Here is a 51,570-nt window from a genome sequence, read left to right as displayed (position 1 = left end):
GTCTCGCCGGTTATCTCCGGCCTCGTCTTCGTGCTTCTGTTCGGCTCGCACAGTCTGCTTGGTCCCTGGCTGCAGAGCCACGGCATCCAGATCCTCTTTGCCGTGCCCGGCCTGGTGCTGGCCACCGTCTTCGTCACCTTCCCCTTCGTCGCCCGCGAGCTGATCCCGTTGATGCAGGAACAGGGATCGAGCGACGAGGAAGCGGCACTGTCTCTCGGGGCATCGGGCTGGCAGACCTTCTGGCATGTGACGCTGCCCAACATCAAATGGGGGCTGCTTTACGGCGTGCTCTTGTGCAACGCCCGCGCCATGGGTGAGTTCGGCGCCGTGTCGGTGGTGTCGGGCCATATCCGCGGCGAGACCAACACCATGCCGTTGCAGGTGGAAATCCTCTATAATGAATACAACTTCGTCGCCGCCTTCGCGGTGGCGGCGTTGCTGGCGCTGCTGGCGCTGATCACCCTGATTTTGAAGACGGCGCTGGAGATCCGCTACAGCGCCGAGATCGCCGCCAGCCGCAGACACTGACCAGCATTCGAAAGGTATCGCCATGGACGTGCGCGTTCACAACATCCGCAAGGAATTCGGCCGCTTCCCGGCGCTCGACGACGTCTCGCTCGACATCCGCTCCGGCGAGCTGATCGCGCTGCTGGGGCCCTCGGGCTCCGGCAAGACGACGCTTCTGCGTCTCGTCGCCGGTCTCGAAAGCCCGACCGAAGGCACGATCTTCTTCGGCGACGAGGATGCCTCGCAAAAGACCGTGCAGGAGCGCAACATCGGCTTCGTCTTCCAGCACTATGCCCTGTTCCGCCACATGACCGTGCTCGACAACGTCGCCTTCGGCCTCAAGGTCCGCCCGTCCAACCGAAGACCGCCTTCGGCCGAGATCCGCAAGCGCGCGCTCGACCTGCTCGACCTGGTGCAGCTCTCCGGTCTCGACAAGCGCTATCCGGCGCAGCTGTCGGGCGGCCAGCGCCAGCGCGTGGCGCTTGCCCGCGCCATGGCGGTCGAACCGAACGTGCTTCTGCTCGACGAGCCCTTCGGCGCGCTCGATGCGCAGGTCAGAAAAGAGCTGCGCAAGTGGCTGCGCGACATTCACGACCGCACCGGCCACACCACCATCTTCGTCACCCATGACCAGGACGAGGCGCTGGAGCTCGCCGACCGCGTCGTCGTCATGAGCAAGGGTGTGATCGAGCAGGTCGGCACGCCCGACGAGATCTACGACCATCCGGTCTCGCCCTTCGTCTACGGCTTCATCGGCCAGTCGAACTGCCTCAATGTTACGCTCCAGAACGGCGAGATCTGGTTCGAGGACCGGCCGATCGGCTTGCGCGCGCCGTCCGAAGCCGACGGCCCGGCCAAGCTGCACTTCCGCCCGCATGACATCGAGCTGATCGACGGTTGCGGCGGTTGTCTTGCCGGTCTCGTTGCCGCCAGCCGCCGGGTTGCCGGCACCCGCCATCTCGAACTCGACCTTGGCCGCAACCATCCGCATGTCGAGATCGAACTCTCCCCCGAACGCGCCGCCGCCGGCGACCACAGCCGCATCGCATTCCGGCCGACAAAGTGGAAGCTGTTCAGGGAAGAACAGCCCAAGATCGCCACAACGCCGACAACGCCGCGGGCGCCGGCCGAAGTCGAGACGGCCGAACCGTTCGAACTGGCGCGCACCGGCAGCTGACCGGTCGCGCGCCCCAGTCCAGTTTCGCACTCTTGTCGTGCCGAGCGAGCAGGCGCGCCGGCAAACGGCAGCGTCGCCGTGTGGATATCGGTTTGCTTCGGGATGCGCTAAGCAGGGACGCCCGCTGCCGACAATGGCTGCGGAAACGGGAGAAGCGCATGACGATCGTCGACGACCTGAAACAAGCCCTCGGCGACATCGTGCTCACCGGCACCGAAATCGGCGAACGTCATCGCAGCGACGCCAGCCTGACCGGCCGTGAGCTGCCAAAGGCCGTGATCCGCCCGACAAGCAGCGAAGAGATCGCCACGGCCCTCCGCCTCTGCAATGACAGCCGCCAAACGGTGGTCGTGCAGGGCGGCCTGACCGGGCTTGCCGGCGGCGCCAATGCCGACAGTGACGCTGTGGTGATTTCGCTCGAACGCTTTACCGGCATCGAAGAGATCGACCCCCAAGCCGGAACCATGACCGTGCGGGCCGGCACCCCGCTGGAGGTGGCGCAGCGTGCCGCCGAAGACGCCGGTTTCCTGCTGCCGATCGATCTTGGCGCCCGTGGCTCCTGCCAGATTGGCGGCAACCTCGCTACCAATGCCGGCGGCATCCGGGTGCTGCGCTATGGTGTGACGCGCGACAACGTCCTCGGTCTCGAAGCGGTGCTTGCCGACGGCGCGATCATCTCGTCGCTCAACAAGATGATCAAGAACAACACCGGCTACGACCTCCGGCAATTCTTTATCGGCTCGGAGGGAACACTCGGCGTGATCACGCGCGCGGTTCTGCGGCTGCGGCCCTTGCCCGTCGGCCGGCTGACGGCACTCTGTGCGCTCGACGGTTACGACAACGTCGTCGCCTTCCTCGCCCGCTGCCAACGCCGCCTGCCCGGCCTCTCGGCCTTCGAAGCGATGTGGGAAAGCTACTTCCGTTTCAACGCCGAGGCGGAGAAGCTGAAGCTCTTTGACGAAAACCCGCCCTTTGCGGTGATCGTCGAACAGGATCTGCTTGGTGACGCCAGCGAGCGTGACGGCTTCGAGGCCTTTCTCGGTGAGGCGCTTGAAGATGGCATCATTGCCGATGCGCTGATCGCCCAGTCGGAGAAGGAGAGCCGTTCTTTCTGGAGCGTGCGCGAAGGCCATGCGATGGACAGCCAGTTGCCTGATCTCGTCAACCTCGACGTCAGCCTGCCGATCGGCGACATCGGTCGTTTCGCCGCGGAATGCGGCGAGGCTCTATCCGCCCGGTTCCCGGCAGCCCATGTCTCCTTCTTCGGCCATGTCGCCGACAGCAACCTGCACATCGCCTTCTCGGAACCGAACGGCGACGCGGACACCCCGCATATCGTCGACGGCGTCGTCTATGAAATCGTCCGGCGCTACAAAGGGTCGATCTCGGCCGAACATGGCATCGGCACGCTGAAGCGCGATTTCCTCGACCATTCGCGCAGTCCGGCCGAACTCGAACTCATGCGACGGATCAAGCAGGCGCTCGACCCCAACGGCATTCTCAATCCGGGCAAGGTGATCTGAGCAGACCGCTGGCGAAGGGCTGAACTCGGAGAGCACCACTTCTCGTCATGTCGGTTCAGAGCCAGGAGGCCGGCGTTTTCGGCAAGCGCCCGTCGGGATCGATGACCTTCAGCTCGGCCCCCTCGCCTGCGTTCCAGCGCCAGAGCGCGACGCAGGTGCCGCCGGGCGACATGAAGGACGGATAGATCAGGCCATCGAAGCCTCGGTCGCTTAACGTTAGTTGCAGGTGGTGCGTCTCCGGCACCAGACCACGATCGAGCGAATCGCGCCATTCGCATCGGTGGATGTCTTCGGTGAGACCAAGGTCGGAAAGGATCTCCGGCGCCGTCAGATCCGCAAGGCGGGAAAAGCGCAGTTCAAGCTGGGCGATCAGCGCCGGGTGCTGGACGAAACCCTGATTGTATTCGGCCCAGGCGGTCGAGAGTTCGCGGGCGGCATAGATCGTCGGCATTCCCACGGGATTCCACCGCCCACCATACCGCCCTGCCCCTTCGCCCGAAAGTGGCGCATGCGCCCAGCGCGGCACATAGGCGCGCCAGAGGCGCACCGGTTCGTCAACCGCCATCAGGCGTAGACACCGGAACGCACGGCTTCGAGATAAGCGAGCACCTTGTCGGCCTTGCCTTCGCCGACAAGGTCATAAGCGGTCTTGCCGGCCCAGCCGGGGATCGGCTGGTGCTTGAACCAGATGACGGCACGGCTGTCGTCGCCCGCCATTTCGCCGGCCATGGCAAGGATACGGACGACGCTGCTCAAGGCCGCATCGACCTTGCGGGCACTCGACTTCGCCGTCAGCGTGTTGCGTGCGACACCGATCAGCTTCGCCAGTTCCGCAAGCGTCACGCCAAGCCGATCGGCAACCAGCCGAGCAGACAGGAAGGACGAATGGTTTTCGCCGTAATGGGCGGTGGAGATGTTGAGACCGACAGCAGCCATGACAGGATCCGCGCTTGTTTTGATCATCATGTTATCAAAGTAAGATCAAAACACGCCCAAATCAAGGACGCCTATCGCCGCCAGGTGGGCTCGCGCTTGTCGAAGAAGGCGCCGACGCCCTCACGCGCTTCATCGGATTCCCAGCAATCAGCAAGCTGTTCGATCGTCGCGGCAATGGTCTCTTCGGTGATCGGGGCGCCAAGCGAGCGGGCCAGCCGTTTGGCCCGGCCGGTGGCTTCCGGCGCGACCGCCAGATAGGGCTCGATTTCCGCTTCGATCGCCGCATCCAGTGCGTCGGCGGCAACAACGGTGGTGGCGAGCCCCAAGGCGCGCGCCTCCTCCGCACCGAAAAGCCTGGCGGACATGAACAGTGGCCGTGCCTTGCCCTCGCCGATGCGAGCGACGACATAAGGGCTGATGGTTGCCGGGATCAGGCCGAGGCGTGTTTCAGTTAAACCGAACTTTGCGTCGGCCGAGGCAACCGCCGCGTCACAGATGCTCATCAGGCCGACGCCGCCGCCAAAGGCATTGCCATGCAGGCGGCCGATGACGGGCTTCGCGATCTCGTTCAGCGCCTTGAACATCATCGCCAGCCGCGTCGCCTCGGCAATGCGGGTCGCCCTGTCAGCATCGAACTGTTCGCGCATCCAGCCGAGGTCGCCGCCGGCGCAGAAGCTGCGGCCTTCGCCCTCAAGGACAACCACGCGGACCGAACGGTCGGCCGAAAGCTGCTCTGCCGCCTCGGTCAGTTCCCCGATCATCCGCGCCGAAAGCGCGTTGTGCTTCTGCGGTAATGCCAGCGTCAGCCGCGCGACGCCGCGCGCATCGGTTTCGATCCGGATCGTTTCGAAAGTCATGATCCTGTCCTTAGGGTGCGCGCGAAGGCGGCCGCCTGTTCGAGCTTTGCTACGTCGAGCCCGGTCGAAAAACCCTTGGCTGTCACGAAGGCGTTGACGGAGAGCGTATCGACATTGCCGGCAGCACCCGGCGCATAGGGGCAGCCGCCGAGACCGCCGGCCGAAGCGTCGAAGACCCTGAGGCCACGGTCGAGCGCCACGGCAATGTTCTCGAGCGCGCGGCCGGACGTGTCGTGAAAATGCCCGGCGAGCCGGTTGGCCGGAATGCGTTCCAGCACCGCGGCCAGCATCGCGTCCACGGCCTCTGGCGTACCGCGGCCAATGGTGTCGCCGAGGCTGATCTCGTAGCAGCCGAGATCATCGAGCAGACCGGCAACGCGGGCGGCGCTGGCCGGTGCTATCGCACCCTCATAAGGGCATTCGACGACGCAACTGACATAACCGCGCAGCAATAGCCCGCGTTCGCGGCACAGTTCGGCGACCGGTCGGAAGCGCTCGATGCTTTCGGCGATCAAGCAATTGATGTTCTTTTGCGAGAAGGTTTCGGACGCGGAGGCGAAGATCGCCACCTCGTCGGCACCAGCTTCGATGGCGGCTTCAAGCCCACGCAAGTTGGGCGTCAGCACCGCGTAGCGCGTCCCGGGCTGCCTCCGGATGCTGGCCATCACTTCGGCGGCGTCTGCCATCTGCGGCACCCATTTCGGGCTGACGAAGCTCGTCACCTCGATCCGCTCGTAGCCGCAGTCGGAGAGCATATCGACGAGGCGGATCTTGTCAGCGGTTGGGACAAGCGTGCTTTCGTTTTGCAGCCCGTCGCGCGGCGCCATCTCGACGATCGTCACATGCTGCGCCGCCGCTCCGCTCATTCCGCGCTCTCCGGCTGGAGCATCACCAGCACGGCGCCGGCGGTCACCTGCTCGCCTTCGCTGACCAGCACGTTCTCGACCACGCCAGCCCGCGAGGCCGAAAGCGTGAGTTCCATCTTCATCGCTTCCATGACGGCAAGCGCCTGGCCCTTCTCGACGGCATCACCGGGGCGAACCCGGATCAGCTTGACGATGCCGGGCATCGGCGCCGACACCGCGTCATCGGCGACCTCGCTGGAATGACCCGCACCAAGCGCGTCCGGCAAGCGAAGCACATAGGTCTCGCCGTTCAGGAACAGCGTGATCTGCTCGCCTTCGCGCAGGAAGCGGAACTCCTGCTGCGCCCCGGCGATTTCCGCGCGGGCGCCATCGGCAGTGCGGTTGAGGATCACGACCGGCAACGCCGCCGTCCCGGTGTGAACGGCGAACTGATCCCGGCCACGCGCCGCAAGCGCCACGGTCGTCCGTCCGCCCAGGTGCTCGATCACGATGTTGCGGTTGGCGTCCCCCCAAATCTGCCAGTGGCCGAGCGAAGACCATGGATCGGCCGATCCGTCCGGCTGCAGGGCTCCGGTCGAAATGATGGCCGCAAGCGCAAGCGCCGCATCGTTTGGCACCGGCGACGCCGAAAGCCGGTCGATCGAGCGGTCGATCAGGCCGGTATCGGGATGTCCGGCGCGAAAATCCGGTTCGGCCGCAAGGCGGGCCAGAAAATCGAGGTTGGTGACCGTACCACCGATGCGGCAAGCCCTGAGCGCATTTTCGAGCTTTGCAAGGGCTGCCGAGCGGTTGGACCCGTGCACGATCAGCTTGGCGATCAGCGGATCGTAGAACGGCGTGATCCTGTCTCCCTGCCGGACACCGGCATCGACACGGACGCCCTCCTCCGGAAAGCTCAAGGTCGTCAGTTGCCCGGTCGCCGGCAGGAAGCCGCGCGATGGGTCCTCCGCATAGATGCGAGCCTCGAAGGCCCAGCCGTCGATGGCGATCTCGCTTTGGCGTTTTGGCAGTGCTTCGCCGGCAGCAGCACGCAGTTGCCACTCGACGAGGTCGATGCCGGTGATCGCCTCGGTGACCGGATGCTCCACCTGCAGGCGGGTGTTCATTTCCATGAAATAGAACTGGTCCGGCCAGAGCCCGTCGGTCACGTCGGCGATGAACTCGACGGTGCCCGCGCCGACATAGCCGATCGCCTGCGCCGCGCGAACGGCCGCGTCACCCATGGCGCGCCGCACTTCCGCGGTCATGCCCGGCGCCGGCGCTTCCTCGATCACCTTCTGGTGGCGGCGCTGCAGCGAGCAGTCGCGCTCGTAAAGGTGCAGGATGTTGCCGTGCCGATCACCGAAGACCTGCACCTCGATATGCCGCGGCTTCGTCAGATATTTCTCGATCAGCACCGCGCCGTCGCCGAAGGCCGCTTCCGCCTCGCGACGCGCCGCTTCCAGTGCCGCCGGAAAATCGGCGGCGCTGTCGACCCGCCGCATGCCCTTGCCGCCGCCGCCGGCGCGCGCCTTGATCAGCACGGGATAGCCGATGTTTGCCGCTTCCCCGGCAAGGAAATCCGGATCCTGCGTTTCGCCGTGATAGCCAGGAACGACCGGCACGCCGGATTGCTCCATCAGCGCCTTGGCGGCATCCTTCAGCCCCATGGCGCGAATGGCGGACGCCGACGGTCCGACGAAGGTGATGCCGGCCGCCTCGACGGCTTCGGCAAAGTCGGCATTCTCCGACAGGAAGCCATAGCCGGGATGAATGGCGTCCGCGCCGACGGAGTGCGCCGCCGCGATGATGCGTTCAGCCACAAGGTAGCTGTCGAGCGCCGGCGCCGGGCCGATTCGGATCGCCTCGTCGGCAAGCGCCACATGCAGCGCGCCGACATCGGCATCGGAGTAGACGGCGACCGTGCGGATGCCGAGACGCTTGGCGGTGCGCATCACCCGGCAGGCGATCTCACCGCGATTGGCAATCAGGAGTTTGGAAAACATCGGCATCTCCTGACCCTATTGCGCTGCGATGACATCGATTTCGAGCAACCAGCCGGCATCGAAGATGCCGGCGATCGCAACCGTCATCGCCGGTGCGAGCGGACCTAGATATTCGGCGCGGGCGGCGCGGTTGGCCATGGCATACTGCCGGTCGGCAAGCAGCACCGTTACCTTGACGATATCGGCCTTGGTCATGCCCGCCGCGGCCAGTTGCGCGTCGATATTGGCCCAGACCTGGCGCGCCTGCGCCTCGAAACCCTCCGGCAGTGCGTCTTCAGGCGTCAGCGGCACCTGCCCGCTGATAAAGAGCAGCCGCTCGAAATTCTCCAGGCGAACGGCCTGCGAATAGCCGCCGCGCGGCTGCGGTGCGTTCGGGGCATTGATGTTGTCGCGTTTCATGGCGGTGTTCCTACATCCTGAAGAGGCCGAAGCGCGTGTCTTCGATCGGCGCATTCAGCGCCGCCGACAGCGACAGGCCGAGCACGTCGCGCGTCTTGCGCGGATCGACGACGCCGTCGTCCCAAAGTCTGGCCGAGGCATAGAGCGGATGGCTCTGGCGCTCGAAGAGATCGAGGATGGGCTGGCGGAAACGCGCCTCGTCCTCGTCATTCCAGGGCGTGCCGGCCCGCTTCAGCGCTTCGCTGCGAACGGTCGTCAACACGCCGGCCGCCTGCTCGCCGCCCATGACGGAGATGCGGCTGTTCGGCCAGGTCCACAGGAACCGCGGCGAAAACGCCCGGCCGCACATGCCGTAATTGCCGGCCCCGAACGAGCCGCCGACCAGCATCGTCACCTTCGGCACCCGCGCCGTCGCCACCGCCGTCACCAGCTTGGCCCCATGCTTGGCGATGCCTTCGGTTTCATATTTCCGCCCGACCATGAAGCCGGTGATATTCTGCAGGAAGACCAGCGGGATCTTGCGCTGGGCGCAGAGCTCGACGAAATGCGCGCCCTTCAACGCCGATTCCGAGAACAGCACCCCATTGTTGGCGATGATGCCGACCGGAATACCGTGCACGTGAGCGAAGCCGCAGACGAGCGTCGTGCCGTAGCGTGCCTTGAACTCGTCGAAGCGCGAACCGTCGACGGTGCGGGCGATCACCTCGCGGATATCGTAGGGCGTGCGCAGATCGGACGGCACGATGCCGGCGATCTCCTGCGGATCGTAGAGTGGCGGCTCTGGTGTCGCGAGCTCTACCGTCAAAGGCTTATGCCGGTTGAGCGCCGAAACAGCCCGGCGGGCAAGCGCCAGCGCATGGGCGTCGTCGCGTGCCAGATGATCGGCCACCCCGGAGAGGCGCGTGTGCACGTCGGCGCCGCCGAGGTCCTCCGCCGAGACGACCTCGCCTGTCGCGGCGCGCACGAGCGGCGGCCCGGCGAGAAAGATCGTGCCCTGACCTTCGACGATGATCGTCTCGTCCGACATGGCCGGCACATAGGCGCCACCCGCCGTGCACGAGCCCATGACCACGGCGATCTGCGGGATGCCCGCAGCCGACATGTTGGCCTGGTTATAGAAGATCCGGCCGAAGTGATCGCGGTCCGGAAAAACCTCGTCCTGGTTCGGCAGGTTGGCGCCACCGGAATCGACGAGGTAGATGCAGGGCAGATTGTTTTCCGCGGCGATCTCCTGCGCGCGCAGGTGCTTCTTCACCGTCAGCGGATAGTAGGTGCCGCCTTTGACGGTCGGATCGTTGCAGACGATCATGCATTCCCGGCCCGAAACCCGGCCGATGCCGGTGATCAGCCCGGCCGCCGGCGCGTCGCCGTTATACATGCCATGCGCCGCCGTCATGCCGACTTCGAGGAAGGGCGTCGCCGGATCGATGAGGTTGGCGACGCGATCGCGCGGCAGGAGCTTGCCGCGGCTGACATGGCGTTCGCGCGCCGCGTCGCCACCACCGGCGGCCGCCACCTTCACCGCGTCTTCGACAGTCGCGATCGCCTCCGCCATGGCCGCCTGGTTTGCCTTGAACGTATCGGAGGACGGAGAAATGTGAGATTTCAGAACGGTCATCAAGTCCTCTTTCGATCGAGTTCGGCCGTTTCAGTTGGCGGCTACCGCGTCTCGGTAAACAGCTCCCGCCCGATCAGCATGCGGCGGATCTCGCTGGTGCCGGCGCCGATCTCGTAAAGCTTCGCGTCGCGCAGCAGGCGGCCCGCCGGGTAGTCGTTGGTGTAGCCGTTGCCGCCGAGCGCCTGGATCGCCTCGAGTGCCAGCGCCGTCGCCTTTTCGGCCGCATAGAGAATGCAGCCAGCGGCATCCTTGCGCGTCGTCTCGCCGCGATCGCAGGCGGCCGCCACCGCATAGACATAGGCGCGCGCCGCATTCGCCGTCACATACATGTCGGCAAGCTTGCCCTGCATCAGCTGGAACTCGCCGATCGCCTGGCCGAACTGCTTGCGCTCATGCAGATAGGGGACGACCACATCGAGGCAAGCGGCCATAATGCCGAGCGGCCCGGCCGACAGCACGACGCGCTCATAGTCGAGCCCCGACATCAGCACGCGCACGCCGCCGCCGATGCTGCCGAGCACGTTTTCTTCCGGCACTTCACAGTCCTTGAAGATCAGCTCGCAGGTGTTGGAGCCGCGCATGCCGAGCTTGTCGAGCTTCTGGCCGGTCGAAAAGCCGGCATAGCCTTTCTCGACGAGAAAGGCGGTGATGCCGCGCGGGCCGGCGGTCGGATCGGTCTTGGCGTAGACGACCAGCACGTCGGCATCCGGGCCGTTGGTGATCCACATCTTGTTGCCGTTAAGCACATAGCGGTCGCCGCGCTTATCAGCCTTCAGCGTCATCGACACGACGTCGGAACCGGCGCCGGGCTCCGACATCGCCAGCGCGCCAACATACTCGCCGGAAATCAGCTTCGGCAGGTAACGCGCCTTCTGGGCGTCGTTGCCGTTGCGGTTGATCTGGTTGACGCAGAGATTGGAATGGGCGCCGTAGCTGAGGCCGATCGAGGCCGATGCGCGGCTGATCTCTTCCATCGCCACGCAATGGGCGAGATAGCCCATAGCGGCCCCGCCATGCTCCTCGCCGGCGGTGATGCCGAGCAGACCAAGCTCGCCCATCTCGCGCCACAGCGGCATCGGAAATGCGTTGTTGCGATCGGTCTCGTCCGCCAAAGGCGCGATACGGTCCGTTGCGAAGCGCCGCACGCTCTCGCGCAACGCGTCGATGTCCTCGCCAAGCGCGAAGCTCAATCCGCCCTGAAACATGTCTATCCTCCCACCGTTCCGGCCAGTGCGGTCTCCTCCCACAGCGGCCGGACGATAACGCTCCATCCTCTACGCGGATCGCGGCGATTGCAATGATATCAACGCCGCGACATGGCCGGACGATAGCACCGCGTTTCGCTAATTTCCTTCCAAAGAGGGGCAAAGCCAAGCACGATATGCAAATCCAGAGGCGCCCGCCGATTGCATCCTGTGCGCGAACGGGTTGGCGCGCCCTCGCGCCGAGTCCGGCGGTGGGCGTTGCACTCGTGGTACGGCGATAAGAGGCGCCGTGACGTCGCGGGATCGACGATCAGTTCTTGTTCGGCCAGATTTCCTGGCTGGCGTCGACGGCCGCAAGCCCCTGCATCGCGTCGCGATTGCCGGTGGCGGCAAGCGCTTCGAAGATGCGCCGCGCTTCCGCGTGGTACTTGAGGTTCATGTAGGCGTAGCCGCGCAGCACCATCAGGTCCTGGCGGCGCTGCGAAATCTGCCCGAGCTGATCGAGAAACAGGATCGCCTCGCGGTAGCGATTGGCATTGAAGGCGGCAATGGCACGGTCGGCGAGGATCGCCGTCTGCAGCTCGTCGACACGACCGCGGCTCTGCGTCGACTTCGTCGCCGACACCGCCGCCTTGTTGGTGAGACCGGCGCGCAGATAGGCCAGGCTCTGGCCATAGGCAGCATCTTCGCGGATCTGCGACGCAGGTGCCTGCAAGGCGACCTCGAAGGCTTCTGCGGCTTCCAGCGGACGGTTGAGGTCCATCAGGCACCAGCCGCGCGCGAGCGCCGCCTGCGGCGCCATGCCGGCGGGATTGATGGTGGTGCGGCAGCCAGCGCCGCTGCGCACCGATTTCTGGACAACACCGCCCGTGCGCGGCCTCTGAGCGACGGGTTGCTCGACCACCTCGGTGACGACGGTGGTGCGCGCAGCCGACTGCTGTTGCGTCCGCTGTTGCACCTCGGCGGTCGGAAGCGGCGCGCGGCTGACTTCGTCGAGTTTCTCCTTGACTTCGCCAAGCCGGGCGATGCGTTCGGAGCGGCCCGACCACAAACGCTGGATTTCGACGACGCCGTCCTTGTCGTTCAACTGGTCGCGGCTGAGCGCGAGGCCATAGGCCGATGGCTCGTCGTCCGGCTTCCAACGCAGCGCCGTTGCGAACCACTGTGCGGCGGTTGCCGGCTGGTTGAGGGCGCGCGCATACCAGCCGAACTGCTGGGCCGTCGCCGGTTCGCGGGCCTTGGTCGTTTCCTGCGCGATCCGCGCCAGCACGGCGGCATCGAGGGCCACCGGCGGATCGATGGCCAGCAGATTGGCCGTCGCCGCGAAATAGGTCGCAAGCGCGTCGGGCGAACTATCGCGCCACGGATAGAGCACGGCCTCAGCCTCGAGCGGTGCCTTGCGCGCGATCAGCGTCAGCGCCAGGCCCTGCGCGGCCGAAGCGCTGTCTTCCTTGTCGTGGGCGCGCCGGAACCATTGCTCGGCGGCGCTCATATTGTCGCGGCGCAGCTGATACCAGCCGAGCAGCAATGCGTCGCTTGCCGTGCCGCCGGTCTCGGCCAGCTTTTCGACGCGCTGGACATATTTGGGATCAACCGCGAGCGTCTTGTCTCCGTCGCCTTCGGCAACGAAGCGCCGGGCGAGATCGTCGCGGATGCTTTCGAACTCCGGCACGCCCTCGGGCGTGGTGCGCTCCAGCGCGAGCAAATCCTGCAGCGTCGCGTAGGGCAGCACCGCGGCAGCCTTCTGCACGGTCGCGAGCCGTTCCGGCGCGTCGTCGCAGCTCTTCAGCACATAGAGATAGGCATCGCGGGCCCGCTCCGGCCGCTTGGTCTCGGCAAAGGCCTGCGCCACATGCCAGAGCACATCCACTTCCGAGCAGGTCAGAAGGCTCGGCGTGCTCGCAGCGATCGAAATCACGGTTTCATACTGCTTGAGCTCGGCGGCGTTCACCAGCCGGGCGCGTGCTTCGGCGACATTGAGCCGCTCGAGCAGGTCCGATGGCGGCTGCCAGGCGGCCTCCTTCGCCTGACGCTCGGCAATCGCCTTGCGCACTTCGGCGTAGCGGCCTTCAGAATAGAGCCGCCACATGGTTTCGAGGGCGACGTCGTTGTTGCGCGGCACGGCCAGCGGATCGGCGGGCGGAACCCAGTCGGGATAAAGCGAGCGCAGGCGCGAGATTTCCGCCTGCAGGCGCGCCGTGTCGCCCTTGGCGGCAAAGTAGCGAAGCGCCGATTCGTCGACGACCGGCTGCGGCTTGCTTGCGCTTTGTGCTTCCTCCGACGGCCTGTCTGCCTGGGCCACCTCGGTAAATTGCGGCGCGGCACCGCGAGCACCCTGGCCGGCGCTGCTGCCGACGGCGGGCGCCTCCTGGCTCTCGCCGGCCAAGCTGCCGAGTTTCTTGTTGTCCTGGCGCAAGAAGCCGCCATCGGTCAGTCCGGCAACCCCGATCGCCGTAGTCATCACAGCGGCAATGGCAACGATTGAGGACTTCATAGACACTCCGGACGCTTCTCCCTCACGTAAGACAACCCCAACAGGTGCAGCGTGGAAGGGTAATATTGCGTCGGGCTGAACACCTTGACGCTGTCGGGTATCGGGACCCTGTCCAAGACACAGGCCAGAATATGGTTAACAAATCGATAACCGGGGTCCGTTAGGCTGGTTTGAACCGCCCCCGTGGAGACGTCGCTGAGGACCAATGCGTCGTTGTCGCCGGCCATTCCCGCCCGCAGCCGCACCATCAGATCGCGGCCACCCATGTCGGCCCGGGCGAGGTAGAGAGGGATGCGCAAGGCATTGTAGCCGAACTCGGCCGGAAAGCCCTGGGCCGGCTTCGGCATCGTACGCAGGCTGACCCAGTCGGCCGGCATCTTTCTCGGGCCCGATTGCAAAGCATTGATCAAGGCCAGGCCGTCATCCGAGAGCGCCTTCCAGCGCGGGGACGGCGCCACCCGATCAAGGGCCGGAAAAGCCTCGAAGATCCAATAGGACGGATTGACGACCGGGCCATCGGGACGATCGGTCGTGCCGAAGCCCGTAACGCCGGGCAACAGCAAGGTTCGTCCGCCATGGTCGAGCAGGGTGTTGTCGATGATGGCCTTGGCGATCCGCGACGCCGCCTGCAGATAGTCTTCCCGCTTCCAGCGTTCACCGGCAAGCACCAGCGCATAGGCGATCAGGATATCGCCGTCGGTGGCATTGTTGATGTCGATAATGTGCGGTGTTTCGGTGGCACTCCACTTCCAGGCCGCCAATCCATCGTCCCGCAGCAACAGCTCGCGGCGCGTGAACGACCAGATCAGCGCGAAGTCGGCCGGGTTTTCGGCGAGCACGGCGAGCAGCAGGCCATAGCCCTGCCCCTCGCTATGGCTGACATTGCCATTGGCGTCGTCGATGATCCGACCGCCGGAATCGAGGAACCGCGCCTTGTACTGGTCCCATTCGCCAGCCTTCACCGAGCCCCCCCGTTCGTCGGCGCCGGCTGCCATCGGCAGCAGCAGCGCAAGCAATCCGGCGAGAAGCGCGGTCCACCGCCTCATTGGCGCCGCCCCAGGCGGGTCAGCATCGAGGATGTCGCCAGCCCCAGAAGCACCGACAGCACGATCAAGAGCAGAGCATAGACCATAATGTTGCTGGACAGCCAGTTGGCAAAGATCAGGCGGTAGTTGGTGAGCGACGGCGGCTGTGTCTGGACGAAATCGAAGCCGGCGACCGGCGTCGCCTCGATCTTGTCCGTCGCCGGCTCATAGGCCGAGACCCGTCCGGCAAGCTGCTGCCAGCGCGTGACGTCGGCGATCGCCGCCGTGCCCTCGCGCAGGCGCTTGCCGGTTGGCGCCGTCAGCAGCGTCCAGGTCGCGTCGTCGCTCGGGTTGGCCCCTTGCGCGATCACCAGGCCGGCGCTTTCCGGCGGAACATAGGCGGCTTGCGCTTCGGGCAGGATGCGCAGCGAACTCAACGAAATGTCGAACTCCTGCTTCACCCAGGTCTGGAACCCCGTGACCTGGTTGCGCCAGGCGCCGCCGCTCAGGCGTGTGCGCCACTCGTCGATGGCCTTCTGCGTGTCGTCAGGACGGCCGGTGTCCTCCGCATTGCCCCAGGACATCTGCCGGGCAGGATCGATACCGACCTGCGTCAGCACCGTCTTCGGTAGCTGCGGCATGGCGCCGATGAAGATCGCATTGCGGCTGCCGGCCGCAAGCGGCGAGGTGATCACCTCCATCAACAGCGGCCTGCCGCCGGCAACGGCCAGGCGGGCAAGGAAGGTCGCGGCGGCCGACAGCGTGTCTTCGTCGGCACGATCGAGGAAAAGCGGAACCGCGGCGCTATCGCTGCGATAAGGGGCGGCAGCGCCCGAAATCGCGGCGATATTCGGCCGGCGGCCGATGCGCGCAAAATCCGGCATCCGCAATTCGGACGTATCGAAGAGCGCGAAGCGCGGATCGTTGGAAGCAGGCGTTCCCGGCGCGCAGGCCTTGTCTGGCTCGGCGGAGAGCACAGCCTCGATCTCGATCAGGTTCGGACCGGGTTTGAAATGCCGCATCGTTACCTTGATCGGCAGGTGGCGCAGAATGTCGCCGTTGGCCGAATTCAGCGGGATCGTCGACGCGATGTTGCCGTTGATGTAGATGTCGATGTGGCTGCCCGGAAGCACGGCTTCCGTGTAGGCGGCGTCGAGCAAAAGCGTCGCGTCGCCATAGGCATCGGCATAGAAGTCCGACGGTACGGCGACGGAAAAGCGCGTGCGAAAGCGCCGGCCCGTAAATTCGCTGGTCTCGACCCCGAGTTCGGAGAAGCGCAGGCGCGCATGCGTCACGACCAGCGGCGTCTCCGGCAGCTGCCAGCGCCCAGTGGCGATGACGTCGCGCGGCACGTTGCTCGGGCGGTCCATGGGCTGCGTGATCCCCTCGATCGCCTCCTGCACCGCGGACCAGTCCGGACCGCTGATCACCAGCACCGACGACTTCGTCTTGCCGTCGCGCACGAACATGGCGACCGGACCGCTCGACGCGCCTTCCGGCGGGCGTTCGAGGAAAGGCGTCACTTCCTCGGCCGTGCCGACGAGTGCCGTCATCTGCCCGGGTTTTGCGAGTTCAGGCATGGTCTCGCTGAGAGCGAATTCCTGGGCGGGCATCTGTCCGCGCAGCGCCAAACCTTGCGCAAGCCGCATCAGCGCCGCGGTACGGCTCGGCTGCTGGAGGCCGGGAACGACCAGGTTGAACTGTGTCCGGCCGCGCGCATCGAGACCGACGGCGCGCACGTCGTCGAGGCTGGAAAGCGTCGCGCTATCGCCGGAGGCAAAGCGGATGAAGGCCGATTCCGGCGCGATCTCGGTCCACAGCTCATAGGTCGATTCGACCGTGCAGTCCGTGCGGTGGCGCTGGCGAACCTTGACGCGAATGTCGTTTGAGCCGGCACGCAGCAGCCCGGGCTTCAGGTCGTAGCTCAGCGGCGTGGCTGCCTCCGCCGAGCCGATCGCCTTTTCGCCGGCCAGCTCGCCGTTGACGAAAATCGACAGTGTCGACGCTTCCGGCGCGACGACGATTGCGTTCTGATAGGCGAAATTGAGCGAGGCAGCAGATTGCGCCTGTGCCGGCGTCAGATAGACGGACCAGGTACGCTCATCGACCTCGCCGGTCAGTGACAACGCGCTGAACGGAATGATGAAGCGCTTGAAGTCGTCCGGCGGCTTGAGCGTGACGATGGGCTCTGCCGGCCCGGTGTTGCTTCCGGCATCTGCCGGCGGCTGCAGGATCGGGGCATCCGCCGGCCGCTCGCCGGACATGTCGAAGGGCGACGGCTGCGCGGACACGCCGGTTGTAAGGCTGGCAAGCAAGAGGGCCGGGAGAACGAGGCGCCTGAGCATCAAGCACCTTCCTTCTGCGCCTCGGAGCCGCGTAGGCTGCGAAGGAAATAGATCATGCCGCGGCTCGTCTGATAGAGCGCCAGCCAGAGGAACCAGAGTGTTCCGCGCACAAGGCCCGGATTACCGCGCCGCGCGCTTTGGAATTCGCTCCATTGCCGCGAATTGGCAAAGATCAGGTCTGCGACCAGACCGTGATGGCGAGCGACCTGCGGCAGGTAGCGGCAGCCGATGACGGTAATATCGCCGGCAATCTCCTTGTTCCTGATCGCGACCGGCAGTGTTTCGGCCCCGCCGCTGCCGCTATAGGGCTCGAAGCGGATGCCGCCCTCGGTGTCGGTCGGCATCGTCGATGCATCGATGCCATAGACCTGGACCCGCGCACCGTTGGCCGAAACGTCCTCGATCGTTGCCGGATACCATTTGTCGGCGACCCCGAACTCGCAGCGGCGGCTGACCTTGACGCGCCGGGAGGCTGCCCGTTCGCCGCGTTCCGAGACGACGCCGAGCACGCAACCGGCCATGATCAGGTTCAGGAGGTTCCAGCCGCCGACGACGAGCGTCACGTCTGCCTTGTAGGGCTCGGTGTAGACCCGGTAGACCGTCATCAGCAGGGCGACGAAAAGCACCGCGAAGATGACGAAGAACGGCCGTGCGATCTCGGAGAGCCGGCTTTCGAGGATCGATTCATCCTTTGCCGTCACCTTGAAGGTCGGCCGGCTCGGCCGCAGCAGCACCGAGATGACCGCCGGCAGCAGATGCACCGTCTGGGCGAACTCGTAGAGTTCGGAGATCCAGGGCCAGCGGAACGAGCCGTAGAGATAGTTCTGCATCATCAGGTTCACGACCATATAGGCCAGCGTATAGGCGAGGAACTCGCCGCCAGACGCCGTGAAGATCTCAAGGTCGAAGAACAGATAGAAGAGCGGTGCGAAAAGGAAAATCGTCCGCGGGATCGGGAACAGCCAGAACAGCGTCGACGACATGTAGCAAAGCCGCTGCGGGATCGACAGGCCGCCCTTAAACAGCGGGAAGCGGAAGATGAGGATCTGCATCATCCCCTGCGCCCAGCGGCTGCGCTGGCCGATGAAGCTGGCGAAGGTCGCCGGCTGCAGGCCGGCGATCAGCGGACGGTCGACATAGATGCTGTTCCAGCCGCGCCCATGCAGCGCCAGCGCCGTTTCGCAATCCTCGGTTATGCTCATGCCGCTGAAGCCTTCGGTGTCCTCCAGCGCCTTGCGGCGCAGAACGGCGGCCGAGCCGCAGAAGAAGGCGGCATTCCACTTGTCGAGACCGCGCTGGATGATGCCGTAGAACATCTCGTTCTCGCTCGGCATCTTCTCGAAGGTGCGCAGGTTGCGCTCGAGCGGGTCCGGGTTGAGGAAGAAGTGCGGCGTCTGCACCAGGAACAGCTTCGGGTCCTGCTCGAAATAGCCCACGGTCTCCAGCAGGAAGTCGCGCGCCGGCGCGTGGTCGGCGTCGAAGACCGCGATCAGCTCGCCGTCGGAGTGCAGCATGCCGTTGTTGAGGTTGCCGGCCTTGGCGTGCTCGTTGCGCTCGCGCGTGAGATAGCGCACGCCGAGATCGTCGCAAAGCGCCTGCAGTTCGGCATTGCGGGCGGATGCGCGCTGCGCTTCGACGAGGTTCGCCGAATTGCGCTTCTGCAGCGTGCCGCCGTCGTCGAGCAGCCACACCGTCAGCTTGTCGGCCGGATAATCCATCGCCTTTGCGGCCGCCAAGGTATTGGCGAGCAGGCCCGCGTCCTCATTGTAGGACGGCACGAAGACGTCGACCTTCGGAAACTTGCCGGGAGAAATCGAGCTCGCTTTACGCGGCGGCAACGGCATCGCCACCACGAACAGGCTGAGCGACAGCATCATCACGCTGTACATTTCAGCGAGATAGAGCAGGAAGCCCGGAATGAAGTTTTCAAGCTGGTTGAGCGGCGGCAGCGTGCTCGTCGTGCGCCAATAGACATAGCGCAGCACGATCGCCGTACCGAAGGCGAGAGCGATGAGCCGCCAGCGGCCGCCGGCATTGGCAAGCTTCAGCACGGCCATGAAGGTGACGATGAGAACGCTGACGATGAGCTGCGTCTGGAGGTTCACCGGCAGCGTGATGACCGCCATCACGCAAAGCGAAAAAAACGCCCAAGCCGCAACCGATCCGATCCTGCTCATACATTTGCCTTCCAGCGTTCGGCATCATGCCACTGGTATTGCCCGACCCATATTCGACCGAGTCTCCCCTACCGACACCAGCCCATAACAAAGGATGGTTAGCGGTCGATTAAGGGCAGGCTCCACCGACCTGCTGCCCTGCGCATGCCGGAGCCGGCACGATCACGTTCGGCAGCGGTTTCGCCCTGGTGTCTACCTGCGCCTGCGGCACCGAGACGGTCCCGTCCGGTTGCGGAACCGGGATCGACGTTACCGCGGTGGGCGCAACAACAGGCTGCTCGACGCGGGCCGGGACGCTGGTGACCTCGCGTCGCGCCACCGGCTGCGCCTGGCGCCTGATGACCACTGCCGGCGCGCTGTCGGGCGCTGCCTCTTCCTTGCGATAAATCGGGCTGCCGGTTCGGCCGAGGCCCGCCTCCAGCGGCGGCGGGGCGCCATAGGGGTTCCAGGCGGGATCGCCGAAGGTGCCAGTGATCGTGTAGCCGTAGACCGGGGCCAGAAGCTCGGTCTCGCTGGCGCCTGCCGCGCAATAGCGCAGCCGAACCTGGATCGTGCCGTAACCCTTGAGCGGCGAGCGGTGGTTCTCCGCCTGGCGGATCTGCTGCCAGGCAAAGATGCACGCGTCGTTCCCTCGGCCCTGGCCGAAGGCATAGCCGAACGGGCCGTAATTGTTCTGCAGGAAATATGGGTTGAGCGACAACGAAACGCCGGGCAGCGCCCGGCGCGCCTCAGCCATCATCTTGTTGTCGCGCACACCAGCATAGTTCGAGCGCGACTGCTGGTCGAATTTGGCGTTCATCGGGCCGAAGAACTTGGCCCGCAGCAGATTCTGACCCGGGGTCGCCGCCGAGGTGTAAAGATAGATATCCTGCTCGATCGCGTTGGTGCTGCGCCGTTCGACGACGTTCAGCACTGCAGGTCCTCCGGGCGGCGGCAGGATCAGCGCGTTTTCCGAGGGAACCATGATGCTACCGGTCGGCGTGCCGACGTCCTGGCGCGTGTTGCAGCCCGACAGCACGGTCGCGGCCACCAGCGACACTGCAGCCACGCGTAAGCCTTGTGCAGGGCGCAGCCGTCTCTCCGACGTGCCGAATCTCCGACTCAGATATCGTTGCATCATGGCTGAGCATTAGTTGATTCACCCCATTTCGCAAACCCGCGAAGTATGGGGGCAGAGATGCCACCGGGCACAAGTGCGCAGTTTCATCCCCTGAAAATCGATTGTTTCAAGTGGCACCGGCTCTCTTCAGCGACACGCCCCCGGACGGTCTCAAACCGCCTCGCGCGGGCGGGCGAGATCGTTGACGCCCTCGTCATCCGGGGCCTGCCCGTAGCTCATGCGGCGCATCTGGGCGATGACGCGCTCCATCTCGTCGTCGGGCAGCACCGGCGGCTCGCCGAGCGTCAGCGCCTGCACATACATGCGCGACAAGGTTTCGATCTCGATCGCGAGCCAAAGGGCGCCTTCGAGCGTCTTTCCGAGCGAGATCTGGCCGTGCTGGCCAAGCAGGCAGGCGGTGCGGTCCTTGAGTGCGACAAGCGCATTGTCGGACAGGGCCTGGGTGCCGAAGGTCGCATATTCCGCGCAGCGGATCGTCGGGCCGCCAGCGATGCCGGTCATGTAATGAAAACTCGGGATGGTCTTGTGGTGGCAGGCAAGCGTGGTCGCATAGACCGAATGGCAATGCAGCACGACGTTGATATCGGTGCGCTCTCTTAGGATATCGCGGTGGAAACGCCATTCGGACGACGGGCGAAGACCTGCGTAGGTACCGTCGAAATCCATTTCGACCAGGTCTTCGGGCTGCATCGTCTCATAGGGCAGCGACGACGGCGTGATCAGGAAACCCGTCTCGGTGCGAACAGAAATGTTGCCCGCCGTGCCCTGGTTGATGCCGTTCGAATTCATCCGGCGGCAGATGTCCACCATTTCACGGCGGAGCGACAGAATGTCGGCTTTGGTCATCGATATGTCCTTTCGAAGTCGCGACTGAAACCATTGTTGTGCCCGGCCCGGGCGCGGGCTCGCCATTGCGACGCATAGACGGCGACAGCAGGCGAGAGGTGAGACACGTCGCCGGGATCGGCGAGCGAAAGCGGCGCCGGGCGCTGGCGCCGGCCTTCATTTGCAAGCAGCGCGGCGCCAGAGGCTACGCCATAGGCATCGAGATTGTAGCGCACCCGCCGGTTCGGCATGAGTGCGGCGACGAGACGGGCATAGAGCGGATCGCGAAGGAAGCTTCCGTCGAGCACGACCAGCGGGCCCGGCCCCAGCGCCTCCACGCACTCCGCCGTTAGGAGCGCGCAATAGATCAGCGCCAGCGCCTTGCGTTCGATCGGCGTTTCCGGCGGCGGCCCGCTGATACGACCGCGACCGGCACTTCCGGGAAAGAGGCCGCCATCGTCGCCGAAGGACGGCAGCGCCATGGTGCGCTTGGCGATCAGACCGAGAACGACGTCGTCAGACACCGCGGCGTCCGGCGGTTCGCGGCCCGCCACATGGGAGAATTCGCGGCCGCCCATCGTGAGCACACCGCCGAGCGGGCGCCCGAAGACGTCGCTGTTCAGCGTCATGCCGCGGTGCTCGTCGAGCCGGTCAAGGGCCGTGCGGCCGGAAAAGCCGACGATCCAGGTCCCGGTCGAAACGACGATGAAATCGCCGAGCCCGCCGGCGTGATAGCGATAATGGTTGAGGCTGCTGTCGTGACCGCCCGTAAGCACCGCCAAGCCTTCCGGCAACCCGTGGCGCCGGACAAGCTCGGGACGAGCAGAACCGAGGACCTGCCAGGCATCGGCAAAATCCGGCATTAGGCTCCGCCAGCCGCGTCTCCCGACAATGGGCGCGAAGCGGCGATCGGCGACATTCCAGAGATGCGATTGCGCGCCAAGCAGGCTCGCCTCGGATGCGGCAACGCCCGACAGCCGCCACGCCCAATATTGCGGCAGGCCGAGATACCAACGCGCGGCCGCGACCGCCTCTGGCGCATGCTCTTGCATCCAGTAGAGTTGGCGCGCCTGGTGGGTGGCGCTGTGCATCGTCGCGCTGCCGCGATCGAAAAACGAGCCGGAGAGCGGCGCGTAGCCGAGCTGGATTTTCTCCGGCACCGGCTGCTCGTAATCGATCATCGGCAGAGCCGCGCCGCCGGCCATATCCGGGTCATCGCCGACGAGCACGCCGCCGGACCCGTGACCGGCGGCAACGAAGGTTTGCAGCGGATGGCGGCGACCGAGATCGGCGAGACTGGCGAAGATCCATTCGCCGAGGCTTTCGAGATCGTGATGCCGCCAGGGCGGGCCTGGCAGCACCGGGTTGGCGATGCTCAGCGTTTCCAGGACGAAACCGTCTGGTGTGACCGCGTTCAGCTTCACATTGGTCTTGCCGACGTCAAGGACGGCAACCGTCCCCGTGTCCGCATCCGCTGAAACTGCCATGCTGCAACCCTCCGTCCTGATCGAGACGGCGCCGAAAGCGCGCCCGCCTAGATCAATCCGTATTGCCTCGCCTTGTTCCTTAGGAACGGCAGGCCGTTGCCCATGACTTCCTCCTCGTCCCTGGCGACCGGCCGCCAGACCGCGAGGCCATAGGCGACTTCCGGCGGCATGTTGATGAAGCTTTCCATCGCGAGACCGCCCTTGAAACCGATCGCGGCCAGCGTCGCGAAAATCTCATCCCAGGCGCAGTTGCCGTAGCCGGGCGTGCCGCGATCGCTTTCGGACAGGTGAATGTATTTGATGAAGTCGCGGGCATCGAGAATGCCGGTGCCGATGCCCTTTTCCTCGATGTTCATGTGGTAGGTGTCGAGGTGGACGAAGACGTTGTCGGCGCCGACCCGCTTGATCATATCGACCGCCTGCCAGCCGGTGTTGATCAGGTGGTTCTCGTAGCGGTTGACCGCCTCGACGCCGAGCTCGATGCCACGCGTCTTCGCGTGCTTGGCGGCGGCCTGCAACACACGGGCAATGTTGTCGTATTCGGCTTCGGTCGGCGGCACGCCAGTGCGCTCGCCGATGCCGCCATAGATGACGCCGGACAGTGCCTCACCGCCGAGATCGGCCGTCTTGTCGATCGCCACCTTCAGATGCTCGATCGCGGCATCCGGGCGAACGGACGCCCAGGCGCGCTCCGGCAGGCCGAGCGAGCAGACGGCACGCAGCTTGTGTTTCTCAAGCAGCGCCTTGGTGTGGGCGGTATCGACCGCCGGCGGATTGAGCATCGGGATCTCGATGAAGTCGACGCCGTATTTCACCGCCGCCGCAACGGCGCGCTCGGCACCCGGGCGATCCCAATTCATGGTCCACATGCTCGTATGGACGCCAAAACCCTGCATGGTCATGTTTCCTTTCTGACAAATGAAATCTTGAATTTGGTGGCGATGAAGCGCAGCACCATGACGCCGGCGAGCAGCAATCCCCAGACGGCGGTCGCCAGATGCTGGTTGGCCCCGACGAGGTTGAGGCCGGAGGAGAGAAGCTGCAGCACCACCAGGGCGACGAAGACCGGAATGACCCGCCCGAAGCCGCCGAACGGATTGACGCCGCCGAGGAAGCAGGCGAGCACCGTGATCAACAGGTAGCTTTCGCCGTGGCCGATGCGCACGGAGTTAAAGCGCGCCAGCATGATGATCCCGGCAATTGCACACATGGCGCCGGAGAGCGCATAGACGAGCACGATCACCTTACGAGTGTTGATGCCGGAATATCGCGTCGCCTCGAGATTGGAGCCGATCATGTAGGTGTTGAAACCGAGCTTGGTGCGGGTGAGCAGCACGTGCCAGGCGAGCACGCAGACGATGAAGACGACGAGCGGGATCGGCACGCCGAGAAACGACCCGTGGCCGAGCGGGCCGAGGAAGGACGGGAAGCCCGAGACGTCGCCGCCACGCGTCAGGAACTCGCCGAGGCCACGTAGGAAGATCATCATCGACAGCGAGACGAGGATCGGATGCGCGCGGGTAAAGGCGATCACCAGCCCCATGACCACGCCACTTGCCGCACCAACGAGAATGGCGAGCACCGAACCGAGCAGGAAGGCGCCCGGGCCTGCCTCCACACCGCCGTTTGCCTGCAGCACCCAGGCAAGCGTCAGCCCAGCGATGTTGGCCGTGAAGGTGATCGCAAGATTGAGCCCGCCGGTCAGGATCGGCAGCAGCATGGCGAGCGTCAGCAGGCCAAGCTCCGGAAGCTGGAAGGCGACGGAGCCGAAGGTGGCTGCGCTGAGGAACTGCGGCGAGGCGGTGCCGAAGACCAGCATCACGGCGAGAAAAGCCAGCCCCGGCCCGGCCATCTCCGGGCCGATGAAGGTCTTCACGCGGTCGACAATCGCGCTCATCGTCCGGCTCCTTTCTGGCTGACGAAAGGCAGAAGCCTTTCGATGCGGGTGTTGGAGAGCGTGATCGCCACGAGGATGATGGCACCGATGATCATCTTGAAGGCGAAGGGCGAGACGCCCATCAGGTTGAGGCCGTTCTGGGTGATCGAGATCAGAAGCACGCCGAGCACGCAGCCGAGCACCGAGCCCTTGCCGCCGCCAAGCCGCGCGCCGCCAAGGACGACCGCCGCAAGCACGTCGAGTTCGCGACCATAGAGCGCGTTCGGCACCACCTCCTGCGCATAGTGCGCCTGGATGAGCCCGCCGATCCCGGCCATCAGACCGAGCCAACCGAAGGCGATGAACTGCATGGCGCCGATATTGATGCCGAAGCGGCGCGCACCCTCGGGATTGTCGCCGAAGGCATAGAGCTGGCGGCCGGTGGTGGTGCGGGTGATCAGCACCCAGGTGGCGATGACGCAGAGCACCATCACCAGCACCGGAAGCGTGATTTCGATCCAGGTCCCATCCGGCATTTCGTGTTCGAACAGGATGACGCGGTCCGTCAACCAGTCCGGCAGGTCGTAAATCGACACGCCCTTGGTGAAGAACATCAACAGGCCGAAGTAGATGTTGAAGGTGGAGATCGTCGCGACGATCGAGATCACCCGGAAGCGATGGATCAGGAAGGCGTTGATGGCGCCGAGCAGGATGCCGAGCGAGCCCGCGATCAGGAGCCCCGAGATCCAGCCTCCGCCGCCAATCCATCCAAGAGCAATGGCCGTACCGTATTGCACGACCGAGGCGGCGACGGCGAAGGAGATATCGATGCCACCGGCGATCAGCACGACGAGCAGGCCGACGGCGAAGATGATGTTGACCGAGCTGATGTTCAGCAGGTCAAAAGCGTTGCCGAGCGAGAAGAAGTTGGCGGTCGAGACCGACAGCACGGCGCTGATCGCGATGATGACGGCAAGCAGCGACACTTCCGTCGCGTGGGTGCGGACGAAGCTACGCATAGACCGCTCCTTCGATCTCGGCGAGCGAAGCGCTGCGCGGATCATAGCTGCCGACGATGCGGCCCTGCGCCATGTGCAGCACGCGATCGGCGTTGAAATAGACCTCCGGCACCTCGTCGGAGATGAGGATGATCGCAAGGCCGGTCTCGGCAAGCCGCGCGACGATGTCGAAGATGCCGGCCCGCGCGCCGACGTCGACGCCGACGGTGGGCGCGTCGAGGATCAGGAGCTTCGGATCGGTCGCCAGCCACTTGGCGATCGCCACGCGCTGCTGGTTGCCGCCCGACAGCGTCGAGATCGCATCCTGTTGAAGACCGATCTTGACGCCGAGATCGGCGATCCAGCGGGCGACCAGGCTGCGCTTGCGTTCCTCGGAAAGCAGACCGCCCGAAAGGATCTTGTCGAGCGAACTGATGACGAGATTGTCGGCAATCGACTGCGGCTGGATGAGGCCGAGCGACAACCGGTCCTCCGAGAGATAGGCGACGCCCGCCGCGATCGCATCGCGGTTGGAGGAAAAGCGGACCGGCTTGCCTTCAAGCGCAATGGTGCCGGAGACAGGCTTCAGCATGCCGAAGAGCGTCAGCGCCAGTTCGGTACGCCCGGCGCCGAGCAGGCCGGTAATCCCAAGCGTTTCGCCGCGCCTGACCGAGAGCGAGATATCCTCGAACTGGCCCGGGCGGGAAAGGCCCTTCACGTCGAGCACAACGGGTTGGCCATCACGGGGTTTCGCACGCACCTGCTGGTCGAAGGTCTTGCCGGTCATCAGTTCGGTGATGCGCGATTGGGTCATGCCGGTGGCAGGATACACGCCGACCAGGGCACCATCGCGCAAGACGGTGATGCGGCTTGAAATTTCCAAGACCTCGGCGAGCCGATGGCTGACGAAAACGACGGCGACGCCGGAGGCGGAGAGCCCGCGAACGATATCGAGCAGATGGTCGGTTTCCGATTGCGTCAGCGACGCGGTCGGCTCGTCCATGAAGACGAGCCTCGCTTCACCCACAAGCGCCCGGGCGATCGCCACGATCTGGCGCTGGGCAATCGCATATTCCTTGAGCGGCAGGTCGACATCGAGCGTCACGCCAAGACGGGCGAGCGCGTCGGTCGCGATCTGGCGCATGCGGCCATAATCGACCAGCTTCGGCCAGCGACCGAGCACGGTCTGGAAGGCGATGTTTTCGGCGACGCTCATTTCGGGGAAAAGCGCCAGGTCCTGCCAGATCACCTGGATGCCGCGATCCTGCGCGGTCACCGGCGACATGTGGGAATAGGTTTCGCCATCGAACTCGATCGAGGCGCCATCGGCGGGGCGGTAGACGCCGGTGATGATCTTGATCAGCGTGCTCTTGCCGCAGCCGTTTTCGCCGGCAAGGCAATGAACCTCGCCCGGGCGGACGTCGAAGCTCACATTCTTGAGCGCGCGAACCCCACCAAACGTCATGTTGATATCGCGCAGGGCCAGAAGCGGCGTCTCGCCTCCTCCCGCGGTCGCAAGCTGGTGCATGGACTGCCCCTAAATCACGTTAAGTCCGAGCAGGATGCGGGCAGAACCGCAAACACCTTTCCTCATCCGGCTCCGGTACGGTTGAGGGACTTGCCAGGCCGGCCGAAGCCGGCCCAGCAGCCGGGAGAACCCTTAAATTCGGGTTTTCAGAGGCCCATGGCCGCGAGATCCGCGACCGTGTCCTTGTTGATCGGTACGAGCTGGTCAACGATGATGTTGCGGTTTTCGAAGTCCGGCTTGACCTTGCCGAGACCTTCGATCTCGTCACCGTCCTTGACCTCCTCGCCCTTCATCAGCTTGTCGGCGAGCGTGACGAAGACTTCGCCGGCCTGTTTCGGATTCCACATGAAGCCGCCGGAGATCGCGTCGGCCTTCACCAGCTTCTGGCCCTGGCCGGGCGAGAAGGGACCGAGCACGAAGATCTCGCCGACCTTGCGTCGTTCCTCGACGGCGCGGCCGGCGCCGATCGGGCCCTGGCTGCCGAAGGCAAGGAAGCCCTTCAGGTTCGGATGAGCAGAGATCAGGTCGAGCGCGGTCGACCGGCTCTTGTCGACGTCTTCGGCCACGCCGTAGCGATCGCCGACCAGCGTCATATCCGGATGGTTCTTCTTGATGTAGGCGATCGCGGCATCGGCCCAGGCATTGTGCAGCGGCACAGTCAGCGAACCGACGAAGACGGCATATTCGCCCTTGCCGCCCATCTTCTCGGCGAGCAGCTTGCCGTGCGCCTCGCCGAAACCGGTCGAGGATGCGAGCTCGAAGTCCCAGTCGGCACCCTTCTGGCTCGGGGATTCATGGGTGATGACGATGATGCCCTTCTCCTTGGCCTTGGTCAGCACCGGCTCCAGCACCTTGGCGTCGTTCGGAACCACGCCGATCACCTTCACGCCTTGGGCGATGAGGTCCTCGATGGCGCGCACCTGCAGCGCCGGGTCGGCGCTGGTCGGGCCGACCATGAAGGCGTCGATACCGAGCTTCTGGCCGCGCTCCTTGATGCCGGCCTCCATGGCGTTGAACCACGGAATGCCGCCGATCTTGACGACGACGCCGACCTTGCCGGCGTCCTGTGCAAAGGCTGCCGCCGAACTCGCAAGCGCCAGCGATGTCGCCAGGGCGGCGACGAGAATTTTCCTGATCATGTTCTCTCCTCCACTCGTTCCCATCAAGGGAACGCGCCCGGTCGCCTCGGCGCCGGCCTCCAGTTTCAAATCATCACTGGCGAAGTGTTCCTCGCCTCCCTGAAACGCCGCCTCCTCAGACGACACCACCAAATTTGCACAATCGATATTTCTTGTTTGCACAATCGATGGTGCAAGAACTATTGTGCAGACTTAATCTTTCGTCAAGGGGAAATCGGCACTAAAACCACGAGGGGAGAAAACGATGGCCAGCAGCAGCAAGAAGAAAGCGACGATCTACGACCTGTCGGTGTTGTCGGGGAGCTCGCCTTCAACCGTAAGTGCGGTTCTGAACGGCACTTGGCAGAAGCGCCGGATCAAGGAAAGCACGGCGGAACTGATCCGCAGCCTGGCTGAGACCCACCAGTACACGGCCAACCGCCAGGCGCGCGGGTTGCGCAGTTCGCGCTCTGGCCTGATCGGCCTGCTGCTTCCGATCCATGACAACCGCTACTTCTCGTCGATGGCACAGACCTTCGAGGCGCATGTCCGAAGCAAGGGCCAATGCCCGATCGTCGTCAGCGCCAGCCGCGACCCGGAGGAAGAGCGCAAGACCGCCGAAACGCTGATCTCCTATTCGATCGACGAACTGTTCATCTGCGGCGCGACCGACCCCGACGGCGTGCACGAGGTCTGCGAGGCGGCCGGCCTCAAGCACATCAATATCGACCTGCCCGGCACCAAAGTACCCTCCGTCATCAGCGACAACTACGAGGGCGGACGCATGCTGACGGAGGCGATCATCCGCCACTTCCAGGCGTCCGGTCCGCTTGCGCCGCACGAACTCTACCTCTTCGGCGGCCGCAACGACCACGCCAGCCGCGAACGTATCCGCGGCTTCCGCGCCGTCAAAAGCGAACTTCTCGGCGCCGATCCGGACGAATGCATCCAGCCGACGGGCTATGCGCCGAACAATGCTCGCCTCGCCTTCGAGGCCTTCTACGAGAAGCACGGCAAGCTGCCGCGCGGCCTCTTCGTCAACTCGTCGATCAACTTCGAAGGCCTGCTGCGCTTCATGGCCGGTCACCCGCACGAGAATTTCGCCGACCTCGTCGTCGGCTGCTACGACTACGATCCCTTCGCGTCCTTCCTGCCCTTCCCCGTCATCATGATCCGCCAGGACGTCGAGGGTATGATCACCAAGGCCTTCGACGTCATCGAGGAAGCCCGGCCGCAGCCGCGCATTCACCTGATCCAGCCCGAACTGGTGCAACCGCGCACGGCGCTGACAGGCCCGCTCGACGCGTTGAAAGACATCGAATAGCCCAGGACACCACCGATTCCGCGGTCGCTAGGACGTAAAACAGAAAAATCCTCTGTACATTCCATTAGAATCATCGTATTCATTGGCCATGGATGACGTTGACAGAAAAATCGTCGAAATTCTCGCTGACGATGCACGGCGATCGCTGACCGATATCGGCGCCGCGGTGGAATTGTCGCCGTCGGCCGTCAACGAACGCATTCGCCGGCTCGTCGCCAATGGCATGATCCGAAATTTCACCGTCGAGGTCGATCACCGCGCGCTCGGCCTCGACGTGCTCGCCTTCGTCTGGGTCGGCCTTGCGCCGGACGCGGACGAGGAGGCGTTTCGCAGCTTCATGGCCGGCCATCCCGCCGTGGCGGAATGCCACCATGTCACCGGCGCCTGGTCCTATTGTGTCAAGGTGCGGATGCCGTCGCTCAGTGACCTCGAGCCGTTCCTTGCCGAAATGAAGCAACGGCGGTTCCTGGCGCGAAGCGAAACGGTGATCGCGCTGTCGACCGTGCGGGAAAGCCTGACGACGATCGCGCCGCGCGCCTGACGGACGCGCAAACCGCAGCAACTTTTTTGTTTTGCCGGGCAGGCACCGTCCTTCAAGCGGATCGGTGCGACCATGCCGCGGCCGGAGCCCTATGCCATGTCCACATTGTTGTTTGGAAAAAGCCTGCTCGTCGGCCTCGCGGTCGCAGCTCCACTTGGCCCCATTGGGGCGCTCTGCATCAACCGCACGCTGGAGCGCGGTTTCTGGGCGGGCGTGGCCGGCGGCCTCGGAACGGCCGCCGCCGATGCCACCTATGCGGCCCTTGCGGCAATCGGCTTTGCCGCCTTTGCCGCCGTGCTTTCGATCATCGCCATGCCGCTCGGTCTTGCTGGCGGACTGTTCATGATCTGGCTCGGCTGGAGTGGATTGCGGCCGAAGCCGGTGACGGCGGCGGCCGATGTCGGTGGACGCGATCTCATTCGCACGACCATCGCCACGTTTTTCCTGACGATGACGAGCCCGGCGACGATCCTTTCCTTTGCCGCGATCTTCGCTGGCCTCGGCCTTGCCGAAGCGGGCGACGCGGTCAGTGCTGCCGTCGTGGTCCTGGGCGTCTTCCTGGGATCGCTCGGCTGGTGGTTTTTCCTAAGCGGCGGTGTAGCGATCGCCCGGTCGCGACTGCCCGACAGCTTCGTCGTCTGGGTATCGCGCATTTCGGGGTTGGTCCTGATCGCCTTCGGCATGATTGCCATCGGCGCCGCCGCGAAGGGGCTGCTCTAACGCCTGTTGACGCAGCCCTTTACCGGCTGCGTCAATCACTTTCGGCCCCTAAGCGTCAGGTCGCGGGCTTTACCGCCTCCACGTGCCACCACTTGGGTCGGGCAGTGCGATAGCTGTGGCTCTTCGGGATCAGATCGACGGCACTCGTCTTGTCGAACGCGCCGAGCAGAAGGGCAACCACCGGCGCATCGTCGATCGCGCCGAGACTGCTGCCGCAAGCCGGGCAGAAGGCGCGGCTGGAATAATCAGAGGAACGATAAACCGATGGCGCGCCGCCCGGTCCGGTCCAGGTCACGGCTTCGCTCGGAAATTCGACCCACGCCAGGGTCAAGGCGCCCGAATGGCGCTGGCACATCTTGCACGAACACGTATGCGGCTTGCCGGCTGTCCCTTGCGCCTCGAACCGGATTGCTCCGCAAAGGCATCCGCCCGTGTGCGGCTTGAGCCTCTTGGCAACGGACCGCGTCATACTTACCTCCAGTTGTGGCTTCGAATCGGCGCCAGTATAAACATCCGCGACCAAATTGGAGGCATCCGTGCGTGCAGTTCGGGCGATATCTGCCCTTGTGGTTTTCGGCGGCATCGCAGGCGAGGCAATGGCCGAGGATGGTGTGCGCCCGTCTGCAACCGGGCCAATGCCGAAGGACCGGATCGTCTCCGGCGCCTTCGAGATGGACTTCACGAAGATCCCGTAATCGCGGCAGCTTACATGCCGGCACCGGCTCAGTAAAACCACGCGCCGATATCACGAAACGCGCGTTTGCTCTGATCGCGCCTGTTGCCGTCGCGGGCCGCCTGATCGTCGCCGATCGGCAGACTGAAGCCGAAAGGCTCGGCCGGCACACCGCCGCGATCGCACCAATAGGCATCGAGGTCGGCGCGCATCATCCGGCGCCGCTTGAGCCGGCGGCGGTTGATGACGTGCCTGTCGTTCGAAACCGCGAAGACGTGCCCGGCCTGGCCTTCCGTCACCAGGCCGTTGAGGACGAGCAGGGCCGCATCCTTGGGCCGAAGCCCGCCGAGATCGCGTGTTGCCGTGATCAGCGCTCGCTTAGCCTCTTCGCCCTTCGGCCCCTGCATTCCGCCGATGGCGAGACTATAGCTGTCTCCCTCGCACCGCACGAAGACGAAGCCGACGGTGCAGAGCGCGTAGCCGTCGCTCTGCCGGCGCAGCCGGATTGCGAAAGCTCCCTCGTGGCGGGCGCCGCTATGATCGGCCAGTTGCAGCTGGATGCGATAATTTTCGCTGCGACCGGAAACCGTGCCCATCTCCAGGGTACTGCCGCGCCAGAGCGCCATCAGCGATCGACGCGACAGAACCTCGCTTGCGACATCGAAGTGATTGAGCAGCAGGTCGAGCCTCGCAGCCGACGACGCGCCGTGCAGGAAGAATGTCGGGATCGATTTGCGCACAAGGTCGTCATGCGGCAAGCCCAGTCGGTAGCGCTCGGAGAAATCTCCAAGAAAGCCGATCCAGCGCGATGTCAGGAGCGGATGGCGCGCAAACCGCATGGAAAAGACGACTGCGCGCTTCAGGCTCACTCTCAGGCCGAGCTTGAGCACATGGCCGGTGAGCGACGTTTTCTCCCCTGAATTTTCACCGACGACGGGCGCAGAAACCGACCGGCCCGAAGGCGCCAGCGGCTCGCCGATGAATGCCTTGCCGTCGACCGGCAACCGCAGATCCGCGCTGTATTCCTGCCTGAATTCCAGGGACATGGTGCTATCCTTGAGTGCAAACGCTGCTGGCCGAAGGACTCGGCCGAGCTCAGGTTTGCCCGGGCACTGTCAAGGATTTGCGGAGAACCGGTGGGCAATTGCACACCGGTTCCATACACGCGCAAGGATGGTGACGCGTCGAAAGTCCGGCCGGACAAGAAACGAAAAATTGCGCAACGCTGCTGCAGCAACGCCGGTTGCTCAGAGGGCGGGTTCCCGCGGCAGGACGAGCGTTATCACGGCGCCGCCGCCGGCGCGCGCGGCAAACTCAAGCCGTCCACCATGCGCCTTGGCGATCGCCTGGACGACGGAAAGCCCCAGACCCGTTCCGCCCGTCGCGCGCGATCGCGAGGCGTCGCCGCGCCAGAACAGGTCAATCGAATGGGTCGAAACGTCGTCCGGAAGACCGGGACCACGGTCCAGCAACCGGACAAAAGCCTCATCGACGCCCCGTCGCCCGGTCTCGCAGCGCAGGACACGGCCGTCTGCGGCGTAGCGCGTGGCGTTTTCGATCAGCGCCAGCAGCGCCTGGCGCAGGCGCTGCGAATCGCCTGAAACCCGCACCGGCTCGAGCGCGACCTCCACCGACATGCCAACCGAGCCAAGCAGGGTGTTCGACGCGCCAAGCACCTGGGTCGCCTCAACTGCGAGATCCACCGGGTGGCGCTGGGTGACCAGCTTCTGTCCGGCGGCAAGCGACAGGGTGCGCAGGTCCTCCACCAGAGCGGAGAGCCCCTCCACCTGCAGCAGCAATTGCCGCACCCTCTCTTGCTCAAGGGGGAAAACGCCGTCGGCCATTCCCTGAAGATTGCCCTGCAGGATCGTCAGCGGCGTGCGCAGTTCATGCGCCACGGCCATTGTATTGAAGCGGAGCCTGTCCTCCATGCTTTCAAGCTCGGCCGCCAGTTCATCAAATGTTTTCACGAGAGTAGCCACCTCCTTGGCCCCCTTGCGGATAGAGCCGACACGCACCGCAAAGTCCCCGGCCCGGAGGTCCTGTGTCGCCCGTGCCAACGCTTCAAGCGGGCGGCTGATCTTGCGTGCCAGCCAGTAGCCGACCAAGCCGCAGAACGCGACGGCGATGCCCCCGAAACCGAGAATGAGCTTGTCGACTTCCCAGTTCCCCCACTCCTCAAGCTCCTCCGTGCTGGCCAGCAGGACCTGTAGCGAGTCCGGCGACGGCACCTTGCCGCTATTGAGATCCTTGTAAGCCTCGACCGCCTTTGCCGGCATCCTATCCAGCAGTTTTGCCTCCAGCTGCGACTCCATAGAGTTCACACCGCCGTAGACGATGACGACGCTGAACACGAGCAGGACGACGATCACCAGGGCGGTCAGGATACCCAGCGGAAGGCGCGACAGGCTGACTTTCATCTTGGCTCCACGAAGCGATAACCGACGCCGCGAACGGCGCTGAAGAAGCCGCAGGCCCCGAGATCTTCCAGCTTGCGCCTGAGATTGGCGATGTGGGTGTCGACCGTGCGGGCGAGCGCGTCGCTGTCCGGCAGGCAGGCGTCGAGAATATCGGCGCGATCGAAGGCATGCGTCGGGCGGCGGATCATGTGAGCAAGAATGCGGAACTCGCTGAGCGTCAACGGCACGGAGTGGCGATTGCCGGCTTTCTCGACGAAGGCGACATGGGCGTCGAGATCGACCTCGACACTCTCGAAGCGGAGCACGGTGGCGCCGGCGCCGTTGCGGGTACGGCGGAGCACCGCGTTGACGCGCGCCACCACCTCCTGCGGGTTGAACGGCTTGATGACGTAGTCATCCGCGCCGAGCCTCAGCCCCGTCAGCCGGTCGAGATCTTCCGCCAGCGCCGTGACCATGATGACGGGCGTGTTCCCCTCACGGCGAAGGCGGGCGAGAACCTCGAACCCGTCGAGCTTCGGCATGCGAACGTCCAGCAGCACCAGGTCCGGCGACAGCACCGCATGGTGGGTCAGCGCCGTCTCGCCGTCGGCGGCACGCACCGTCCGGAAACCGTCGCGCACGAGATAGGCGTCCAGGATCTGCGCAATCTCCGGCTCGTCTTCCGCCAGAAGAATGAGACCCTTATCGACCATGAAAGAACTCCTTGCGCGTGATGTTGTGATCAGCAGCTTATGTGACGAATGAAGCCGCGTTGCAATTCATCCGAGCGGCCCGATGGTCGCTTGAGCGCCCCTCCGGATAGAGCTCCCGACAAATCTTCACCAAACCTTGGCAAATGGCCTTGAGGGTCCGGTGACAAACGTCGCAGGTGACGCGCACTGGCGGCTTTTGAAAAACGAACAGAGGCGGATTTCGGCCAGCTTGAGCTTCGAGCAGGCCAGGGCGAAGGCATGTTTCGGCGCATCTGCGCCGAGCGCTCTGCCACAGCTCACCTGGGGCGACATCCACCAAGGTTCACAAGGCCAACAATCCCATACCAGTCGAAAGTCCGCCATGAACGCCCAACCCGACGGTCTGCAATCCGCAGACATTGTAAAAATTCTGCGCACGATCCCGCATCGGTATCCGTTTCTACTGGTGGATCGCATCGCCTCGATGCGTGGAGAGGAGCACTGCGTCGGCGTAAAGAATGTCTCGATCAACGAACCACAGTTTCAGGGGCACTTTCCCGACAATCCGGTATTTCCCGGCGCGCTGATCATAGAGGGCATGGCGCAGACGGCCGGCGTCGCCTGCGCGGCGTCGAAAATCGCTCAAGGTCTGACCCCGAAGATCATCTACATGCTGGCGGTGGACAAGGCGCGGTTTCGCAAACCGGTCCAACCTGGCGATACCCTCGAATACCACATGACGAAAATCGCCTATCGCCGCAACATCTGGCGCTATCGCGGCGAGGCGTTGGTCGCAGGCGAACTGGTCGCTGAGGCTGAGATCGCCGCCTATCTCGAAGCGGCGTAATCCCGAGCGCAGCGACAGAGCGGCCGGCAGTTTCGGGTTGGCGAGGGCGAAGCGCCCTCGCGCGCCACAAACCGCACGGAGAAGTGGCAGCGCCTCAACCGGAGTATCCAATTGACCGCGACGCCGTGGCTATTCGGCCGGCAGCAACTCCGCCCGCTCTTGCGCATCAAGCGCTCCCCGTTCCTCGACGCAGCCTTGACAGAGCGGAGCAAGTGTCCGGCCCACACATTCCGACAACTTGCGAGCGACCGCATGTCCAGCCTTTATTCATCCACGGCGACTTCCTCAAACAGCAGCCGATGGCCGCGCTCCAATCCTCGTCTCTGGCCGGGGCAGGCGCGCGCCCGCCTCGAACAGCAGCCGGTTGCGGCTGCCGGCGCGCTGACCATTTGCGCAGCTTTCGTCTTCATGGCCTTTCCCGGCATCGATCTTGCCGTCTCGCGCTGGGCCGCCTTTGCCACCGGCGACTTTCCGCTCTCGCGGGAGCCGGAGCTGCGTGCCCTTCGTGACCTCAACCGTATCCTGCCGGTTTTCATTCTGCCCTGCGTGCTGGCGCTTCTGGTTGCGCAGGCCGTCGCACCCCGCCCCTGGCTGCCCCGCCCGCACAAGGCGCTGTTCTTCCTGACCTTCTTTGCGGTCGGGCCGGGGCTCCTCATCCAGGCGCTGAAGCGGCTGATCGGGCGGGCGCGCCCTTATGAGATCACCGATTTCGGCGGCAGCCTGCCGTTTACGCCGGCCTGGCAAGTGTCTGGTGCCTGCTCGCGCAGTTGCTCCTTTGCGTCGGGCGAATCCGCCACCGCGATCGCGCTCGTGGCGCTTGCGCTGCTGCTGCCGGTTCAATGGCGGCGAACGGCGATCATCGCCCTTGTCCCCCTCGTCCTCGCCTTCTCGCTGAACCGGATCGTGTTCGGCGCGCATTATCTGTCCGATGTCGTGCTGGCCTGGTGCCTGATGCTGTGGCTGATGGCGTGGCTGTGGGCCGTGTTTACCGAAAACGGCGAACGGATCGATGCCGCCGTGCTGCGCCTTTCGCGCCGAAGCGCGCCATAGAGCGCCCGCGAAACCGGCAGAGCTTCAACGCGGAAAGACGAGTTCCACCGTCGTTCCGCGCCCCGGCTGCGAGAGAATGCGGGCGTCGCCGCCGCTTTGCCGGACAAAGCCGTAGACGACGGCAAGGCCAAGGCCGGCGCCGCCCTCCTGGTCGCGGGTGGTGAAGTAGGGCTCGAACGCCTTGTCCACCGCCTCCGGCGACATGCCGATCCCCGCATCGCTCACGGAGACGACGACATCGGCCTCGGCGCTGCCGGCGCGGATCAGGATCGTGCCACCGAGCGGCATCGCCGCGGCGGCGTTGAGGCAGAGATTGAGGATCGCCTGCTCGAAGAGTGCTGCATCGAGATGCACGTTGGGCAGGCTGTCGGCGATCTCGAAGGCGAGCCGGCATTTTTCGCCGACGGCAATTTCCAGCACGTCGGCCATGCCGCGCAGCACCGCGCCGATTTCGAGCGCCCCCGGCTGAAGCGGATGCTGGCTGCCGACGGACAACATGCTCGAAGCCAGCGAGCGCCCGCGATCGGCCGCCTTGCGAATGCGGGCGATATGACGTTTCTGCCGGTCACTAAAGCCCGTTTCGCGCTCCAACAGCCCCAGGCTGCCGGTGATGATGCCAATCATGTTGCCGACCTCATGGCTCACCTGGTGGGTCATGCGCATGATCCCGTCCAGCCGCTGCGCCTTGGCGGCTTCGGCTTCCTGGCGGTCGATCTCCGTCACGTCCCGCGCCAGCAACACGATACCCCGGTCCGGCTGCCGCGACAGCGAGACTTCGGTCACCCGGCCCACACCGGATCGATGGCGCAGCACCAGCCGGTCATCGAGCGACCCCGCCTCCCGATCAGCGGGCAAAAGGGTCGGGTCGATCTCCGGCATCGGACTGACGAACCGGCGCAGCGGCAGCTTCCGCGCCGAGCCTGGCCAGCCGACGAGCTCCATGACGCGACGATTCATCGTGATCGGTTTGCCGCCGGGATCGAAAAGCGCGATCCCTTCGTTCATGTTGCGGAAGGTCGAGCGAATGGTGCGCGCCGCCGCCTCGGCCGTCCGACGAAGCCGCGACACGCGCTCGACGCTTTCGCGAAACGCGCTGAAGGCTTCAAGCAGCCGCAGGAACTCGGTCTCCGTCCCCTTGTAGCTCGGCGTATCGACATCGCGGCGCCCCTGCGCAAGCGCATTCATGCCCTTGGAGAGCGAGACGATCCCGCGCGATACCCGCATGACGGAGCGGATGGAGAAGATCGCCATGACGAGCACGAGCAGCGCGGAGACCGCGACGATGACGAGCAGGCGGCTCAGCGCATCGGAGGTCGAGGCGAGATCCTCGTTGAGACCCCGGGCAACGGCCTCGCTTTGTGTTTCCGTGGCGTGAGAAAGATCGCGCGAGACCGTGTGCAGCCGCGCCACCGCGGCGCGGATGGCGAACATTTCCAGAAGATAGTGGGTCTGCGCCTCGAACACCCGCTCATAGGGCGTCAGCTCGGCGGCCGAAATCCGGCTATCGGGCCCGGCGGGTGCCAGCCGTGGCGTCGTGACGGCAACGTAGCGGCGGCGCAGTTCGCCAAGCTGGAACAGGCTGTCGGAGTTGGACGCCGATTGCACGATCGCATTGAGGCTCTGGCGGACCTCCGAGTTGGCAATGCCGTTGCCGGTGGCAATCTCTCCAAGGGCTGCTGCCGCATCGGCCTTGTACTGCTGGGCCGAATCCGCGTCGGCGGCAAGTGTCACCGTCTGCGTGCGGATCGCATCCAGCAGCTCGACGATGTGGGCGCTGGCAAAGCCGTCGACCGCTGTCTTGCCGATCTCCGGCGCCATGGTCTGAAGCAGGACGTCGACCTGCGCGACGACCGAACGGCTTTCGCTCGACACCCGATAGGGCGATGTCGCGTTCATCAGGAACGGCGCGCTGGACACGAGGTCGGAAACCTGACGCGAAACCAGCGAGGCCTTGGCGAGGCTCGAAAAGGCCTGCAGCCCGTAGGCCGCCATCTCGTCACGCGCCCGTTGTAGGCCGAACACGGCGACCGTTGCCAGGCTGAAGACGAGGACGCAGATGAAGACGATCGCAAACGGCAGGCGGAAGGCGATCGACGAAAGGAACGGGCGGCTAATCACGGCCGAGCCTCGCCGTCGTCGGTATCCAGCACATAGCCCTTGCCGCGCCGCGTCTTGATGTGGCGCGGCAGGTCCGGATTGCGCTCGATCTTGCGGCGCAGACGGAGCACGAGCACATCGACGTTGCGGTCGATGTAGCGATCGCTTTCGGCGCCCAGCCGATCGAGGATGTGGGCGCGGGTGACCGGCGTGTTCGGCGTTTCCGCGAGGATTTCGAGCAGCGCGAACTCGGCGCTGGTGAGCGACCGGGTCGCGTCGGAAAGGCAGACCGCGCGCCGGCTCTTGAGATCGATCGACCAGTCGCCGAGCTTTAGCGCCGCGGGCTCGTGCTCGCGCTCGGTCTCCCGCTCCGGCTTCAGCGACGGGTAGGTGCGTCGAAGAACGGCCTTGATCCGGGCCGTCAGTTCGATCGGCTCGAACGGTTTGACGACATAATCGTCGGCGGCCGTCTCCAGTCCCAGCACCCGGTCGGCCGCGCTGCCTGCCGCCGTGACCATGACGATGCCGATATTGGTGCGCGCCCGCAGTCGCTGGGCAAAGGTCCGGCCCGACGTTCCAGGCAGGTTATGGTCGACGAGCACCAGGTGCACCGTTTCCCGCTCGAGGACGATGGCGGCAGCCTCCGCCGAAGGCGCCGTCAGCGGCATCCAGCCTTCGGCCTCCACCAGATCGGAAACAAGCTCCGCCATGTCCGGATCGTCCTCGACGATCAGAATCCGTATTCTCTCACTCAGCATGCACGTCCTCCCGCCGCCATCATAGGCGGGGCTGTCCCAATGATCAAAGCGGCTCGCGTTATGCGCATTGTCACATTTGTAACCTTTGTAATCTTGAAACGGCAAAGCCGCATTCGTGTTGTAAGAACGGTAACCATTCTGCGGGTTGCGACCCGCGGGGAATACCGACATCCTGATTGCGGAGATTGGGGCGGCAGCGCTCCAAATGGGAGGACATCGTGAAAGGCATCACCGCTATCGGCGCGGGCGTGGCCCTATGGCTGTGCGCCGCCACGTCAGGCATGACGGCACCGGCACTGACAGTGCTTTGCGGCGTCGACGAAGCGTGGTGCGCGACGATGAAGGCCGCGTTCGAGGCGAAGTCGGGCATCGAGGTCGCCATGACCCGAAAGAGCAACGGCGACATCCTCACCCAGATCCGCGACGAAAAGGACGCCCCGACCATCGACGTGTGGTGGGGCGGGACCGGCGACACCCATCTGCAGGCGGGATCGGAAAACCTGCTTGAACCCTACCGCCCGGCGCATGAACGCGACATGCTGCCCTGGGCACAGAATTTCTTCGCCATCTCCGGCGGACGTTCGGCGGGCATTTATGCCGGAGCGCTCGGCTTTGCCTACAATGCCGACCTGTTGCATGCCCTGAAACTGCCGGCCCCGACCTGCTGGAAGGATCTCGCCGACAAGGCCTATCGCGGCCGTATCCGCAGCGGCAACCCGAATTCGTCGGGCACCGCCTTCACCACGCTTGCAACGCTGGTGCAGCTCTTCGGCGAGGACGAGGCCTTCCGGTTCATGGCGGCGCTCAACCGCAACATCGACCAGTACACCACGGCCGGTTCGGCACCGGTCAAGGCGGCGGCACGCGGAGAAACCCTGATCGGCATCTCCTTCATGCATGACGCGGTCACGCAGAAGCAGGCGGGCTCGCCGCTCGTCATCGTCGCGCCGTGCGAAGGCACAGGCTACGAGATCGGCGCCGTCAGCATCGTCAAGGGCGCGCGCCATCTGGAAAGCGCCAAGAGCTTCGTCGACTTCGCGCTCACCCCGGAAGGCCAGGGCACGGGTGCGGCCGCCGGCCAGAACCAGGTCCCATCCAATGCCCGCGCCGAGCTGCCGCCGGCCGCACCCGACATTTCGCTGATCAAAATGGTCGATTTCGACTTCGCCACCTTCGGCTCGCCGGACGAACGAAGTCGACTGCTCAAACGGTTCGACGCGGAGATCGCCGCGACGAACTGAGCGCTCCGCGGGAGCCTAGTAATCCGCAGTACCGAAATCGTGAACGTGCCGCCCGGCGGGCAGGCCGATGGCCGCGCCATGCCCGTTCACGTCCAAGTTTCAAACAGGCAACAGGAGGATGCCCCAATGAAAACAACGACGCTTTCCCTCATGCTTTTTGCCGGCACGGCGCTTGCCGCCCTGCCCGCCCAGGCCGCCGGCAGCCTCAACCTCATCTGCTCGGCAGACGTGGTGATCTGCGAGCAGATGACCGGCGATTTCCAGAAGGAAACCGGTATCAAGGTCAACATGGTTCGCCTGTCTTCGGGCGAAACCTACGCCAAGATCCGCGCCGAGGCGCGCAACCCGAAGACCGACATCTGGTGGGCAGGCACCGGCGACCCGCACCTGCAGGCGGCATCGGACGGCCTGACGCTCGAGTACAAGTCGCCGATGCTGGACCAGCTCCAGGATTGGGCGAAGAAGCAGGCTGAAGGCTCGGGCTTCCGCACCGTCGGCGTTTATGCCGGCGCGCTCGGCTGGGGCTACAACACCGAGATCTTCCAGAAGAAGGGCCTGAAAGAGCCGAAGTGCTGGGCCGACCTGCTCGACGCCTCGCTGAAGGGCGAGATCCAGATGGCCAACCCGAACTCTTCCGGCACCGCCTACACGGTGCTTGCCTCGCTGGTGCAGATCATGGGCGAGGACCAAGCCTTCGATTACCTCAAGAAACTCAACGGCAACATCGCGCAGTACACCAAGTCGGGCTCGGCACCGGTGAAGGCAGCCGCACGCGGCGAAGCCGGCCTCGGCATCGTCTTCATGCACGACGCCGTGGCACAGACTGCCGAAGGCTTCCCGATCAAGTCGATCGCACCCTGCGAGGGCACCGGCTACGAGATCGGTTCTATGTCGATCATCCGCGGCGCCAAGAATCTGGACAATGCCAAGGCCTGGTACGACTGGGCGTTGAAGCCCGAGGTCCAGTCGCGCATGAAGGACGCCAAGTCCTTCCAGCTGCCGTCCAACAAATCGGCCGAAGTGCCGAAAGAAGCACCGAAGTTCGAGGACATCAAGCTGATCGACTACGATTTCGCGACCTTCGGCGATGCCGAGAAGCGCAAGGCGCTGCTCGAGCGCTGGGATCGCGAAGTCGGCGCGAGCGCCAACTGATCGCGGTTTGAACGGTTCGGCCGGGTGTTTGATCCGGCCGGCACCGCCCAACGGTCCCAACCGTCGTTCATCGCTTCCGGCAGGCGCCGCGGCGATGCGACCTCACATCATCTTTCATTCCAAATTGCGCGAGGACCGTCATGGAACATCGCAACCGCAGGCTCGACCTCACGCTTGGGCTCGGACTGGCCGCATTCTTGGCTGTCCCCTGGTATCGCATCGAAGGCGGCTTTTTCGGGCTCGGCTGGCTTGCCGATTTCCCCGGCGATCCGGCCGTTGCCCCCGGCCTGATGCAGATCTTCGCCCATGGTAAGCCGTGGCTGATCGTGGCGCTGGTGCTGCTCGGCATCGGCGTGGCAGCGCGTTTCGTCCGCGATCCCGCGCGTCGAGGCCTTCTGCTTGCCGTCGCCGGCGCGACGGGCGTGCTCTATCTCGCCCTGCAAGGGCTGGCGATCGGCTTTTCCGGCTGGACCTGGACGATCAGCGAGACGCTGTTCGGCACGCTTTCCGACGGTCAGCCGTCAATGGGCGCCGGCGCCGTGCTTATGGCACTCACCTTCGTTCTTCTGTTCGCCTTCGGGCTTGCGGAGCGCGGCGTGCTCAAGGGCGACGCCTTCATCGTCGCGGCGATTTCCCTGCTCGTAACCCTCGTCATCGTCTTCGTCTTCTATCCGGTCGGCAGCATGTTCGCCGCGTCGGTTCAGGATTTCGACGGCTCGTTCAAACCGGATGGTTTCATCCGCAATATCCAGGACGCCTCGATCTGGAGCCTGAGCTGCGTCGTCGGCGAAGGTCGTTGCGGCGTCGCCTGGCGCACCCTGTGGCTGGCGCTGATGACGGCGTCCGGCTCGACGCTGCTTGGCCTTGCCTTCGCGCTCGTCGCCACCCGCACCCGCTTCCCCTTCAAGAAGGGCATGCGGCTTCTGACGGTGCTGCCGATCATCACGCCGCCCTTCGTCATCGGCCTAGCGCTGACGCTGCTCTTCGGCCGCGCCGGCGTCGTTACCGAATTTCTCTCCGATGCCTTCGGCGTCGAACCGGGCCGCTGGCTCTACGGCCTCACCGGCATCTGGATCGCCCAGGTCCTTTCCTTCACCCCGATCTCCTTCCTCGTTTTGATCGGCGTCGTGGAAGGCGTCAGTCCCTCCATGGAAGAAGCGTCGCAGACGCTGCGCGCTGATCGTTGGCGCACCTTCTGGACCGTCTCGCTGCCCTTGATGAAGCCTGGCCTCGCCAACGCCTTCCTCATCGGCTTCATCGAAAGCATGGCCGACTTCGGCAATCCGCTGGTGCTCGGTGGCAGCCACGGGGTGCTTTCGACCGAAATCTTCTTCGCCGTCGTCGGCGCGCAAAACGACCCGTCTCGCGCGGCCGTGCTCGCCATCATCCTGCTCTGCTTCACGCTCACGGCCTTCGTCGCGCAACGCTACTGGCTTGCCGGCAAGAATTATTCGACCGTGACCGGCAAGGGCGACTCCGGCGCCCACAGCGCGCTGCCACGCTCGATCTCGATCGGTGTTCACGCCATCGTCATTCCCTGGATGATCTTCACCGTCGTCGTCTACGGCATGATCCTCTTCGGCGGCTTCGTGAAGACCTGGGGCCTCGACAACTCCCTGACGCTCGACCACTACGCCAAGGCCTTCTCGATTTCCTTTGCCGACGGCGCAATCGCCTGGACGGGTGTTGCCTGGAACTCCTTCTGGACGACCATGGAGATCTCACTGATCGCAGCACCGCTGACCGCCATGGTCGGTCTGCTGACGGCCTATCTGATCGTGCGCCAGCGCTTCGCCGGCCGTGACGTCTTCGAGTTCGCGCTGATGCTGAGCTTTGCCATTCCCGGCACGGTCATCGGCATCAGCTACATCATCGCCTTCAACCTGCCGCCGCTGGAAATGACCGGCACGGCGCTGATCCTCGTTGCCTGCTTCGTCTTCCGCAACATGCCGGTCGGCGTGCGCGGCGGGATTGCGGCCATGAGCCAGCTCGACAAGAGCCTCGATGAGGCATCGCTGACGCTGCGGGCAACGAGCTTCCGCACCTTGCGCAAGGTCATCCTGCCCCTGCTTAGGCCGGCGATCGTCGCAGCGTTGGTCTACTCCTTCGTTCGGGCGATCACCTCGATCAGCGCCGTCGTCTTCCTCGTCAGCGCCGAATACAACATGGCAACCGCCTACATCGTCGGCCTCGTCGAAAACGGCGAATTCGGCGTGGCGATCGCCTACTCCTCGGCCCTCATCCTGGTGATGATCACCGTCATCACCGGCCTGCAACTCCTCGTCGGCGAACGCAAGCTGAGGCGCGAAAACCGCGTCCTCGGCGCTGCTCCGGCCCGTTCGTCCAACACCATCTCCCAGGAGAAAACCGCATGAGCACCTCCATGAACACCCCGCGCACCGGCTCGGTCGTCTTCCAGAACGTGCGCAAGCAGTTCGGCAGCTTCACCGCCATCCACGACCTGTCGCTCACCATCGAGCCGGGCACGCTGGTGACCCTGCTCGGCCCCTCCGGCTGTGGCAAGACGACGACGCTGCGCATGCTGGCGGGCCTCGAACACCCGTCCGCCGGCCGGATCCTGATCGGCGGCAAGGACGTGACCATGCTGCCGGCCAACGAACGCGACGTGTCGATGGTCTTCCAGTCCTATGCGCTGTTCCCGCACATGTCCGCGCTCGACAATGTCGCTTACGGGCTGGAATCCTCGGGGATCAAGAAGAAGGAAGCGCGCGAGCGTGCAGAGGAAGGCCTGCAGCTCGTCGGCCTCGGCGGTCTCGGCCAGCGGCTTCCGGCCGAACTTTCGGGCGGCCAGCAGCAGCGCGTCGCCGTTGCCCGCGCGCTCGTGCTCGAACCGCAGGTGTTGCTGCTGGACGAACCGCTGTCCAACCTCGACGCGCGTCTGCGCCGCAAGGTGCGCACGGAAATCCGCGAGTTGCAGCAGCGCCTCGGCTTCACCGCCGTCTACGTCACCCACGACCAGGACGAGGCGCTCGCTGTTTCCGATCGCATCATCGTCATGAAGGATGGTGCGATCGCGCAGCAAGGAGCGCCGCGCGACCTCTATGAGGCTCCGGCCTCCACCTTCATCGCCGACTTCATGGGCGAGGCCAATGTGCTGCCTTGCGAGGTGACCGCGGCTGACGCCGGCCAGGCGACGATCCGCATCGGCGGATTTGAGCACCGCCTGCCCTCCAAGAGCGCCCGGCCGGGCCCGTCGAAACTCGCCGTAAGGCCGAACGCGGTGACGCTGACGCCGGCCAAGGGTGCTGCCCTTTCCGGCACGATCAGCAGCGCCGCCTATCTCGGCGGTCACGTCGAATACGAGGTCGAAACGCCGGCGGGTCTGCTCTTTGTTGTCGATCAGGCGATGGAGGAAATGCTATCTCCGGCAACGGAGGTCGCCATCGGTTTCCGCAACCGGGGCCTCGCTTTGATTGACGCATGACTTTTCACAACTGGATACGAGAAGGACACTTGCATGACTGCTGAAATTGCCGGCCTCGATGCCCGGTTCGCGCTTGCCAAATCCATGGCCGAGGAGGCCGGCCGGCTCGCCTACGATTACTTTCTGAAGCGGGAAACGCTCGTCATCGAAACCAAGCGTGACGCCCACGACGTCGTGTCGATCGCCGACCGCAACGTCGAGACGTTGATCCGCGACAAGATCGCCGCGGCGTTTCCTGATGACGGCGTGCTCGGTGAGGAGCATGGTCTTCTCGACGGCACGTCCGGCTTCACCTGGGTGCTCGACCCGATCGACGGCACCACGCCCTTCGTCAACGGCATGCCGAACTGGTGCGTCTCGATTGCGGTGGTCCATGCGGAGAAGCCTGTGATCGGCGTCATCCAAGCACCCTGCCATCAGGAAACCTATGCCGCGGCAACCGGCCGGGGCGCAACGCTGAACGGCAAGCCGCTTCGTCTCGACGGCACCCGCACGATCCGCAACGCCGTCACCGGGCTTGGCGCCAACGACCAGGTGAAGCCGGGCGAGATGGGCGCTATCGTCGAGCGCCTGCTTTCGGACGGCGGCAACTTCATGCGCAACGGCTCCGGCGCGCTGATGATCGCCTATGTCGCCGCCGGTCGCCTCGTCGGCTACTACGAGCCTTACATGCATGCCTGGGATTGCCTCGGCGGCTATTGCCTGGTGACCGAAGCCGGCGGCTGGACGCTGCCTTTCCCGGCGCGCGGCGAGGCGCTGACGCATTGGGCGCCGGTGCTGGCGGCAGCACCCGGCGCCGTCGACGACCTGCTGAAGGTCGCCCAGCTCGACCGGGCGGCAGCCTGATCACCGCTCAGTCGAGCCGGTGGGCTTGTCGGGCTTGAAGCCCAGCAGGCCGCCGAGCTCCATCGGGAACGGGAAGATCACGGTCGAGTTCTTCTCGCCGGCAATGACGTTCAAGGTGCTCAGATAGCGCAACTGCATGGCCTGAGGCTGCCGGGCGAGGATCTCGGCGGCCTCAAGCAGTTTGGCCGCCGCCTGCTGCTCGCCCTCGGCGTTGATCACCTTGGCGCGCCGCTCGCGCTCGGCTTCGGCCTGACGGGCGATCGCCCGGACCATGCTCTCGTTGATGTCGACATGCTTGATCTCGACCGTCGCCACCTTGATGCCCCAGGCATCCGTCTGGCTGTCGAGGATCTTCTGGATATCGTCGTTCAGACGGTCGCGCTCGGCCAGCATTTCGTCGAGGTCGTGTTTGCCGAGCACCGAGCGCAGGGTCGTCTGCGCCAGCTGGCTGGTCGCCATCATGAAATCCTCGACCTGGATCGTCGATTTTTCCGCATCGATCACCCGGAAGTAGATCACGGCGCTGACGCGGACGGACACGTTGTCGTGGGAGATGACATCCTGGCTCGGCACATCCAGCACCCGGGTCCTGAGATCGACCCGCACCATCTGCTGCACATAGGGCACAAGCAGGATCAGCCCCGGCCCCTTGACGCCGGTGAACCGGCCGAGCGTGAAGACCACGCCGCGCTCGTATTCGCGCAGGATCCGGATCGAATAGGCGATAACGAGAATGGCGAGCACCAGCAACGCAGCAAAAGGAGCAAGGCTCCCGAACATGTCCATGACCATTCCTCCATTCCGGGCGCCTTCACCGCGCCCTCACCGGATCCGGGCGCTATGTCTTTGGCCCGTCCCGGATCACTTCGAGCGTCAGTCCGTTTCGCGCGATGACCTTCACATTCTCGCCCCTCGACAGCGTCTCCGCGCTGACGGCCTGCCAGCGCTCGCCATGGGCGATGACGGTACCGGCCGCGCCGGTCCAGTTCTCGACCGTGCCGGCAAGGCCGATCATCTGTTCGCTGCCGGTCACCACCGCATGGCGGCGCGAGCTGAAGGCTAGCCGCGCGACCAGCAGGCTGAAGCCAAGGCTTGCAACCGCAAGCGCCGTAAGCACGGACCAGGAAACCCCAAAACCCGGCGTGTCCGTGTCGAAGAGAATGGCCGCACCCAAGACCAGTGCAAAACTGCCGCCGGCACCGAGCACGCCGAAGGATGGCGAATGCGCCTCGGCGACCATCAATCCGATCCCCAGCATGATCAGCCCGATGCCGGCGTAGCTGACGGGCAGCACCGAAAGCGCATAGAGCCCGAGCAGCAGGCAGATACCGCCGATGGTTCCCGGCGCCACCGACCCCGGCGACAGGAATTCGAAGATCAGGCCGTAGATGCCGATCATCATCAGGATGACCGCGATGTTGGGATCAGTGACCACCGAAAGCAGCCGGGTGCGCCAGTCGGGTACGAAGTCCTCGCTCGCAAGACTTGCCGTGTCGAGCACGATCTCCCGCTGCCCGACGCGCACCGTCCGACCGTTCGCCTGCTTCAGCAGATCGGCAACGTCGGTCGCAGTGAAATCGGCAACCTTCTCCCGGACGGCCGCCTCGGCCGAGAGGCTTGCAGCCTCGCGCACCGCGTTTTCGGCCCAGTCGGCATTGCGACCACGCAACTCCGCCAGCCCGCGGATATAGGCCACGGCATCGTTGACCATTTTCGCCTCGGCAGGGCTCTGCGCCGCCGGCTGTTTGTCGCCGTCCTTGCCGGTGTCGCCGTCCTTACCCCGACCGAACATGTCGCCGCCGATCGCGATCGGCGTCGCCGCACCAAGGTTCGTTCCCGGCGCCATCGCCGCGACGTGGCTGGCATAGAGGATATAGGTGCCGGCGCTCGCCGCCCGCGCACCGCTCGGCGCAACGTAGGTTGCGACCGGTATGGGCGAGCCAAGGATCGCGCGGATGATCTCGCGCATCGAGGTGTCGAGCCCGCCGGGCGTATCGATCTGCAGAACCACCAGCGGCAGCCGGCGCTCTTCCGCCTTCGTCAGGCCGCGCCTGACATATTCGGCGGTCGCCGGACCGATGGCGCCGTTGACATGCAGCACCAAGGCGACCCGATCGTTTTCGGCCCGCGACGAAGCTGGAAACGCGAAGGACAAGATCAACAAAAACAACAGCGTGAGGGTTCGCAACATCCGTCGTCAGAACCTCGCATGCTCGACACCTGCGAACAGGACCACTCGCCGCATGATAGCACAACACAAGGTTAGGACGAAGCGAAGGCTGCTACTGCACACCCGAGCCCGCAAGTCAGAGCGTGGGACGCCGGCGGCCTCCCCGCTGCGACGGGATGACAACGGCGGCGATCGGCGTTATCTGCTAGGTGTTCATTTCGGCGGCAACGCTTCGCCACCTATTCGAGGCCGCCTTCATGGCGCCTTCCAGTTTCAGCAGAACAGGATTTTTGGGTTTGGAGACGACCCTCTACCAGCCGATCAAGAGCTTCCTTGAAACCCGCGGCTATAGCGTCAAGGGCGAGATCGGCGGCTGCGATATCGTCGCGCTCAGCGACGACGAACCGCCGCTGGTGGTCGTGTGCGAACTGAAGCTGAGCTTCAATCTCGAACTGATCCTGCAGGCGGTCGACCGCGCCACCGCCGGCGACGAGGTGTGGGTCGCCGCTCGTGTCTCGGCCAAGGGCAAGGGGCGGGAGAGCGACCGGCGTTTCCGCGATCTCTGCCGCAGGCTCGGTTTCGGCATGCTTTCGGTCGCCGACAATGGCATGGTCGATGTCATTCTCGCGGCTTCCGCGGTGATGCCGCGCAAGAACAACAGGAAACGGGCGCGCCTGATCAGCGAGCATCGCCGCCGCAAGGGCGATCCGACCGCGGGTGGCGCGACGCGCACGCCGATCATGACCGCCTACCGGCAGCAGGCGCTCGCCTGCGCCGCCGCCCTTCAAGCCGGCCAGCAACGCCCGCGCGATCTGCGCCCGGTCGCGCCGGATGCGGCCAAAATCCTGCTCAGCAACGTCTATGGCTGGTTCGAGAAGATCGACCGCGGCATCTACGCGCTGTCGGAACAGGGCGCCGAGGCGCTTCGTCGCTGGCCCCCGCTCGAGACCGCAACGGTCGCGAGCGCCGAGGCATCCGAAGCATGACCCAGCTTGGAGCCATCCGGTGAACCCCGCGCTTCGCCTTCTCTACCTTTGCCTCGCGTGGCTGATGGTCGGCCTCGGCGTCATCGGCGCCTTCCTTCCGATCCTGCCGACGACGCCGTTCCTGCTGCTGGCGGCCGGGCTCTTTGCCCGCGCCTCGCCCCGGCTGGAGCAATGGTTGCTCAACCACCGGGTCTTCGGTGCCTCGCTGCGGCTGTGGCGCGAAAAGGGGGCGATCTCCCGGCGGGCCAAGACCGGGGCCGTCAGCCTGATGGCCGCCAGCTTCGGCCTCTTCCTTTTCTTCGGCAACCCGAGCCTGTCGATCGCCGTAATCGTCGCAGCCGCGATGGCGCTTCCCGCTCTTTTCATCCTGACGCGCCCAGCGGAGTAGCCGGTCGGCCCGGCCAACAAACCAGGCCGGCGCAAGCGGGAAACGATACTTTTCCTCTCAAGAAATACTTGATTGCGCGCGAAAAGGTCGAACTATTCTCCGGGCGCACACGCTATAAGCGTATTCATCCATACTTAGTGTTTTTGTAAATCAAAATATACTTCGAACAACTCAAGAACAAAGTTGTACAAATGTGCAATTTCCGCAGCCCCGCATCGGCTCGCTCTCTCGCTCGACCGTTGTTTCGGATCCACGCGATGCACGATCGCGTGATTTTAGACAACGCGAACGGCCGTGGAAACGTTTCATCCGCTCACATAGGGACCTGCTGAACGCAGATAGCCCCCCAAAACTGACGATTGGCGATTGACAAGCCGGTCCGGTTGGCTCCATCTATTGCATTACAAAGGCAGCAATTCCTTAATAAAGGAATATGTGGAGGAGCATATGCCTGACATGCTGGTGAGCTTGTATTCGCCGATCCTCGGTGAACTCAAGCGCAGAACCGAAACCGACAAGGTGACGATCCGTCCCGCCTTGCCGCCGGAAATGGGCCTGGTCGTTGGCTGGGTTCGGGAGAACTTCAGCGAGAACTGGGCGAGCGAGGTGACTGTCGCCTTCACGCGCAGGCCCGTCGCCTGTCTTATCGCGGTTGACGACGGCAAACTCGTCGGCTTCGCCTGCTACGACACGACCGCGCCCGGCTTCTTCGGCCCGACCGGCGTCGATCCCGTCGCCCGCGGCAAGGGCATCGGCGTCGCCCTCTTATCCAGTTGCCTCGACACCATGAAGACGCTTGGCCACGCCTATGCCTTCATCGGTGACGCCGGTCCCGTCGATTTCTACGCAAAGACCGTCGGCGCTGTGCCGATCCCCGCCCCCGACAAGGGGATCTACCAGGGCATGCTGCGTCGCCCGTCCAAATAATTCCAATCTCGGAGCCTGAAAAATGTCCTCGACACCCCTCGCCCTTTTTGTCGGTCTTCCGAACCCTACGCTTTCGGACGACGAGTTCGCGCTGTTTCGCGAAACCAACCCGCTCGGCCTCTTCGTCGGCCGCCGCAACCAGCGCGAACCCGGCCAGGTGAAAGTGCTGATCGAGCGCTTCCGCGAAGCCGTCGGCCGCGAGGACGCACCCGTGTTCACTGACCAGGAAGGCGGACGCGTCCAGCATCTCGACGCCGGCCCCTGGCCGCTCTTTCGCTCGTTCGGCGAATTCGCCGAGCTCGCCCGCCACGATTTTGCCCTTGGCAAAAAGGCGCTGCGCCTGTCGAGCCAGGCTATGGGCACGATGATGACCGAGCTCGGCCTGACGAGCGGCTGCTCGCCGGTGCTCGACCTCGTCTTCTCGACGACGAGCTCCGTCATCGGCGCCCGTTCCTTCGGCGCCGACCCGGATTTCATCGCAGCCCTCGGCCGCGAAGTGGTCGATGGCCTGCTCGAGACCGGCAACATGCCTGTTATGAAGCACATTCCCGGCCACGGCCGCGCGACGCTCGACTCGCACAAGGAACGTCCTGTTGTCGACGCCTCGCGCGAGTTGCTGACTTCGACCGATTTCAAGCCCTTCGTTGCGCTTCGCGACACGCCCTGGGCCATGGTCGCCCACGTCGTCTATTCCGCCTTCGACAAGGAGCTGCCGGCGTCCATCTCGCCGATCATGCACGACGTCATCCGCAACAACATGGGCTATGACGGCGTGCTCGTCTCCGACTGCATCTTCATGGAATCGCTGCGCGGCACACTGCCGGAGCGCGTCCGCCAGGTGCTCGATGCCGGCTCCGACATTGCGCTGCACAGCCACGGCACACTCGCGGAAAGCGAAGCGGCAGCCAAGGCAGCAAGGCCGCTAACGGAGGCCGCACTGAAACGCATCGCGGCCGGCAAGGCGCGCCTCGGCACGCTGAAGGTCGATGTGCGCGCAGCCCACGCCGAAGTCGAGGACATCTTCAACAGCGCCCTCGTTGCCTGACCGAAACAAGAAATCCTAGCGATCTAAAAGGGGAACTACCGTGAAAAAATCGCTTCTCGGCGCAGCCACCGCGCTCGCCCTCATCGCCGGCCCGGCCACGGCACAGACCGTGCTGACGGCCAATATCGAGCCGGCGACCACCTGGGTTCGCAACTTCAACCCGTTCAACCAGACCTCGGCACGCCAGAGCACGCTCGATTTCA

At 64.7% G+C, this 51,570-nt stretch carries 47 protein-coding genes (1 of these 47 only partly in view); 19 read left to right on the top strand and 28 right to left on the bottom strand.

The window, feature by feature from the left end:
- From OKW20_RS11585 to OKW20_RS11575, 3 genes are all read left to right on the top strand, one after another.
- Positions 1–528, top strand: a 528-nt coding sequence (locus OKW20_RS11585) for a sulfate ABC transporter permease (protein ID WP_429172288.1), incomplete at its 5' end; no start/stop codon positions are given.
- Positions 529–550: 22 nt separating this feature from the next.
- Entirely contained in the window at positions 551–1,684 is a 1,134-nt protein-coding gene (locus OKW20_RS11580) for a sulfate/molybdate ABC transporter ATP-binding protein (protein WP_429172286.1), read from the top strand.
- A 158-nt stretch (positions 1,685–1,842) separates the two neighbouring features.
- Positions 1,843–3,207 carry an FAD-binding oxidoreductase gene (locus tag OKW20_RS11575; protein WP_429172285.1) on the top strand — a complete coding sequence of 455 codons (1,365 nt, stop codon included), beginning with the start codon at positions 1,843–1,845 and terminating at the stop codon, positions 3,205–3,207.
- 55 nt (positions 3,208–3,262) lie between these two features.
- Here the strand turns inward: OKW20_RS11575 and OKW20_RS11570 are convergent, their stop codons facing one another.
- The 20 genes from OKW20_RS11570 to OKW20_RS11475 form a co-directional block, all read right to left on the bottom strand.
- Positions 3,263–3,772: an RES family NAD+ phosphorylase gene (locus OKW20_RS11570; protein WP_429172283.1), complete on the bottom strand. Its 510-nt coding sequence runs from the start codon at positions 3,770–3,772 to the stop codon at positions 3,263–3,265.
- Entirely contained in the window at positions 3,772–4,143 is a 372-nt protein-coding gene (locus tag OKW20_RS11565; protein WP_402321640.1) for an antitoxin Xre/MbcA/ParS toxin-binding domain-containing protein, read from the bottom strand. Before OKW20_RS11565 ends, OKW20_RS11570 begins: the two co-directional genes overlap by 1 nt.
- 71 nt (positions 4,144–4,214) lie before the next feature.
- Positions 4,215–5,000: a crotonase/enoyl-CoA hydratase family protein gene (locus tag OKW20_RS11560; RefSeq protein WP_429172280.1), complete on the bottom strand. Its 786-nt coding sequence runs from the start codon at positions 4,998–5,000 to the stop codon at positions 4,215–4,217.
- Positions 4,997–5,866 carry a hydroxymethylglutaryl-CoA lyase gene (locus OKW20_RS11555; RefSeq protein WP_429172279.1) on the bottom strand — a complete coding sequence of 290 codons (870 nt, stop codon included), beginning with the start codon at positions 5,864–5,866 and terminating at the stop codon, positions 4,997–4,999. Before OKW20_RS11555 ends, OKW20_RS11560 begins: the two co-directional genes overlap by 4 nt.
- Positions 5,863–7,851, bottom strand: coding sequence for an acetyl/propionyl/methylcrotonyl-CoA carboxylase subunit alpha (locus OKW20_RS11550; RefSeq protein ID WP_429172277.1), 1,989 nt, complete (start codon positions 7,849–7,851; stop codon positions 5,863–5,865). The genes OKW20_RS11555 and OKW20_RS11550 overlap by 4 nt, the downstream gene beginning before the upstream one ends.
- Positions 7,852–7,866: 15 nt before the next feature.
- Entirely contained in the window at positions 7,867–8,250 is a 384-nt protein-coding gene (locus OKW20_RS11545) for a RidA family protein (protein ID WP_205236769.1), read from the bottom strand.
- A 10-nt stretch (positions 8,251–8,260) separates the two neighbouring features.
- Entirely contained in the window at positions 8,261–9,868 is a 1,608-nt protein-coding gene (locus OKW20_RS11540) for a carboxyl transferase domain-containing protein (protein WP_429172275.1), read from the bottom strand.
- A gap of 41 nt (positions 9,869–9,909) precedes the next feature.
- A complete protein-coding gene (locus tag OKW20_RS11535) occupies positions 9,910–11,073 on the bottom strand; it encodes an isovaleryl-CoA dehydrogenase (RefSeq protein WP_429172273.1) in 1,164 nt (387 codons plus the stop codon).
- A gap of 310 nt (positions 11,074–11,383) precedes the next feature.
- Positions 11,384–13,567 carry a cellulose synthase gene (locus OKW20_RS11530; RefSeq protein WP_429172271.1) on the bottom strand — a complete coding sequence of 728 codons (2,184 nt, stop codon included), beginning with the start codon at positions 13,565–13,567 and terminating at the stop codon, positions 11,384–11,386.
- Positions 13,564–14,613, bottom strand: coding sequence for a glycosyl hydrolase family 8 (locus tag OKW20_RS11525; RefSeq protein ID WP_429172269.1), 1,050 nt, complete (start codon positions 14,611–14,613; stop codon positions 13,564–13,566). The genes OKW20_RS11530 and OKW20_RS11525 overlap by 4 nt, the downstream gene beginning before the upstream one ends.
- The gene (locus OKW20_RS11520; protein ID WP_429172267.1) at positions 14,610–16,937 is read right to left on the bottom strand and encodes a cellulose biosynthesis cyclic di-GMP-binding regulatory protein BcsB; all 2,328 of its coding nucleotides are present in this window, start codon (positions 16,935–16,937) and stop codon (positions 14,610–14,612) included. The genes OKW20_RS11525 and OKW20_RS11520 overlap by 4 nt, the downstream gene beginning before the upstream one ends.
- Positions 16,937–19,114 carry a UDP-forming cellulose synthase catalytic subunit gene (gene bcsA, locus OKW20_RS11515; protein WP_043614998.1) on the bottom strand — a complete coding sequence of 726 codons (2,178 nt, stop codon included), beginning with the start codon at positions 19,112–19,114 and terminating at the stop codon, positions 16,937–16,939. Before bcsA ends, OKW20_RS11520 begins: the two co-directional genes overlap by 1 nt.
- A 109-nt stretch (positions 19,115–19,223) precedes the next feature.
- A complete protein-coding gene (bcsN, locus tag OKW20_RS11510; protein ID WP_429172264.1) occupies positions 19,224–20,162 on the bottom strand; it encodes a cellulose biosynthesis protein BcsN in 939 nt (312 codons plus the stop codon).
- 222 nt (positions 20,163–20,384) lie between these two features.
- Positions 20,385–21,080 carry a class II aldolase/adducin family protein gene (locus tag OKW20_RS11505; protein WP_429172262.1) on the bottom strand — a complete coding sequence of 232 codons (696 nt, stop codon included), beginning with the start codon at positions 21,078–21,080 and terminating at the stop codon, positions 20,385–20,387.
- Positions 21,077–22,546 (bottom strand): FGGY-family carbohydrate kinase, encoded by a 1,470-nt coding sequence (locus OKW20_RS11500; protein WP_429172260.1) that lies wholly within the window; start codon positions 22,544–22,546, stop codon positions 21,077–21,079. The genes OKW20_RS11505 and OKW20_RS11500 overlap by 4 nt, the downstream gene beginning before the upstream one ends.
- 47 nt (positions 22,547–22,593) lie before the next feature.
- Positions 22,594–23,442 (bottom strand): sugar phosphate isomerase/epimerase family protein, encoded by an 849-nt coding sequence (locus tag OKW20_RS11495; protein ID WP_043614988.1) that lies wholly within the window; start codon positions 23,440–23,442, stop codon positions 22,594–22,596.
- A gap of 2 nt (positions 23,443–23,444) precedes the next feature.
- Positions 23,445–24,443, bottom strand: coding sequence for an ABC transporter permease (locus OKW20_RS11490; RefSeq protein WP_043614985.1), 999 nt, complete (start codon positions 24,441–24,443; stop codon positions 23,445–23,447).
- Positions 24,440–25,441, bottom strand: coding sequence for an ABC transporter permease (locus tag OKW20_RS11485; protein WP_060529116.1), 1,002 nt, complete (start codon positions 25,439–25,441; stop codon positions 24,440–24,442). Before OKW20_RS11485 ends, OKW20_RS11490 begins: the two co-directional genes overlap by 4 nt.
- A complete protein-coding gene (locus OKW20_RS11480) occupies positions 25,434–26,948 on the bottom strand; it encodes a sugar ABC transporter ATP-binding protein (RefSeq protein WP_429172258.1) in 1,515 nt (504 codons plus the stop codon). The genes OKW20_RS11485 and OKW20_RS11480 overlap by 8 nt, the downstream gene beginning before the upstream one ends.
- Positions 26,949–27,094: 146 nt before the next feature.
- The gene (locus tag OKW20_RS11475) at positions 27,095–28,087 is read right to left on the bottom strand and encodes an autoinducer 2 ABC transporter substrate-binding protein (RefSeq protein ID WP_156134040.1); all 993 of its coding nucleotides are present in this window, start codon (positions 28,085–28,087) and stop codon (positions 27,095–27,097) included.
- A gap of 244 nt (positions 28,088–28,331) precedes the next feature.
- Here OKW20_RS11475 and OKW20_RS11470 point away from each other — a divergent pair, with 244 nt between their 5' ends.
- The 3 genes from OKW20_RS11470 (at position 28,332) to OKW20_RS11460 (ending at position 30,651) form a co-directional block, all read left to right on the top strand.
- Positions 28,332–29,390: a LacI family DNA-binding transcriptional regulator gene (locus OKW20_RS11470; RefSeq protein WP_402321590.1), complete on the top strand. Its 1,059-nt coding sequence runs from the start codon at positions 28,332–28,334 to the stop codon at positions 29,388–29,390.
- 88 nt (positions 29,391–29,478) lie between these two features.
- Entirely contained in the window at positions 29,479–29,931 is a 453-nt protein-coding gene (locus tag OKW20_RS11465) for an Lrp/AsnC family transcriptional regulator (RefSeq protein ID WP_429172256.1), read from the top strand.
- Between the two features lie 96 nt (positions 29,932–30,027).
- Positions 30,028–30,651 carry a LysE family translocator gene (locus tag OKW20_RS11460; RefSeq protein ID WP_043614975.1) on the top strand — a complete coding sequence of 208 codons (624 nt, stop codon included), beginning with the start codon at positions 30,028–30,030 and terminating at the stop codon, positions 30,649–30,651.
- A 55-nt stretch (positions 30,652–30,706) separates the two neighbouring features.
- Here the strand turns inward: OKW20_RS11460 and OKW20_RS11455 are convergent, their stop codons facing one another.
- Positions 30,707–31,120: a GFA family protein gene (locus tag OKW20_RS11455; protein ID WP_043614973.1), complete on the bottom strand. Its 414-nt coding sequence runs from the start codon at positions 31,118–31,120 to the stop codon at positions 30,707–30,709.
- A 67-nt stretch (positions 31,121–31,187) separates the two neighbouring features.
- On the opposite strand from OKW20_RS11455, the gene OKW20_RS11450 reads away from it, so the two are divergent.
- Positions 31,188–31,346 (top strand): hypothetical protein, encoded by a 159-nt coding sequence (locus OKW20_RS11450; RefSeq protein ID WP_156134039.1) that lies wholly within the window; start codon positions 31,188–31,190, stop codon positions 31,344–31,346.
- Between the two features lie 28 nt (positions 31,347–31,374).
- Here OKW20_RS11450 and OKW20_RS11445 read toward each other — a convergent pair whose 3' ends face one another.
- The 3 genes from OKW20_RS11445 to OKW20_RS11435 all read right to left on the bottom strand — a co-directional run bounded on the left by OKW20_RS11445 (position 31,375) and on the right by OKW20_RS11435 (position 34,436).
- The gene (locus OKW20_RS11445; RefSeq protein ID WP_052201721.1) at positions 31,375–32,370 is read right to left on the bottom strand and encodes a DUF535 family protein; all 996 of its coding nucleotides are present in this window, start codon (positions 32,368–32,370) and stop codon (positions 31,375–31,377) included.
- Between the two features lie 201 nt (positions 32,371–32,571).
- Complete coding sequence (locus OKW20_RS11440) at positions 32,572–33,744, bottom strand: ATP-binding protein (RefSeq protein WP_429172253.1); 1,173 nt, start codon at positions 33,742–33,744, stop codon at positions 32,572–32,574.
- Entirely contained in the window at positions 33,741–34,436 is a 696-nt protein-coding gene (locus OKW20_RS11435; protein ID WP_043626533.1) for a response regulator, read from the bottom strand. The genes OKW20_RS11440 and OKW20_RS11435 overlap by 4 nt, the downstream gene beginning before the upstream one ends.
- 160 nt (positions 34,437–34,596) lie before the next feature.
- On the opposite strand from OKW20_RS11435, the gene fabZ reads away from it, so the two are divergent.
- On the top strand, positions 34,597–35,262 hold the full coding sequence (fabZ, locus tag OKW20_RS11430) for a 3-hydroxyacyl-ACP dehydratase FabZ (RefSeq protein WP_429172251.1): 666 nt from the start codon (positions 34,597–34,599) through the stop codon (positions 35,260–35,262).
- A 252-nt stretch (positions 35,263–35,514) separates the two neighbouring features.
- Positions 35,515–36,312 carry a phosphatase PAP2 family protein gene (locus OKW20_RS11425; protein ID WP_429172249.1) on the top strand — a complete coding sequence of 266 codons (798 nt, stop codon included), beginning with the start codon at positions 35,515–35,517 and terminating at the stop codon, positions 36,310–36,312.
- Between the two features lie 24 nt (positions 36,313–36,336).
- On the opposite strand, the gene OKW20_RS11420 is transcribed toward OKW20_RS11425, so the two are convergent.
- Together OKW20_RS11420 and OKW20_RS11415 are read right to left on the bottom strand one after the other, a co-directional pair.
- A complete protein-coding gene (locus OKW20_RS11420) occupies positions 36,337–38,430 on the bottom strand; it encodes a two-component system sensor histidine kinase NtrB (RefSeq protein WP_429172247.1) in 2,094 nt (697 codons plus the stop codon).
- Positions 38,427–39,167, bottom strand: coding sequence for a response regulator transcription factor (locus OKW20_RS11415; protein WP_402321564.1), 741 nt, complete (start codon positions 39,165–39,167; stop codon positions 38,427–38,429). Before OKW20_RS11415 ends, OKW20_RS11420 begins: the two co-directional genes overlap by 4 nt.
- A 218-nt stretch (positions 39,168–39,385) precedes the next feature.
- Between OKW20_RS11415 and OKW20_RS11410 the strand changes: the two genes are divergently transcribed.
- From OKW20_RS11410 to OKW20_RS11390, 5 genes are all read left to right on the top strand, one after another.
- Entirely contained in the window at positions 39,386–40,408 is a 1,023-nt protein-coding gene (locus OKW20_RS11410) for an ABC transporter substrate-binding protein (protein ID WP_429172245.1), read from the top strand.
- 126 nt (positions 40,409–40,534) lie between these two features.
- Entirely contained in the window at positions 40,535–41,560 is a 1,026-nt protein-coding gene (locus tag OKW20_RS11405) for an ABC transporter substrate-binding protein (RefSeq protein WP_429172244.1), read from the top strand.
- 140 nt (positions 41,561–41,700) lie between these two features.
- Positions 41,701–43,935, top strand: a complete 2,235-nt coding sequence (locus OKW20_RS11400) for an ABC transporter permease (protein WP_429172242.1) — start codon at positions 41,701–41,703, stop codon at positions 43,933–43,935.
- Positions 43,936–43,943: 8 nt separating this feature from the next.
- On the top strand, positions 43,944–45,005 hold the full coding sequence (locus tag OKW20_RS11395) for an ABC transporter ATP-binding protein (protein ID WP_429172344.1): 1,062 nt from the start codon (positions 43,944–43,946) through the stop codon (positions 45,003–45,005).
- Positions 45,006–45,038: 33 nt separating this feature from the next.
- Positions 45,039–45,851, top strand: a complete 813-nt coding sequence (locus OKW20_RS11390) for an inositol monophosphatase family protein (protein WP_429172241.1) — start codon at positions 45,039–45,041, stop codon at positions 45,849–45,851.
- Here the strand turns inward: OKW20_RS11390 and OKW20_RS11385 are convergent, their stop codons facing one another.
- Positions 45,852–46,637: a slipin family protein gene (locus OKW20_RS11385; RefSeq protein ID WP_429118243.1), complete on the bottom strand. Its 786-nt coding sequence runs from the start codon at positions 46,635–46,637 to the stop codon at positions 45,852–45,854.
- A 52-nt stretch (positions 46,638–46,689) separates the two neighbouring features.
- Positions 46,690–48,042: an NfeD family protein gene (locus OKW20_RS11380; protein WP_429172239.1), complete on the bottom strand. Its 1,353-nt coding sequence runs from the start codon at positions 48,040–48,042 to the stop codon at positions 46,690–46,692.
- A gap of 275 nt (positions 48,043–48,317) precedes the next feature.
- Here OKW20_RS11380 and OKW20_RS11375 point away from each other — a divergent pair, with 275 nt between their 5' ends.
- From OKW20_RS11375 to OKW20_RS11355, 5 genes are all read left to right on the top strand, one after another.
- Complete coding sequence (locus tag OKW20_RS11375) at positions 48,318–49,007, top strand: DUF2161 domain-containing phosphodiesterase (RefSeq protein WP_429172237.1); 690 nt, start codon at positions 48,318–48,320, stop codon at positions 49,005–49,007.
- A gap of 19 nt (positions 49,008–49,026) precedes the next feature.
- Complete coding sequence (locus OKW20_RS11370; RefSeq protein ID WP_429172235.1) at positions 49,027–49,395, top strand: YbaN family protein; 369 nt, start codon at positions 49,027–49,029, stop codon at positions 49,393–49,395.
- 447 nt (positions 49,396–49,842) lie between these two features.
- Complete coding sequence (locus OKW20_RS11365) at positions 49,843–50,322, top strand: GNAT family N-acetyltransferase (RefSeq protein ID WP_043622917.1); 480 nt, start codon at positions 49,843–49,845, stop codon at positions 50,320–50,322.
- Positions 50,323–50,344: 22 nt separating this feature from the next.
- Positions 50,345–51,367, top strand: a complete 1,023-nt coding sequence (locus tag OKW20_RS11360; RefSeq protein WP_043622915.1) for a glycoside hydrolase family 3 N-terminal domain-containing protein — start codon at positions 50,345–50,347, stop codon at positions 51,365–51,367.
- 40 nt (positions 51,368–51,407) lie between these two features.
- A protein-coding gene (locus OKW20_RS11355; RefSeq protein ID WP_429172233.1) for an ABC transporter substrate-binding protein crosses the window boundary here: on the top strand, positions 51,408–51,570 show its 5' end (the start). The gene runs 1,487 nt beyond the window's last position; the window shows 163 of its 1,650 coding nt (coding positions 1–163); it begins with the start codon at positions 51,408–51,410; its stop codon lies off the right edge, out of view.

It is taken from the genome of Ensifer sp. LBL, from assembly GCF_050435225.1.
Taxonomy (GTDB): domain Bacteria; phylum Pseudomonadota; class Alphaproteobacteria; order Rhizobiales; family Rhizobiaceae; genus Ensifer.
Note: the sequence above shows the minus strand (reverse complement) of the source record. Positions and strands in the feature narration are given on the sequence as shown.

Coding starts and splice junctions, on each gene's coding strand:
- OKW20_RS11505 (WP_429172262.1), bottom strand. CDS start 21,080: ATGACCAAAGCCGACATTCTGTCGCTCCGCCGTGAAATGGTGGACATC.
- OKW20_RS11570 (WP_429172283.1), bottom strand. CDS start 3,772: ATGGCGGTTGACGAACCGGTGCGCCTCTGGCGCGCCTATGTGCCGCGC.
- OKW20_RS11400 (WP_429172242.1), top strand. CDS start 41,701: ATGGAACATCGCAACCGCAGGCTCGACCTCACGCTTGGGCTCGGACTG.
- OKW20_RS11445 (WP_052201721.1), bottom strand. CDS start 32,370: ATGTCCCTGGAATTCAGGCAGGAATACAGCGCGGATCTGCGGTTGCCG.
- OKW20_RS11465 (WP_429172256.1), top strand. CDS start 29,479: ATGGATGACGTTGACAGAAAAATCGTCGAAATTCTCGCTGACGATGCA.
- OKW20_RS11395 (WP_429172344.1), top strand. CDS start 43,944: ATGAACACCCCGCGCACCGGCTCGGTCGTCTTCCAGAACGTGCGCAAG.
- OKW20_RS11390 (WP_429172241.1), top strand. CDS start 45,039: ATGACTGCTGAAATTGCCGGCCTCGATGCCCGGTTCGCGCTTGCCAAA.
- OKW20_RS11550 (WP_429172277.1), bottom strand. CDS start 7,851: ATGTTTTCCAAACTCCTGATTGCCAATCGCGGTGAGATCGCCTGCCGG.
- OKW20_RS11580 (WP_429172286.1), top strand. CDS start 551: ATGGACGTGCGCGTTCACAACATCCGCAAGGAATTCGGCCGCTTCCCG.
- OKW20_RS11565 (WP_402321640.1), bottom strand. CDS start 4,143: ATGGCTGCTGTCGGTCTCAACATCTCCACCGCCCATTACGGCGAAAAC.
- OKW20_RS11490 (WP_043614985.1), bottom strand. CDS start 24,443: ATGAGCGCGATTGTCGACCGCGTGAAGACCTTCATCGGCCCGGAGATG.
- OKW20_RS11415 (WP_402321564.1), bottom strand. CDS start 39,167: ATGCTGAGTGAGAGAATACGGATTCTGATCGTCGAGGACGATCCGGAC.
- OKW20_RS11545 (WP_205236769.1), bottom strand. CDS start 8,250: ATGAAACGCGACAACATCAATGCCCCGAACGCACCGCAGCCGCGCGGC.
- OKW20_RS11540 (WP_429172275.1), bottom strand. CDS start 9,868: ATGACCGTTCTGAAATCTCACATTTCTCCGTCCTCCGATACGTTCAAG.
- OKW20_RS11560 (WP_429172280.1), bottom strand. CDS start 5,000: ATGACTTTCGAAACGATCCGGATCGAAACCGATGCGCGCGGCGTCGCG.
- OKW20_RS11495 (WP_043614988.1), bottom strand. CDS start 23,442: ATGCAGGGTTTTGGCGTCCATACGAGCATGTGGACCATGAATTGGGAT.
- OKW20_RS11455 (WP_043614973.1), bottom strand. CDS start 31,120: ATGACGCGGTCCGTTGCCAAGAGGCTCAAGCCGCACACGGGCGGATGC.
- OKW20_RS11440 (WP_429172253.1), bottom strand. CDS start 33,744: ATGAAAGTCAGCCTGTCGCGCCTTCCGCTGGGTATCCTGACCGCCCTG.
- OKW20_RS11555 (WP_429172279.1), bottom strand. CDS start 5,866: ATGAGCGGAGCGGCGGCGCAGCATGTGACGATCGTCGAGATGGCGCCG.
- OKW20_RS11435 (WP_043626533.1), bottom strand. CDS start 34,436: ATGGTCGATAAGGGTCTCATTCTTCTGGCGGAAGACGAGCCGGAGATT.
- OKW20_RS11575 (WP_429172285.1), top strand. CDS start 1,843: ATGACGATCGTCGACGACCTGAAACAAGCCCTCGGCGACATCGTGCTC.
- OKW20_RS11525 (WP_429172269.1), bottom strand. CDS start 14,613: ATGAGGCGGTGGACCGCGCTTCTCGCCGGATTGCTTGCGCTGCTGCTG.
- OKW20_RS11460 (WP_043614975.1), top strand. CDS start 30,028: ATGTCCACATTGTTGTTTGGAAAAAGCCTGCTCGTCGGCCTCGCGGTC.
- OKW20_RS11530 (WP_429172271.1), bottom strand. CDS start 13,567: ATGAAGTCCTCAATCGTTGCCATTGCCGCTGTGATGACTACGGCGATC.
- OKW20_RS11480 (WP_429172258.1), bottom strand. CDS start 26,948: ATGCACCAGCTTGCGACCGCGGGAGGAGGCGAGACGCCGCTTCTGGCC.
- OKW20_RS11470 (WP_402321590.1), top strand. CDS start 28,332: ATGGCCAGCAGCAGCAAGAAGAAAGCGACGATCTACGACCTGTCGGTG.
- OKW20_RS11475 (WP_156134040.1), bottom strand. CDS start 28,087: ATGATCAGGAAAATTCTCGTCGCCGCCCTGGCGACATCGCTGGCGCTT.
- OKW20_RS11365 (WP_043622917.1), top strand. CDS start 49,843: ATGCCTGACATGCTGGTGAGCTTGTATTCGCCGATCCTCGGTGAACTC.
- bcsA (WP_043614998.1), bottom strand. CDS start 19,114: ATGAGCAGGATCGGATCGGTTGCGGCTTGGGCGTTTTTTTCGCTTTGC.
- OKW20_RS11520 (WP_429172267.1), bottom strand. CDS start 16,937: ATGCTCAGGCGCCTCGTTCTCCCGGCCCTCTTGCTTGCCAGCCTTACA.
- OKW20_RS11500 (WP_429172260.1), bottom strand. CDS start 22,546: ATGGCAGTTTCAGCGGATGCGGACACGGGGACGGTTGCCGTCCTTGAC.
- OKW20_RS11405 (WP_429172244.1), top strand. CDS start 40,535: ATGAAAACAACGACGCTTTCCCTCATGCTTTTTGCCGGCACGGCGCTT.
- OKW20_RS11425 (WP_429172249.1), top strand. CDS start 35,515: ATGTCCAGCCTTTATTCATCCACGGCGACTTCCTCAAACAGCAGCCGA.
- OKW20_RS11385 (WP_429118243.1), bottom strand. CDS start 46,637: ATGGACATGTTCGGGAGCCTTGCTCCTTTTGCTGCGTTGCTGGTGCTC.
- OKW20_RS11535 (WP_429172273.1), bottom strand. CDS start 11,073: ATGTTTCAGGGCGGATTGAGCTTCGCGCTTGGCGAGGACATCGACGCG.
- OKW20_RS11380 (WP_429172239.1), bottom strand. CDS start 48,042: ATGTTGCGAACCCTCACGCTGTTGTTTTTGTTGATCTTGTCCTTCGCG.
- OKW20_RS11360 (WP_043622915.1), top strand. CDS start 50,345: ATGTCCTCGACACCCCTCGCCCTTTTTGTCGGTCTTCCGAACCCTACG.
- OKW20_RS11485 (WP_060529116.1), bottom strand. CDS start 25,441: ATGCGTAGCTTCGTCCGCACCCACGCGACGGAAGTGTCGCTGCTTGCC.